At 40.0% G+C, this 57,671-nt stretch carries 38 protein-coding genes (2 of these 38 only partly in view); 13 read left to right on the forward strand and 25 right to left on the reverse strand.

Annotated features, from left to right (window positions below):
• From DW173_RS02310 to DW173_RS02370, 12 genes are all read right to left on the reverse strand, one after another.
• Positions 1-2,292: the 5' portion of a SusC/RagA family TonB-linked outer membrane protein gene (locus DW173_RS02310; RefSeq protein ID WP_008640535.1), read on the reverse strand. 1,095 nt of this gene lie to the left of the window's left edge; only the first 2,292 of its 3,387 coding nucleotides appear in the window; the start codon lies at positions 2,290-2,292; its stop codon lies off the left edge, out of view.
• Positions 2,293-2,321: 29 nt separating this feature from the next.
• The gene (locus DW173_RS02315; RefSeq protein ID WP_008640536.1) at positions 2,322-3,758 is read right to left on the reverse strand and encodes a DUF4992 family lipoprotein; all 1,437 of its coding nucleotides are present in this window, start codon (positions 3,756-3,758) and stop codon (positions 2,322-2,324) included.
• Between the two features lie 159 nt (positions 3,759-3,917).
• Positions 3,918-4,811, reverse strand: a complete 894-nt coding sequence (locus DW173_RS02320; RefSeq protein ID WP_120143608.1) for a sugar phosphate isomerase/epimerase family protein — start codon at positions 4,809-4,811, stop codon at positions 3,918-3,920.
• A 301-nt stretch (positions 4,812-5,112) separates the two neighbouring features.
• Positions 5,113-7,386: a GH92 family glycosyl hydrolase gene (locus tag DW173_RS02325; protein ID WP_120143610.1), complete on the reverse strand. Its 2,274-nt coding sequence runs from the start codon at positions 7,384-7,386 to the stop codon at positions 5,113-5,115.
• A gap of 7 nt (positions 7,387-7,393) precedes the next feature.
• Complete coding sequence (locus DW173_RS02330; protein WP_004318517.1) at positions 7,394-8,362, reverse strand: 1,4-beta-mannosyl-N-acetylglucosamine phosphorylase; 969 nt, start codon at positions 8,360-8,362, stop codon at positions 7,394-7,396.
• 16 nt (positions 8,363-8,378) lie between these two features.
• Positions 8,379-9,707, reverse strand: a complete 1,329-nt coding sequence (locus DW173_RS02335) for an MFS transporter (protein ID WP_004306233.1) — start codon at positions 9,705-9,707, stop codon at positions 8,379-8,381.
• Positions 9,708-9,805: 98 nt separating this feature from the next.
• Positions 9,806-11,989, reverse strand: a complete 2,184-nt coding sequence (locus DW173_RS02340; protein ID WP_120143612.1) for a DUF4838 domain-containing protein — start codon at positions 11,987-11,989, stop codon at positions 9,806-9,808.
• A 154-nt stretch (positions 11,990-12,143) separates the two neighbouring features.
• A complete protein-coding gene (locus tag DW173_RS02345; protein WP_008022210.1) occupies positions 12,144-13,277 on the reverse strand; it encodes a DUF1735 and LamG domain-containing protein in 1,134 nt (377 codons plus the stop codon).
• Positions 13,278-13,308: 31 nt separating this feature from the next.
• Complete coding sequence (locus DW173_RS02350) at positions 13,309-14,445, reverse strand: glycoside hydrolase family 18 (RefSeq protein ID WP_015531207.1); 1,137 nt, start codon at positions 14,443-14,445, stop codon at positions 13,309-13,311.
• 25 nt (positions 14,446-14,470) lie between these two features.
• Complete coding sequence (locus tag DW173_RS02355) at positions 14,471-16,045, reverse strand: SusD/RagB family nutrient-binding outer membrane lipoprotein (protein ID WP_015531208.1); 1,575 nt, start codon at positions 16,043-16,045, stop codon at positions 14,471-14,473.
• Between the two features lie 11 nt (positions 16,046-16,056).
• On the reverse strand, positions 16,057-18,870 hold the full coding sequence (locus DW173_RS02360) for a SusC/RagA family TonB-linked outer membrane protein (protein ID WP_120143614.1): 2,814 nt from the start codon (positions 18,868-18,870) through the stop codon (positions 16,057-16,059).
• A gap of 624 nt (positions 18,871-19,494) precedes the next feature.
• Entirely contained in the window at positions 19,495-20,730 is a 1,236-nt protein-coding gene (locus DW173_RS02370) for a site-specific integrase (protein ID WP_049702915.1), read from the reverse strand.
• Between the two features lie 379 nt (positions 20,731-21,109).
• On the opposite strand from DW173_RS02370, the gene DW173_RS02375 reads away from it, so the two are divergent.
• The 5 genes from DW173_RS02375 to DW173_RS02395 are packed head-to-tail and all read left to right on the forward strand — an operon-like array spanning position 21,110 to position 29,326.
• On the forward strand, positions 21,110-24,412 hold the full coding sequence (locus tag DW173_RS02375) for a TonB-dependent receptor (RefSeq protein ID WP_120143616.1): 3,303 nt from the start codon (positions 21,110-21,112) through the stop codon (positions 24,410-24,412).
• Between the two features lie 17 nt (positions 24,413-24,429).
• The gene (locus DW173_RS02380) at positions 24,430-25,980 is read left to right on the forward strand and encodes a SusD/RagB family nutrient-binding outer membrane lipoprotein (protein ID WP_117808913.1); all 1,551 of its coding nucleotides are present in this window, start codon (positions 24,430-24,432) and stop codon (positions 25,978-25,980) included.
• 27 nt (positions 25,981-26,007) lie between these two features.
• On the forward strand, positions 26,008-27,141 hold the full coding sequence (locus DW173_RS02385; protein WP_120143618.1) for a glycoside hydrolase family 18: 1,134 nt from the start codon (positions 26,008-26,010) through the stop codon (positions 27,139-27,141).
• A gap of 8 nt (positions 27,142-27,149) precedes the next feature.
• On the forward strand, positions 27,150-28,349 hold the full coding sequence (locus DW173_RS02390) for a DUF1735 and LamG domain-containing protein (RefSeq protein WP_008647359.1): 1,200 nt from the start codon (positions 27,150-27,152) through the stop codon (positions 28,347-28,349).
• A 23-nt stretch (positions 28,350-28,372) separates the two neighbouring features.
• Complete coding sequence (locus tag DW173_RS02395) at positions 28,373-29,326, forward strand: DUF4999 domain-containing protein (protein WP_087317957.1); 954 nt, start codon at positions 28,373-28,375, stop codon at positions 29,324-29,326.
• A gap of 333 nt (positions 29,327-29,659) precedes the next feature.
• Here the strand turns inward: DW173_RS02395 and DW173_RS02400 are convergent, their stop codons facing one another.
• Complete coding sequence (locus DW173_RS02400; protein WP_120143654.1) at positions 29,660-30,652, reverse strand: FecR family protein; 993 nt, start codon at positions 30,650-30,652, stop codon at positions 29,660-29,662.
• A 164-nt stretch (positions 30,653-30,816) separates the two neighbouring features.
• Between DW173_RS02400 and DW173_RS02405 the strand changes: the two genes are divergently transcribed.
• The 6 genes from DW173_RS02405 to DW173_RS02430 are packed head-to-tail and all read left to right on the forward strand — an operon-like array spanning position 30,817 to position 39,576.
• Positions 30,817-31,425, forward strand: a complete 609-nt coding sequence (locus DW173_RS02405) for an RNA polymerase sigma-70 factor (protein ID WP_008640553.1) — start codon at positions 30,817-30,819, stop codon at positions 31,423-31,425.
• Complete coding sequence (locus DW173_RS02410; RefSeq protein WP_120143620.1) at positions 31,422-32,048, forward strand: YhcH/YjgK/YiaL family protein; 627 nt, start codon at positions 31,422-31,424, stop codon at positions 32,046-32,048. The genes DW173_RS02405 and DW173_RS02410 overlap by 4 nt, the downstream gene beginning before the upstream one ends.
• An 8-nt stretch (positions 32,049-32,056) precedes the next feature.
• Positions 32,057-35,227, forward strand: a complete 3,171-nt coding sequence (locus DW173_RS02415; protein ID WP_120070475.1) for a UvrD-helicase domain-containing protein — start codon at positions 32,057-32,059, stop codon at positions 35,225-35,227.
• Positions 35,224-35,841: a radical SAM protein gene (locus DW173_RS02420; RefSeq protein WP_120070472.1), complete on the forward strand. Its 618-nt coding sequence runs from the start codon at positions 35,224-35,226 to the stop codon at positions 35,839-35,841. The genes DW173_RS02415 and DW173_RS02420 overlap by 4 nt, the downstream gene beginning before the upstream one ends.
• A 4-nt stretch (positions 35,842-35,845) precedes the next feature.
• The gene (locus DW173_RS02425; protein WP_233562082.1) at positions 35,846-36,667 is read left to right on the forward strand and encodes an energy transducer TonB; all 822 of its coding nucleotides are present in this window, start codon (positions 35,846-35,848) and stop codon (positions 36,665-36,667) included.
• Between the two features lie 29 nt (positions 36,668-36,696).
• Positions 36,697-39,576 carry a PD-(D/E)XK nuclease family protein gene (locus tag DW173_RS02430; RefSeq protein WP_120070466.1) on the forward strand — a complete coding sequence of 960 codons (2,880 nt, stop codon included), beginning with the start codon at positions 36,697-36,699 and terminating at the stop codon, positions 39,574-39,576.
• A 147-nt stretch (positions 39,577-39,723) separates the two neighbouring features.
• Here the strand turns inward: DW173_RS02430 and DW173_RS02435 are convergent, their stop codons facing one another.
• Together DW173_RS02435 and DW173_RS02440 are read right to left on the reverse strand one after the other, a co-directional pair.
• Positions 39,724-40,857: a hybrid sensor histidine kinase/response regulator gene (locus DW173_RS02435; RefSeq protein ID WP_008017655.1), complete on the reverse strand. Its 1,134-nt coding sequence runs from the start codon at positions 40,855-40,857 to the stop codon at positions 39,724-39,726.
• A gap of 19 nt (positions 40,858-40,876) precedes the next feature.
• Complete coding sequence (locus DW173_RS02440; protein ID WP_004300450.1) at positions 40,877-41,806, reverse strand: UDP-glucuronic acid decarboxylase family protein; 930 nt, start codon at positions 41,804-41,806, stop codon at positions 40,877-40,879.
• 200 nt (positions 41,807-42,006) lie between these two features.
• Here DW173_RS02440 and DW173_RS02445 point away from each other — a divergent pair, with 200 nt between their 5' ends.
• Positions 42,007-42,966, forward strand: coding sequence for a hypothetical protein (locus tag DW173_RS02445; protein ID WP_120143622.1), 960 nt, complete (start codon positions 42,007-42,009; stop codon positions 42,964-42,966).
• 236 nt (positions 42,967-43,202) lie between these two features.
• The gene (locus DW173_RS02450) at positions 43,203-44,162 is read left to right on the forward strand and encodes a hypothetical protein (RefSeq protein ID WP_055235108.1); all 960 of its coding nucleotides are present in this window, start codon (positions 43,203-43,205) and stop codon (positions 44,160-44,162) included.
• A 101-nt stretch (positions 44,163-44,263) separates the two neighbouring features.
• Here DW173_RS02450 and DW173_RS02455 read toward each other — a convergent pair whose 3' ends face one another.
• From DW173_RS02455 to DW173_RS02505, 10 genes are all read right to left on the reverse strand, one after another.
• Positions 44,264-47,491, reverse strand: a complete 3,228-nt coding sequence (locus DW173_RS02455) for a fimbrial protein (RefSeq protein ID WP_120143623.1) — start codon at positions 47,489-47,491, stop codon at positions 44,264-44,266.
• Between the two features lie 44 nt (positions 47,492-47,535).
• Positions 47,536-49,143: a fimbrillin family protein gene (locus tag DW173_RS02460; protein ID WP_120143625.1), complete on the reverse strand. Its 1,608-nt coding sequence runs from the start codon at positions 49,141-49,143 to the stop codon at positions 47,536-47,538.
• A gap of 41 nt (positions 49,144-49,184) precedes the next feature.
• Positions 49,185-50,297, reverse strand: coding sequence for a hypothetical protein (locus tag DW173_RS02465; RefSeq protein ID WP_120143627.1), 1,113 nt, complete (start codon positions 50,295-50,297; stop codon positions 49,185-49,187).
• A 2-nt stretch (positions 50,298-50,299) separates the two neighbouring features.
• Positions 50,300-51,298 carry a FimB/Mfa2 family fimbrial subunit gene (locus DW173_RS02470; protein ID WP_120143629.1) on the reverse strand — a complete coding sequence of 333 codons (999 nt, stop codon included), beginning with the start codon at positions 51,296-51,298 and terminating at the stop codon, positions 50,300-50,302.
• Positions 51,299-51,574: 276 nt separating this feature from the next.
• Positions 51,575-53,284 (reverse strand): Mfa1 family fimbria major subunit, encoded by a 1,710-nt coding sequence (locus tag DW173_RS02475; RefSeq protein WP_004308188.1) that lies wholly within the window; start codon positions 53,282-53,284, stop codon positions 51,575-51,577.
• Positions 53,285-53,341: 57 nt separating this feature from the next.
• On the reverse strand, positions 53,342-54,853 hold the full coding sequence (locus DW173_RS02480; RefSeq protein ID WP_004313608.1) for a DUF3868 domain-containing protein: 1,512 nt from the start codon (positions 54,851-54,853) through the stop codon (positions 53,342-53,344).
• An 8-nt stretch (positions 54,854-54,861) separates the two neighbouring features.
• Entirely contained in the window at positions 54,862-55,434 is a 573-nt protein-coding gene (locus DW173_RS02485) for a DUF3575 domain-containing protein (protein ID WP_004313607.1), read from the reverse strand.
• A 21-nt stretch (positions 55,435-55,455) separates the two neighbouring features.
• The gene (locus tag DW173_RS02490) at positions 55,456-55,821 is read right to left on the reverse strand and encodes a hypothetical protein (protein WP_004313606.1); all 366 of its coding nucleotides are present in this window, start codon (positions 55,819-55,821) and stop codon (positions 55,456-55,458) included.
• Positions 55,822-56,524: 703 nt separating this feature from the next.
• Positions 56,525-57,067, reverse strand: a complete 543-nt coding sequence (locus DW173_RS02500; RefSeq protein WP_004313605.1) for an IbrB-like domain-containing protein — start codon at positions 57,065-57,067, stop codon at positions 56,525-56,527.
• Positions 57,064-57,671 carry the 3' portion of a DUF3440 domain-containing protein gene (locus DW173_RS02505; protein WP_120143630.1) on the reverse strand. Its footprint extends 697 nt past the window's final position, so only the last 608 of its 1,305 coding nucleotides appear in the window; the start codon falls outside the window, past its right edge; it ends in the stop codon at positions 57,064-57,066. Before DW173_RS02505 ends, DW173_RS02500 begins: the two co-directional genes overlap by 4 nt.

Genomic DNA, 57,671 nt, shown 5'->3' on the forward strand with positions numbered 1-57,671 from the left:
ACCTTTATAAGATTTATCCCAATGAGCATCCCGATTGATTGCTGCATTGTTTTTATTCATTGTGAGGTGACTACCGGCATTGGCCTCTGTACTAGTGCCAAATACTGGCCCTTTATCCTTATCTGTTCCGTAAGTCTGCAACCATTGCCATGCTGTTGTATTATCACGACCGGTCAAACCAAAAGATGCACGCAACTTTAAGTAATCAATCCATGTAACGTTCTTAGTAAACCATTCTTCTTGTGAAACCACCCAACCAGCAGATACTGACGGGAAAAATCCCCAATAATTTTCAGGAGCAAACTTGGTGGAAGAATCCGAACGAAGCAGGAACTCCAGTAAATATTTGTTATCATAAGAATAATTCAAACGACCGATATAAGATAAATTACCCGACTCAAAACGAGTGAATTCTGTACTAGGAGTACTATTCCAGTCTACCGAATTAGATTGTCCTGTCGTAAATTCGTATGGGTTAGTAACCATACCGTACAAATATTCTGTTTCTGATTCAGACTTTTCAATGGAGAATAAACCTCCTACAGAATGTAGTCCGAAATCCCTATTATATGCTGCAGTAAAGTTCATCTGATAGTTATCCGAACGAGTCATGGAACGAGACAAATATCCAGTAATATCACTTGTACTGGAGTTAACCACCGGTTTTCCACTATTTGCCAAATAAAAACTAGTATTTTCAAATGCACTGTTATCCGCTCCTTCAATTGGAGTATACAAATGTTCTCCACTACCAGAACGAGTCTCCAAATAATAAAGATTATAAGAAGTACCATAATCATTTGTCTTATTCGTATTGACACTCTTCGAATAAGTAAACTTCAATTTCAGTCCTTTCAACCATTTATTCCATCCGAAATCGTATTCCAACCCGGCATTAATATTCATGTTTGATGTCATGTTTCGTTTATAGTCGCCATTATTCTGAAGTACATTGAAATTGTAATTCTGAATATTACTTACCGATGAATTAGTAGGACCGTAAGCAGCTACCGCATATTCACCCACATATTCGGGAATATAATAAGGATGTGTCAACAGCGTATTGTAATCTTTCTCTGCAGACGAACCTCCGACCTGATTCAGAGGAGTATTTTTCTTTCCATAATCACCGGAGACCTGTACATTCGCTTTTATCCACTTGCTGATTTTCACATCTACACCAGCACGGTAATTCCAACGATTGTAATCCAGCTTACCTAAGTTACCATCCTGATCAAAATAAGAAATTCCGGCAAAATAACTGGCTTTTTCAGTAGCACCGCTCAGGTTTACACTATGCTGCTGCGTCAATGCGGATTCCCAATATTTATCCAGTAAATCATAGTGCAAACTTTTCATGGCATTCAACTCATCCTGCTGAAAAATAGCTCTTAACGGATCAATACTTGTCTCCGTCGGGTCAGCCATACGTACTGCATTCCATAACTTGCCATACTCATACGCATTCAACATCTTAGGACGAGATACTTCATCTGTAATACCAAATGTTCCATTATATGAAATTTTAGGCGCACCTAACTTTCCCTTTTTTGTGGTTACCAGAATAACACCATTTGCTGCACGAGCACCGTAAACTGCTGCAGAAGCATCCTTCAAGATAGAAATACTTTCCACAACTGATGGATCTAAGTTGTTAAACGCTTCCGCACCCAAATTAGTATAAGTACTTCCCACTTTTACTTCCGTAGGATAAATGTAACCATCAATAACATACAATGGCTGCAGGTTGGTACCTCCCATTTCTTCCAACTCACCATTCTGACGAATAGTAATCGTAGCGTTTTGTCCCGGACGAGTATCACCTCCGTTTACAGAGATACCATTTGCCAAACCGCTCAATGTACTGGCCAAACTTCCACTTGAAATATCCTGAATATCATCAACGGGAACAGTGGCGATAGCACCAGTCAAATGCGCTTTCTTCTGCGTACCATAACCCACAACTACAACTTCATCCAATTGCTGCGTATCTTCCTTCAAGATGATCTTTGTCAATTTGAATGGAGCAGAAAAACGTTGTGGTACATATCCTATATAAGAGATTTCCACTTCCTTACCATCAGGAACATTCAATGTGAAATTTCCATCTAAATCCGTTATTGTTCCCACTGTTGTTCCTACAACCTTTATGGCAGCTCCAATAATAGGTTGCTCGGTCTCATCCAGCACAACTCCTTTGAATGTTTTAGTATTCTGTGCTATTGTCGGCAAAGCCATCACAAAAGCTAGAAGCAGGCTGATACTGATTCTATATATATTCTTATGTTTCATCTTTATCGTATTCTAGATTTATTATCTTTTTAATTTAACCAACGCGGGTCGCCACTACCATGAGCAAATACTTCGGGAGCACTCGGAGTAAAATCACCGTTTGCAGCATCAGCGAATCCCGGATCCACGCCATAAGCAGAATTGCTCTTATCACCATCCGCACGATTTGAAGTCTCATCCAGTGGCAATGCGCCATTGTACCAATAACAGTTATTTTCAAAAGTTGCAGCTACCTTTGTACCCTGCATTCTTATACGACGATTGAAATTTCCCGAAAATGAGTCAATAAACAAATTGTTCTTTGAAATTACCTCATTATGTGTCTGTGACCAACCATTGCCATTAAAACTCTGTCCGGAATAGGAGAGATTATAGAATGTATTGCTTATAAATGTCATCGATCCTCTTGACCAACCATCATAACTGGTTGTTTGTCCACCTCCATAACGTAAAAAACGAGAACCGTTTTGGTTATGACTATAAATCGTAGAGTTACTTATTTCGAAGTCTTTCACAATCGAACTGCTAGAGTTAAAGTTTATCAGGTCAGCAGCTTGATAGCAATCTATTACACAATTTCTGATTGCAAAATTTTGAATACCATACTTCTTTCCGTTAATGTGAACTAAGTATTTTCTAACAGCCTTGATATTGCAAGATTGAATAACCATAGGATTAGTTACTTTTCCATGATCGGTTCTCTTTGTATCCAATATCTCTTCCGGAACATCACCAAACTTTAAAAAAGCCCCATCTGTCACTACATCACAATCAAAGTTGATAAACTTCAAGGCTAATCCTCCACCACAAGTAATAATAGAAGCCGGAGCAGTGAATTTCACATTCGCATTCCCGCGTGTTTTATTTCCGCGCAACTGTACATTATTTACGCCAAAGTTCAAATCTCCTGAAATATAATACGTCCCTCCTGCTTCCAGTTCGAAAGCAACTTCTGTATCTTTTCCCGTAGTCACCGGATGTTCAGCAAAATATGTAGTCAAGTCTGTACCATTAGGAACAAGCGTTGCGGCAACAAGTGTAGACCAACTGATTTCAGTGGCGGAAACGGAAGCTGTATTATTCAACTTTTCATTCCCCAATGCTGCAATCTCAACCTTATAGTTCGTATCTTCTACCCAAGGACATACTACAGCCGTCCCGTCTACAATACTGTCCTTCACTACAGCTACAGGATGATCAGGGTCATCTACAATGTACATAGAAAATTTATAACCACCTGCCCCCATAACAACAGACCAAGTAACTTTTACATTATTTTCAGTTGTAGCCAGTTTTTCAAAAGCCACATCCGATGCTTTCGGCGAATCCAATTGCGTATTCGTCACGCCACCGGAGAAGGTTTCTTCATCAAAACCATCTCCAGCACAAGAGCCCATAAATAAAATCATCGATAAACAAGCTATGCTCCCGACAACTTTCATTTTAATCTTCATCTTACTCTTCATAGATTAAATTTTAATTTAAACAAAAATAATATATTATATCTTCAAAATCTAAAAGTTCTTTTAAGGAAAGACGTACAATCAAAAAATATGTAATCACTTAAAAGAATAAAAAAATAGATTTTGCACTTTTTTCTCTCTTAACTATATCATAATATCCTCCTATCTCTGTTGAAACACCTCTTTCAAATACTTAATATTCGTACCATAATTCTTTTTCACGTTCCGCACGTCATTCTTGTCACGCGAACGTTCTACCACCAGCCATCCACTCCATCCCATCTTATCCAGTGTCTTTTTCACCTTATTCATGTCCAATCGTTCATTATAAGGTAAAGTCACTCCATCTGTGTCCGTACAGTGAATCTGGCAAATCCTCTTTTTCCCCAGAATCTTCAACTCCTTGCACAAATCCCTTCCATTCTCCAATGCATTTTGAAATTTAAAATAGATCTTGATTCCGGGAGAATTAATTTCTTTCAGTAGTTTCACATCTCCTTTTGCATCCAGTTGAGTTTCAATACCAATCACCACTCCTTCAGAAGCTGCCATATCTCCTACCTCCTTCAAGCGTTTTACAACTTCTGTCCGTAGTGCCGGAATCTTTTCCCATCCGGCTTTGATTCCTCCCAAAGGAAGAAAGGCTACTTTGGCATTCATCACTTTCATGGCATGAAGGCAATCCTGAACTAAATCTTTATAATTAACCCGCTCCAGAAAAGACTGTCCATAGAAACCGGACATAGCAATAGAAGAAACTTCTAATTGATATTTTTGAGCAGTTTCACGAAATAACTGCTGGAAATGGGGCTCGCGCAATTTATTATCAAACATTTCCCTCTTGCCAAGACCACCCATATCCAATTCTACACCGTCACCATTCAATTCATGTACCAATTGGAATGAACCGATTTTCTGACGTTTCAGAATCATCCAGTCACATACGGCTATTTTATAACGTTGTTCCTTTTGCTGCGATCCGGCAATTGCCAATAGAGGAAAACACTCTGCAAGTATCAATATCCAAAGGATATGTTTAAATAAATTTCTTCTCATTTTTTATTTTATTGCATACGATTTACATAGTAGACGTACGGAATAGATTTTTGTAATCACCTATAAAACAGAGAATAACTAAAAATACTACGGAGTATAATTTAATAAAAGTAAGATAGTGACGGTATCCAAGACAAATAGTGACGCTATCTTGGTCCGATACCGTCACTATCCCAAGCATATACCGTCACTATTTCCGATGAAGTAATAACAGAAATAAATGTAAAAAAATAGGCTGCCGAACTATAAGAAGTCCGACAGCCCTGTCAACCCAAAAACGATACCTATGAAACACTGTGTGTTATTTCAAATCAAACTTTAAATATTTGCCGTGAACAAGTTCATCATGTGTGATATGATATTTATTGAACTTCTTGCCATTCAATAGTACCTTATCAATATATAAAGCTCCTGGTTGAGTCCGATTGGTTTCAATCACCAGTTCGTTCTCTTTATACCATTTCGGATCTAACCGGATCGTTACCTTATTAAAGACCGGAGTCGTCAATGTATATTCGGGCAGTCCGGGACAATCCGGATAAAAACCGATCATATTGAAAATAGCCCAGGAAGACATCGTTCCCGTATCATCATTTCCTGGAATACCATCAGGTTTTGTTGTAAAGTACTTATCTAATAAACGCTGCGTCTCTTTCTGCGTACGCCATTCTTCACCTTTAAAGTATGAGAATAAATGAGCATAAGCAATATCCGGTTCATTTGCCGGGTCGTAAAGTCCTTTGTCAAAAACCATTTGTAGTTTATCAATAAAAGGTTTCTTTCCCCCCATTAATTTCGCCAAGCCATATACATCATGTGGTACATAGAACGTATAATTCCAGGAACTACCTTCATGGAAACCGGGATTCGGTTCAAAGTTCTCTCCTTGTCTCGGATTAAACGGGCTATAAAACGTTCCATCGGGGAGAATCGGACGGAAAGTACCAAATTCTTTACTATAATAATGTTTGTATCCTAAAGAACGTTTATAGAACATCTCTGCATCTTTCTTTTTACCTAAAGCAGCTGCAAAACGAGACAATGCAAAATCGGCAATATAATATTCCAATGCATGAGAGACGGAATTGTCATACTGTTCACGAAGGGGTACATATCCTTTAGACATATAATCATCATTATCAGGACGCATCAAGTTTTCCGCCCCCGGTAACGTAGCAGATTTGTACATTGCCTCATAAGCCAAATCAACATCAAAGTCACGCAAACCTTTCATCCAGGTATCTACAATTACCGGAATACTCGGATCACCTTCCATTGTCAATGTTTCTCTGCCATATAATTCCCACTTAGGCAACCATCCATGTTCACGATACATATCAAGCATTGTGCGCACCATTTCCATCTGACGTTCCGGATAAACCAAGGTCAACAATTGATGAACATTGCGGTAGGTATCCCAAAGAGAAAATACGGTATAGCGATCACCTTTGGTTGTCAGGATCTTATCACTTTCCATTGCCGGATATTCTCCGTTTACATCCTGCAAAATATTAGGATGAATCAGCAAATGATAAAGCGCTGTATAAAACACAGTCTTTTGGGCATCTGTACCACCTTCCACTGTTATGCGTGACAAGTCATCATTCCATTTGGAACGTGCTTCCGCATGAATCTTCTCAAAATCCTTTCCAGCCTGTTCACGATCCAGATTCAAACGGGCATTTTCTATGCTTACAAAAGAAACTCCCATTTGTACTTCTACTTGTTCACCTTCTTCTGTATCGAAGGAGAAATAAGTACCAATGTCATCTCCTGCTATTTCTTTTCCGTAGCGAGTATAAAGTTTATACTTTCCCTGATCCTTATCCCATTCAGCCTCAACCCCCATCATCGGACGTTGTTTCTTCCAATACCCTGTTGCAGAAGGATTCTTTTTAACCCGCAATACAAAGTAAATAGGGAATACAGCTTGAGGATTATAACAAAATGTACCAAGTAGTTTGACTCCTTCCACTTCGCTATCGCTTACACGACGAAGCATAGCGCCACTCTCATTCGTTAACCCCTCACCCAGATTCAGCAGGATGTGGCTTTTCCCTTTTGGGAAAGTAAACCGGGCAATACCGCTACGCGGAGTAGCCGAAACTTCTGTTTTTACATTATATTTAGTCAGATAATTAGAATAATAGCCCGGTGAGGCCTGTTCATCCTTATACTTACTACCATATTCTTTATAATCCACATTCAGTTCTCCGGTAGTAGGCATCAATAATAAAGAACCTAATTCCGGACAACCGACTCCACTCAAATTCACATGAGCATATCCGGTAAAGAAACAATTTGTATATTCATAAGGCGTAGACCACCATCGGGCATCTTTATCGTATGTGTTTTCGGAAGATCCCATCACATTGAAAGGAACCACAGACATCATACCATTGGGGCAAATCGCTCCCGGATTGGTCGTTCCGAAATTTGTAGTTCCGATAAAAGGATCCACATAATCTATCAAAAGACTTTTATCCGTATTTTTAAGGGGAGGGCTCCCCCCTTCCCCCGCATAGGCGGAAAGAAGGGAAAAAGCAAGTGTGTAAGTTAATATAATACGTTTCATATCTTTATTAAATGATACTCGTTCGTTTCGTAAAATCGATAATCTCTTTTATATATCCGAAGGCCATACCTACCACAGTATCTGCCGCACCATAATAAACAGCAACACGTTCACCATCTTGCAAAGCAGCACAGGGGAATACTACATTAGGAACGTCACCCTGAAGTTCGTAAGGAGCAGCCGGACCTATCAGATATTCACGTGTACGGTAAAGAACTTTTTCCGGATGATCTTTATCCAATATGGCAGCTCCCATAGCGTAACGGAAACCATTACAAGTAGTGATTACACCGTGATAGAACAGCAACCAGCCTTCATCTGTAAGGAAAGGAACTGAACCTGCACCAATCTTTGTACACTGCCAAGCGCTTTCCGGGAAAGGAGTCACTTTCATTACACAGCGGTGTTCACCCCAATATTTCATATCCGGGCTATAGCTGATGTATATATCGCCAAACGGAGTATGTCCATTATCACTGGGACGACTCAACATCGCATACTTGCCATCGATCTTCTGCGGGAAAAGTACACCATTACGATTGAAAGGCAAGAAAGCATTTTCGCACTGGAAAAACTCCTTAAAGTCAAAAGTATAGGCAATACCAATCGTAGGGCCATGATAGCCATTACACCAAGTCACCCAATAACGGTCTTCAATCCATGTAACACGAGGATCGTATTTATATTCCGACTCAATCATTTCCGTGTTACCTGCTTTAAACTGAATAGGTTCATGATTGATATCCCAATGAATTCCGTCCTTACTAAAACCTGCAAAGATATTCATCTGTACAGCTTTGTTATCACAACGGAATACGCCTGCAAAACCATCCTCAAAAGGAACAACAGCACTATTGAAAATACTATTAGATGAAGGAATATGATAACGTCCGATAACTGGATTTTGTGAGTAACGCCACATAACGTCCGTACATCCGACAGGACGATCTTCCCAAGGAATTTGAATTTTATTCATAATCGTTGATTTTATATTATTTATTTTTTGAGTCATCATACGTGAAAGGTATGAAATAAGTAATCAGAAAAGCTGGAATAGTTGCAATTAACACATAGATAAAGAAATTACGATATCCTAATAAGTCACTAAGATAACCACTAACCATTCCCGGAAGCATCACTCCCAGATTCATGATTCCTGAAGCAAATGCGTAATGTGACATTTGATGTTTGCCTGGAGCAATCTGTTGCATCATAAACAACGTCAGTCCGACAAAACCAAAGCCATAACCAAAATATTCCATTGTTATACAAGTTCCGATCAGATATACATTAGTAGGCTGTGCAACTGCCAAAAAAGTATAGGCTACAAACGGAAGATTAAAAATACAGCAGAGAGTAAATAGTGTCTTTTTCAATCCGAACTTAGAAACATAAATACCTGCCAACAATGAGCCTAAAACGAAAGCAGCAGAACCAAAGATACCATTTAGCGTGCCGATCTCTGTTAACGACAGTCCTAAGCCGCCTACATCCCTTGAAGCACGTAAAAACAGCGGAGCTATTTTCATGATAAAGCCTTCTGCCAAACGATATAAAATAATAAAACAGATGTAATAAAGAATATGCTTTTTAGTAAAGAAGTTAGCAATGACTGCTACCAATTCGTGCCCAACCTCCGATGCAGTTTTCTTTGTTGTTGACGGAACCTGTGTAGAAGGTAACATTTTTATATGATAAATACCGATCAGTACCATTATTGCCGCAATTACGCCGAAAATAATCATCCATGCAGATGAATACGCTCCTTTGTTAGCATCTATCGAAGCACCTTCTATTGCTCCGAAGTGCTCTGCCAATGCTCCTGCCATAGCAACTAATCCTCCATTAGCAACCAATTTGGCTACATTATAAAAAGCACCCTGCACTCCGATATATTTTGCCTGATCTTCTTTGTTCAATTCAGCCATATATACACCATCACAAGCAATATCGTGCGTTGCTCCACTAAAGGCAATCACTGCCATCGTAGAGATACTTATGGCGAAAAAGTAATCGAAAAACAAAGAAAAGGCTACTACTCCAAACAATACACCACTCAATAATTCTGTAATCAATACGAAGAATTTTTTCGTCCGATACATTTCAAGAAAAGGACTCCACAAAAATTTCAGTGTCCAAGGCATCATAATCAGAGAAGTCCAGAATGCAATTTGCGTATCCGAAATTCCAAGATCCTTAAACATGAAAACAGAAACCAGATTAATAGCAATAAAGGGAAGTCCCATTGCAAAATAAGCAGTAGGTACCCAGCAAGCCGGGTTAATAGTTTTTCGTTGAGAAGCAGTTTTATTCTGTTGCATAAATCATAGTATATAGATGAAAAAATTCATTTTTCTGACCCATCTATATATAATACAACTAAAAGGGGGAAACTACTAACGTCTCCCCCCTACTTTTTTTATTTTATTATCACTTCGTCTATAAAAAACCACGAAGGATGGCCTACACCATAATGCCAAGTCGGACATTCTTTTGTTCCGGTGACTTCTACTTTCACATAACGAGTTTTTATCGGTTCGGCTGATTCAGCCTTGACTCCACGGAATTTTACCTCACCGGTACGTTCTTCCGGTAAATCAATCGTTTTCCAATGTGTATAATGCTCACCGTCTTCAGCGTATGAATAAACCACCTTTAGAGGAAAAAGAATCCAGGCCCCTATTTGATGAAGAAAATCTGTTTCCACACTATGTATCTCTTTCGCTTCGCCCAAATCTATAACGAATGCACCATCGGTTCCTTCCCAACCAATCCAGCTATCAACAAAGGTTGCTCCACCAAACAAACCGTCAACCAATGCGTTTTTTCCTAATGCCGCATATTTTCCCGTAGGAGGAATTAGATAAGTAACTTTTGCGCCCAAAGCCAAACTTTTTTCTTTTTGCGGCATGTAACGTTCCCTATACAATTTGCAATAGTCTACCGGTGAATTGGAACGTTCATTCAATGTAGGAACTTGAAACTCTTTCACGCGTTCCTCAAAAAGGTCTAACTTTTTATTGATATCTACCAAATCTTTTTCTGTCTCCGTTCGTGCTATTTCCAGTTCTGAATACTGAATTGGCAGGCGTGCCCGTTGAACTCGTTTTAAGAAATCTGGTTCTGCTGCAACAGCCTTTTCAGCCAAATCAAATAAATGATTATAACGACGCATCAAAGCAGGCTTTAGCATGCCATATTTATGTGATACGGGTGAATCATATATCCACAACCTCTGTCCACTACCGATTAATGCGCCTTCCATTATCTTTATGTACTGATAAAGATATGGCGCTGCTTCCCCATAATATCCATGCAGAAAATGTTGCATCAATGAGTCTACATTAACTTCTGGATTCCACATTAACTTTGACACTAAATAAGCGCGAAGTTCTGCAAAATCTCCTCCCCTGCTCCCTGCTATTTGAGAGAAATGCATGGTGGCATGATTCTTTTTGAAAAGACGGATATTGTCCTGTAAAATATGGAAATTAGGAAATGGAGCCAGATAATTATCAAAGTTAATACCGTAATCCCACACGAAAATATTATTGGTAATCTTAGACCATCCTTCCATGGCTTTCACAAACTCTTTTCCCGAAGCATTCTCCGTCAAAGTTACTTCACGGTCACAGTCAATATCACACAACATAATATTCACATTCGGCAAAGGTTTCACATGTTTCGGAGGATTCATAGTATATAGATAAGCCAATGTGGAAAATTCTTTATCCGGGAAACGGGCAGCCAACTTATTCAGAAAAGTGATGATACTTCCTGATAATGCTCCTTCATAATCATCAATTGCCTTACAAGCATCACACGTACAATTTGTATAATTACCATCATTCTGACTTACAGACATGATATGCTTATCTGGATTTGCTTTGAAAATAGAATCAACACGTTGAGCTACAATCTCAAAAACCTCCGGATTACTCAAACACCACTGACTGGCCTTTCCCGGGTGGCGTTTTCCTTTGAAGTAAGAATAATATTCCGGATGTTCTTTCCCATAAATGAATGAAGGCAGAAGCTTATCAAAAGTATGCACCCAATAACCGGCAGCAAACACTTCATTCGGTTCCTCTAAACGATTCCACCACTTATAAATAGAGTCTGTATGGATAGCATAACATTGTGTCTGACGGTAACGAAAGCCCGGATTCTCGACTTTATTAATGAAGGGTAAGTTCACCGTTTTTGAAGGGGTAAGAGAATATTCATTCTCTCCCCAATAATCGATACCCAAATATTGCTCCAATAAAGTAACAACCCCATATACAACACCGTTTTCTTTACCAGATATTTTTAGAATACCATCTTGAGTAGAAATAGAGAATCCATCCTCTGTTACTTCCGCCGAAGATTGACCACCAATGAGAATATCTCCTTTTCGAGGAGTTTTATCATTTTCAATAGGAAGTGCAACTCCCGAAATTTCAGTAAGAAAACGTTGTAAGAATTGCGCTGACGTCTTACTATTTGGCATCTTGTCCTGCACAATGATGCGAGCACTACTTTTGCCATCTTTTACGAGTGTTATTTGTGCTGAAACAGTACCACATACCACCAGCAAAACAGATAATAACCAATGTTTCATGTTTGTTAGAATTTAAGTTTATATGAGCATTTACTAGAAGTACAATTCAGGAGAATAAAGTTCTAATAAATTATGGATACTTTAACATATAAAAAAGAGGATATGCCTCTGCGACATATCCTCCTCTTTCAATGATTTATTAGCCTAGAACATTTTATTTATCAAATCGGATATTATGTTCCCACCTTTGAAGTGCACCATTAGATGTTGCATTGTGTCCGTTTCCTGTGGCATCTCTAAAGGAAGTGCCATCTCCTTCATCCATTGGCCAAAGGGCAATCAAATTAGGATTCTTAGGATTAACTTCAAAATACATATTGTTTGCGATCTCCGATTCTGTACGAGCTACTTTCCATAGGCGAACCTGACTCATAGCACAATTATTACGGAAATAGCTACCACTATCCACTATTTTCATAAAATCAAAGCGTACGCTTCCACCTTTCGGTGCAGGAGGATCAAAGAAGGTATCTTGTTTTCCATTCCTATAAATGGTAAGTGTTGTTCCATTATAAACGAAAGCCCAATGATACCAAGTGTTTGCTTCCAAATCACTGGCTGTTTGTTTTTGACCTCCCAAAGACTTTATCTGTAGATAATTGTAAGGCCTATTGGCATCTCCAAAACGGATATAGATTTCATGATCATTACTTCCGGAAGTGAAAATAGCCTGATTATTTATACTATAACCATCCATACGTACCCATGCTTCCAATGTCCATGCATCTACTGTAATTCCCCAATCCGTTTCAGGAAGTGTTGTTACATTTCCGGCATTACCACGTAATACAGGAACAGAAACATTCAAAGGCTTAGCTAATACATAAATAAATTTACTTTGAGCTTTTGATTTTACAATATTACCTTTTATAACATTTCCTAATGTAAGAGGAATGGCATAAGTAATACCATTAGTCACAAAATCATCCACATGAAGTCGATAATTAGCACTAATTTCACCTGCCGGAATTATCACTGTCGCATTCTTTGGAAGCATATCGGCTGGCAAGACTTCATATTCCGTACCGCTAGTTGCATTGTATTCAGCCAGTAATTCAGGAGAGAACTGGATTTCCACTTCCACATCTTCCATAACTTTTTGAGCTAAACGCACAACAACGTTAATGTCTGCACCATCATCCATGGTAACAGTAGTAGCATTGTTTGTACCAGCCGCATCTGTTATGTAAAGGCTGTTTGACTGTGCCTTGTATTCTGCATTCTCACATCCTATAAGAAAGAATGCTGACAATGCAATCATAAGACTTGATAAATAGATATATTTCATAATTTTCATTCTTATAAAATTCGTTTAATCATTATTCTTCGTTGGCAGCATTCATGCGATCATAGAAATTCCTATATATGTTTGTAATTCCCTGACGCAAGAAATAATATTCCGGTGAACCATCATAATCGCCCTTACCTTGTGCATAGTCAAAGCCTACACGATAAAGACCACATCCACCAATTAACTGGTCTATTTCATAAGGTTTTCCATTAACAGTATAAGTATTTTTATATACGTAGTTTGACATACCCAGGAATCCTCCTCCAGTATTAGCATACGATTCAAAATTCTCGGTAGCTATGGTTCTACGGACAATTTCATCCGGAGTAATAATCCCCTGTTGTATCCAATCATCCATATCACGCAACACGCCTGTCATTCTATAATCTGCCATTCCACCATAAGCTTGCAATACAAAATAGTCTACATAGTATGAAAGCCATTCTTTATCCATACCTGTTCGGATTCCAACCTCACCGTCAATCAAGAAAAGAAGGCGTTTCTCTGGCATAGGGCGATCTCCACGATCGCGGTTAGGATCCATAGCACCATGTCCAAACCAGTAGGAAAGTTCCTCGACAAAAATAGTTCTCTGTACTTTATTTGACCAAAGCGGACCAACTCCCATTCCACCACCAGGCTCATAATCCCAGTCATAACCATCATATCCACATTCAAGACAAGCTTTATAAATATCCTCTGCATAGGCTTTAATTGCAGGTCTCACCTTTTCTGGATCACTACTGGTTCCAGCTTCATGATAAATTTCTTTATCTGGAAGGTCGTCGCCTATATTTTGAGAAAATAAGGTAACAACAACCTTTGTGCCTTTCACTTTTTGTACATATTCCATATCAGCCTTTCGCTCCGAAGTTAATTCAAATTTCGGATGCCCACCCCAGTTGGAAGCAATGGTTACAGAATCAGGTAGACCTCTCAAGCTATTTTCACCAGTAGGAGAAGTTCCTGTCCAATTGTCGAACCAAACGAACACTTGTGGAAGTCCCGGTGTTTCTTTCCACTTGCGCAAAGCAGCATAATACTCATCAGTTTTAATTGTTTGATTCAAATCAACATCATTAATAGATTCCACATCCGTACATCCAACGAAGAATATAGCGGCAAATGCAAATCCGAATGCATTTTTTATATGCTTTATATTCATATTCTATATTTTATCAGGTTAAAAATTAATTCTTTTTCGCCCACCACAAATCTGTAGCTCCGGTGTCCGGACCACCTAACATAGTTGCAATAGCTGCTTCTACATTGGCTGAGTTACTAGATTTTTCCGTTGTAGGATATGGTAAACGACGTACCATACGTTTACTATCAATATCACCGATATAACCAACAGAGCTTAGATTATCTCGCGCCGTAAACAATTCAGGATAACCAGTTCGGCGATAATCACACCACGCTTCGATTCCCAATGGATAGTTGGCAATCCATTTTTGAGTAATAATCTTCTGAAGTTTATTACTTCCGTTTTCCCATGCAACAGTAGGAACATCAGTAAATGAAATATTATTTTGAGAGTTCCATCGATCTGTATACCCTTGAGGAACAACTGTACTTGAAAGATAATCACCAATCTCTACGCCATATTGATTCATTGAAATTTGAATACCTTGTTCATAGTAACTCTTAGCTGCCGCTGTTCCACCTGCAATCCATCCTTGTAAAGCCGCTTCAGCTTTTAAGAAATAAGTCTCTGCCGCATAAAAAACTGGCATAGGAGAAGCATCTGTTACAGCTGGTTTAGAGTACCTTGCAGCACTACCTTCAACGCTTTTACTTGTATCTTTAATACCCATACGTACACCACGATACTCTCTATACGAAGTCGAAGTATTCATATATTTGCTGATACGTGGATCATTATATCCATTCATGTATGCAGAAAGTGTTGCATTGATAGCTAAATCACCCCAATCTGAAGCAATCCAAAATGGGTTATATGGCATAGATGGAAAAAAGGCATTATCATCATTAGATTCTATTACTCCGCCATCAATCGCTTCCGCCATCATTTGTTTGGCATATTCTGTATCTTCAGTATTAGAAGCGATACGTACGGCCATACGAAGTTTTAATGAGTTAGCGTATTTGATCCATTTGCTAAAATCACCATTATATATGATATCATATTCGGCAACAGGTACTTCTTTTCCTTCATTTTCCTGAACAAATGCCGAAAGTACATTGATACTACGTGTCAAATCATCAAACATATTATGATAGAGTGTTTTCACATCGTCATATGCCACTTGGAATTCTCCTTTTCCCATTTCAGAGTAAGGGATAGGACCATAAATATCAGCTACACGAAGCATAACACCGACCCGCAGAATAGATGCCCACGCATAAATATATCCGGTACCTCCTGTAGATTCTTTTATTGTCTGGAAATTCGGATAAAACTCTGTAAACATATCTTTATAAGGAACATCTACCCAGTCAGCACTAGGATTGAATGTTCCAAAATTAGTACCATTCCAAGGAGCAGTTGTTGCAAAATACCCGCCATACTGCCCTACCATTTGTTCAGTGTGTTGACTGTTATTTTCCTGACAGGCATTCAATAAGCGAGTCATAGCCACAAACAACGTACCGACCCGTTCCGTCGGAGTCATATCTTCGGGATACACGTCTGTTGGATGTGTGTTTAATTCGTCAAAGTTTCCCGTACATGAAGCGAATAGCAGAGTAGTAGTGAAAGCTGCCACGCTTACAGTCTTAATTATATTGAATCTTTTCATCATTCGTTGCTTTATTAGAATTGTACTTTTATACTAAATCCCATGTTTCTCAAGCTAGGTTGCATGAAATAATCCACACCAGTATAGAATGTACTGGTAGATGACGCAACCAATTCAGGATCGAACGGTGCCTTACAATATATCATGCCCAGATTATTTCCGATTAAACCTAATGTTACATCAGCAATGTTATACAACCACTTTTTAGGGAGTGTATATTCAAGACTAACCTCCTGCAAACGAATATTGGTTGCTTCATATACATAGTGGTCACCTTCACCAGTACCAGCCGCTACTATGCCGAGATAATCCTTAGCGGATACATTTCTGTTATTGATGGTTACTCCTCCAGCCTGACGAAGTTGTGCGCTATATTCGGAAACACCACAACGATCAAGGAAAGCTTGTGTATTAGATACAACCAAACCACCAAAACGTCCGCTTAACAATATATTCAGACGTAAACCTTTATAAGTAAATGAGTTTCTCCATCCTAAATTAACCTTTGGAAGCAATGAACCGATTTTCTTATATTCGGTTTCCACCATACTTGGCAAACCTGTCTTGGCATCCAAATAGATATAACCATTATTATCGCGTTTAAAGTCACGGTTGATATACAGGTCTCCCATAGAACCACCTTCTGTCAGGCGTACTACCGGTGAAGTAGAGCCTCCTAATCTTGCTTTGTCTACATAAGGCATTTCAATCGGTTCCCCCGTAATTCTGTTTGTAACACCATCAGCCAATCTTTTAATTTTATTCTTATTATAAGTAAAAGTAAAATTACTGGACCAACCGAAATCACGCCACTCATTTTTATATCCTAAGGCCATCTCTATACCTTGATTCTGTACACTACCTGCTTGGATGTTAACAGCCGTATACCCAGAACTTGCCGGAAGAGGCGCAGCGAATGTTTGGTTACGTGTATCAGAGTTGTAATAAGTAATATCAAAATTCAATGTATTCTTGAAGAAACGCATATTCAATCCCGCCTCATAAGATTTAGTAATTTCTGGTTTCAAATCAGAGTTTGGATACAAGGATTCTGCTTTATATTGGTCAAGCTGATCATCATAAACATAACGTACCTTTGTCAAATATGGATCATAGGCATTACCCACCGAAGTGAAAGAAAAACGTGCTTTTAAGAATGAGAACCATTCAGGCAAATCAATAACTTCACTCAAAATGCTTGAAAGACCAATAGAAGGATAGAAAAACGGTTTATTTCCTCTTTCTGAAAGAGCCAGAGAAGAATCCCAGTCAGCACGTCCGGTGAGACTTAAGTAGAGAAAACTTCTCCAGCCTATTTCCGCATTGGCAAAAACTGATTGTGTCTGACGCTTTAAACCATCAGCATTTACTTTATAATAACCACTGCGTGTAAGGTTTTCGATGGTAAAATGATTAGTTACATTGTTCAAGTCTCCATGTAAAGAAGTCAACTCCATACGAAGATCCTTAATAGAAGCACCCAAATTGGCCGTTACATTAAATTCATTGAACGTTTTATTGAAGTTCGCCAATACATCAGCATACACTTGTCTGTCTAGACGGTTTTCTTCTTTATATCGCCCTTTTGGACCAGCAAAATTACCGACCGTACCTGCGTGGAATTTTTCGGTGTATTTACTTTCGGTGTTATCGATGCTCACACGTCCTTGTACATTTAGCCCTTCAATGATATTATATTGTAGACTAGCAGCCAATTTATAACGTCTTCTATCGTTCTCACGATTCATACGATTCATAATCCAATAAGGATTTTGAGACGAAACACCGCCTAAATCACCATATGGCCAATACTGAGTATTTACACCCGACAAATCATCATAACGTTCGTATACAGCTACATCAGAAAAATCTTCGCCACGTGGGAACAAGTACAAAGAAGTAAGCGGGTTAAAATACTGCCCTTGCGATACCATATTCTTATCGTTTTGAATAATATAGTTAGCACTTGTATCCAAAATAAACTTATTATTCAAGAAGTTGGTAGTATTACGGAATGAGAAATTATATCTATCATAGTCATTATTGGGCATAATGCCTGTTGCATTAGTTGTGGCTACAGAGATATAGCTTTGACTCTTATCATTACCTGTAGAGAGAGAAAGTGCATTGGATACATTGCTTCCTGTATTAAAAAAATTTGCAGGATCGTATCTCTTATCAGTTTCTAATCCCCAGCTCATCATTTCACCTGTCATATTACCATAAGTGTTTTGAAACTTAGGCATCATCATAGGATCACTGAATGTGGTATTATTACTATAAGTCACGGTTGTCTTATCAGCACGTCCCTTCTTGGTAGTAATTAATACTACTCCATTAGCTCCTTCATATCCATACAATGCAGCTGCAGAAGGTCCTGTCAACAACGACATGCTCTCAATATCATCCGGATTAATGTCAGCTATTGATTCACTGCTCGGTTGTGTAGCCATAGCTCCATCACCCCCGGAAGAAGCACGATTATACATTGGAATACCATCAATCACATAGAGAGCGTTATTATTCTGCGTAATAGATTTAGCACCTCGCATTACAACCTTTACACCACCGCCTGGACCTGAAGCACTAGAATTAATCTGTACCCCTGCTGCTTTACCAGCCAGTGCTCCCATAAAGTTAGTACTCTTTACAGTTGTAAGTTCATCCCCTTTCACCTGTTGTACATTATACGTCAATGCTTTCTCTGACCGCTTGATACCCAATGCAGTAACAACTACTTCATCCAATACTTGCGTATCTTCTCCTAGGGTAACTTTCATGGGTTGTGCGTTGGTAAGTGTGATTGCTTGGGAGAAAATCAGTTTCATATACTTTTTCTAGATCCAATTCTTGTTAGATAAATAGATTAGATGTTCTATTTTTAAGATATCAGGCTAAATACAATTGAGCAAAATCAATGAATGAAAGAAAAAGTTAGTAAGATTGCACATGAATATGCAGTAATTAAATTGTTTTTATTCATATATGCGGTATGAATATTCGATAAAAGACGTTTTCTCAGGAATGTTCCACACCGAGAATCACTTCGTTTCTCGGTGTGGAACATTTTGATTCTTTAAATGGAACCTAACAAATCATTTAAAGAATAATAATAACTTGTTTTATAGTAGTTGTTTTCTTCTAGTTAGTGCCGATAATACAAAGAACGGAATCTTTTCATTTGATTAATATTGTCAATATTAGATACTATTCTATCACTACGCGGGCGATAAAAAGAATAATTTGCAATAATATTATCCTTTTTTATTTGAATTACGTTTGGCTAAAGTGGAAATCCCTGCGGTTTTCAAAACACTCCTGATAACAAGATGCATATTCTAAATTATAGGTAATCTGAATATGCGTTTTTTAATATTATACTCACTTTTATCCTATATCAATTATTGGTCCATTTTTCATTGTACATACAATTTGCATGCAAATGTATTAATCTAGAGATTAAAGTTAGTCAATAATTGAGCATTCCTTATTCTTTCCTCTTTTTCAAAGTATGCTAAATAGTGCTCGGTTACAGATAAGTTAGAGTGTCCCAAGCTTTCAGAAATATATGAGGTTTTCGCACCTCCACGTTTTAATACTGTAGCAAAAGAATGCCTTGCCGTGTAAGTCGTCAACTGAAAAATTCCAATGTCTTGGGCTATTTTTTTAAGTCTTCTGTTACATTTGGTTATAATACGCCGTACCAATCTAATCTTTTCAAAGGCATCTTCAGATCCTCTAGCATATTTAAAAATATACGTTTGCGGGCTTAATCTTGGATTACCCCATTTTTGAATAATATTCCACATTTCAGGAGTAATGATTGCATGTATCTCTTTGTTATGTTTGGTAGTTCGAGATGTCTTAGAGCGTACAAAGCATATTTCTCCATCCATAATATTTGAATACTGAAGAAATAATAAATCCATAAAATTAATGCCATTACATAAATAAGAAAACACCCAGAGATCCCTAAATTCTTCTATATCTTTTGTTTCACATTGATAAGACATTACTTTTTTTATTTCAGAAAGAGTAAGTGCTAATTTACGTCCACACCCTTCAGAAATTTCATATTTATTCTTTCCAAAAGGAAAAGATGATTCTTTTATGATACCATCATGTACAGCACGATTTAAGACACACTTTAAAGCTCGGAAATAAATACTTATGCTTGAATAGCTTTTACCTTCTGATATCCAAAATTTTTCACAACGTTTAAGCCAATCAATTGTAATGTTTTCCAAAGGTATAGTGGAACCTCCGAAATCTTCTAAACTTTTTAAAGCACTTTGATAATTTAAGTAAGTGTTTGCTTGTTCATTGGCTTCCAGTTCTTTCATTTTTAAGCGAAAAGCACTGCGCAAAGTCATATCATTCATCTGCCTTCCTAACCTGGCGCTTAATGTTTCAATACTAAATTCTCCTTTTTGTATCAGTTCGTTAACTTGTTGCTTAATAGTTGAAAAACTACTCTCTATATCTGATCGAATTTCTGCCAATAACCGGCTTTTTACTTTTAATAACCTTGCCCAATCTTCTTTTGACAATTCTTTCCCAGTTGAGTAATATTTTTGCTTTCTTCTATATACCACTTGAACTTTAACAGGAAATTGTCCACTCTTTTTTGCTCTTCTGGTATCTAATATGGTTAAAACCGAAATTCCATCTTTTGAATATTTGAACATAAAATGAATATTTATATCTATACAATAGGTAAAGCATACATATATTGTATGCAAAATGTATGCAAATGTAATAAATCAGCCTGATTTTAATAAATGCATAAGCTTCTATTTATCAAATATTTGAGTATTTATTTTTCAATTAGAAATCTACCTATTCTATTTTTTTGATAAAAAAAATCTTATCTTCGTTTAGTAAGGTTACAACATAAAATGTATTACTATTGAATAAGCGCTTATGGAATTTATTTTAAGTATAACCTTTAAATTTATTAATTATGAGAAACAGAGATACATGAAACCTTTGTGTGAAAACGGTAATCTCATTTACCGCCTCTAATTACAAATTCTCTAAAAACTATTTCTAATTAAAAAGAATAAGATGAAAGAAATTATAAAACACAAGTTTTCATACTTGTTATTCTTCCTTTTGTTGGTTTCGTGTTTTGCTTCAGCTTATGGGCAAGAACGAACGATCACTCTTAATCTATCGAAAGTACCCTTGAACACTGCTTTGAAAGAAATTGAGAAACAAACTTCAATGTCAGTAGTCTATAACACAAATGATGTCGATATAAATCGTGTCATATCTATCAAGGTAACAAAAGAATCTTTGAATAATGTAATGAATCAGTTATTCAGAGGAGTAAATGTCAGTTTTTCAATAGTAGATAATCATATTGTACTTTCTGCGAAGAGTAATAAAGAAGAGCAGCAGAAAAAAACACCAATTACTGCAAGTGGTACTGTTACTGATTCAAAAGGAGAACCATTGATTGGAGTTAGTATTTTGGTAAAAGGAACTTCAAATGGTACTATCACTGATATGGATGGAAATTTCAAAATACAAGCAGCTAAAGGTGATGTACTTGAAGTATCCTATATCGGTTATGCCTCCCAAACAATCACGCTTGCCAACGCACAACCTATAAAAGTAACTTTAGGAGAAGATACGCAAGTATTGGACGAAGTAGTTGTTACTGCATTGGGTATCAAGCGTGCAACTAAGGCGTTAAGTTATAATGTACAAGAGGTAAAAGGTGACGAATTGACAGCTGTAAAGGACGCCAATTTTATGAATTCACTATCAGGAAAGGTTGCCGGTGTTCAAATTAATAGTGGTGCAACCGGTGCTGGTGGTGCCACACGTGTTGTTATGCGTGGTATGAAATCTCTGACTAAAGATAACAATGCATTGTATGTAATTGATGGTGTACCTATTTTTAATACAGGAAAAAGCGGTGGCGAAGGATTATTTGGAGAGATGGGAGGATCAGATGCTGTTGCTGACTTAAATCCGGATGATATTGCTAGTATTAGTATGATGACCGGTCCTTCTGCGGCAGCACTATATGGTTCTGCTGCGGCAAACGGTGTTGTTTTAATTACTACTAAAAAAGGCCAAACAGAGAAAACTACCATAACAGTATCCAACAGTACTACTTTCTCTAAAGCATATATTATGCCGGATATGCAGAACCGTTATGGTACAAGTTCCGGATTATTCAGCTGGGGAGAATTGACAAACCGTCGATATAACCCATCTGACTTCTTTGAAACAGGATCCAATGTTATCAATTCGGTAGCATTATCTACAGGAAATACCAAAAACCAGACCTATCTTTCTGCTTCTACAACTAACTCCGGTGGAATTCTTCCGAATAACTCCTATAACCGTTATAATTTTACGGCACGTAATACCACCCATTTCCTGAATGATAAACTTACTCTGGATATCGGTGCACAATATATCGTTCAGAACAACAAAAACATGGTTTCTCAAGGACAGTATTATAACCCTCTCCCATCACTGTATCTATTCCCTCGTGGAGACAACTTTGACGAAATTCGTTTGTATGAACGTTATAATACTAACTACGGCTATATGGAACAATATTGGCCTTATGGTGATGCAAGTTTGTCATTACAAAATCCATATTGGATACAAAATCGCATCAACCGTACTTCCAACAAGAAACGTTATATGATGAACGCTTCTTTGAAATGGCAGGCTACAGATTGGCTCAATGTTGTCGGTCGCGTCAATCTGGACAATTCCGACTACCGGAATAAAAACGAAAAATCAGCTTCTACATTAACAACATTCTGTGGTGTAAGTGGTGGTTTTGAAGATGCCATGCGTCAGGAACGTTCTTTATATGCCGATTTCCTGGCTAATATAGATAAAACATTTGGTGATTTTCATTTAACAGCCAATGTTGGTGCTTCCATATATCATACTTCAATGGATCAGTTATATATTGCAGGTGACCTGGTTATCCCCAACTTCTTCCAGATCAACAATATTAATTTCTCCGCCAACTATAAACCGGACCCTACCGGATATGAAGATGAAATTCAAAGTATTTTTGCCAGTGCTGAATTAAGTTGGAAAAATCAACTGTATCTAACTGTAACCGGACGTAATGACTGGGATTCAAAACTCGCATTCTCCAAACAAAAATCGTTCTTTTATCCGTCAGTCGGTTTATCGGCTTTATTATCAGAAATGGTTAAACTACCAGAGGTGATTTCTTATGCTAAAATACGCGGTTCGTATACAGTGGTAGCCTCTTCTTTCGATCGTTTCCTTACTAATCCGGGGTACGAATACAACAGCCAGACACATAACTGGGCGAATCCGACCGTATATCCGATGGACAATATGAAACCTGAAAAGACTAAATCCTGGGAAATCGGTTTGAACTTGAAATTCTGGGGAAATCGTTTTAATTTAGACGCTACTTACTATCGTTCTAACACACTGAACCAAACATTTAAGGTAGATATCCCCTCTTCTTCCGGATATAAACAAGCGATTGTACAAGCTGGTAACGTGCAAAATCAGGGTATTGAATTAGCTTTAGGATTCAGTGATAAATGGGCAGGATTCGGATGGTCTTCTAATGCAACCTTCACTCTAAACCGTAACAAGGTGAAACGACTGGCAAGCGGTAGCGTGAATCCCGTGACAGGAGAAGCTATCCAAATGGATGAAATGAATGTGGGTTGGTTAGGTAAAGAGAATGTAGCTCCTCGCGTCATCCTGACAGAAGGAGGTTCCATGACTGATATCTATGTATACAACCAACTGACAAAAGACAATAACGGTAATATAAAAGTCGATCAGAATGGTAATCTGGGTATCACTTCATCAAACACTCCGGTAAAAGTAGGTAATCTGGATGCTGATTTCAATCTCGGATGGACCAATCATTTCACTTATAAAGAAATTGATTTAGGAGTTGTATTATCAGCCCGTGTAGGCGGATTAGCTTATTCGGCTACTCAAGGTATTTTAGATTATTATGGAGTATCCGAAACATCTGCAACGGTTCGTGATAATGGTGGTATACCTATTAATAACGGCAAAGTTAACGCCCAAAAGTATTACCAGACTATTGGTACGGGTGAAGGTGGCTACGGTCGTTATTATCTATATAGTGCAACCAATGTACGTTTGCAGGAATTAAGTCTAAACTATACACTTCCTAAAAGATGGTTTAAAAATGTGGCGAATGTTACTTTGGGTATTGTAGGACGTAATTTATGGATGATTTATTGTAAAGCCCCATTCGACCCGGAATTGTCTGCCTCTACCTCCAGTAACTATTATATGAATGTAGACTACTTTATGCAACCTAGCTTGCGTAACTTCGGTTTTAATGTGAAAGTTCAATTCTAAAAGAAAAAGCTAATGTTATGAGAAAATATTTAAGAAATATCACAGTCGGTGCCGCTCTGTTGTTACTGGCAGGAAATTGTACCGATAAATTTGAGGAGTATAATACGAATCAATATCAAATTCATGATGCAGACCCTGCGACTTTGATGAAGTCTATGATTGAAACAATTGTGAATATTCAACAGAATGACTCTCAAATGCAAGATCAGATGGTGGGACAGCTGGGCGGCTATCTATGCTGTTCTAACACATGGAGTGGTACAAACTTCAGCACATTCAATCAGAGTGATGCCTGGAATGCTACCCCCTGGAACACTCCGTTTGAAAAAATATATGGAAACTTTTTCCAAATACAGGAAGCAACTAATTCTACGGGACATTATTATGCTTTTGCGTGTATGATACGTGCAATAACGATGCTTCGTGTAGCAGACTGTTATGGACCGATGCCTTATAGTCAAGTAAAGAAAGGTAATTTTTATGTTTCTTATGATACTCAGGAACAAGTTTATGCAAATATATTAAGTGATTTAGCTAATGCTGCTGACGTTCTTTATAATTATTATGTAGAGACTAATGGTAACGCACCATTAGGTGCCAATGACCCGGTTTTCGATGGAAATTATTCAGGTTGGGCTAAGCTAGCCAATTCAATGCGTTTACGTGTTGCTATGCGAATCAGCGGAACATGGCCTGGCATTGCTCAAGAGGCAGCTGAAGCAGCAGTAACACATAAAGCAGGATTGATTGAAAGTAATTCGGATAATGCTATGCTTTCTTGTGGCACACAGAGTAATCCATATCAACTGGCAGCTGTAAGTTGGGGTGATCTGCGTGTGAATGCAAATATTGTAGATTATATGAATGCATATGGCGATCCACGTATGCCGAAGTTCTTTAATAAGTCTACCCTTGCCGGGAAAACAGATAAATATGTAGGTATGCGTACTGGAGATGCCGATTTTAAAAAGGCAGATGCAGCAGGATTCTCTATTCCTGCATATACGGCAACTTCTAAATTAATGGTTTTCTGTGCTGCAGAGACAGCGTTTTTACGTGCAGAAGGAAAATTGCGTGGTTGGAATGTCGGTTCTAAAACAGCAAAAGCCTATTATGAAGATGGTATTAATTTGTCAATGGAACAATATCAGGTTTCAGCCACTGAATACATGAAGATTGACGAAGCTCCTGTCGTATCACATGAAAGTGATGCTGTGCAAAATGCTACTGCTACAATTACCAATACAGTGAGTGTGATGTGGGATGACAGTGAGGCTGACAACGTAAATGGAAAGAATTTCCAACGTGTCATTACTCAAAAATGGATCGCCAATTATCCATTAGGATTGGAAGCATGGGCTGAATATCGCCGTACAGGTTATCCGGAACTTTATCCTTGTATCGACAATCTATCAGATTGTGGTGTGAGCAGCCAACGCGGTATGCGTCGTTTAAGCTTCCCTTATACAGAGGCACAAAACAATAAAGCCAATTATGATCTGGGAGTAGCAGAACTAGGCAGTGCTGATAACGAAGCTACTGACTTAAAGTGGGCTAAGAAGAACTAATTTATATAATGCATAAAAAGAACTTTTATGAAGAAAATTTATTTATTATACATTGTACTCATATCACTGGCAACGACCTCATTGATCGGTTGCAGTGACTGGACGGAATCGGAAACAAAAACTTTTCCCGAATCGATCGTATCGGATGAATATTATGCGGCCTTGCGTGCCTATAAGCAGACAGATCATCAGGTAGCATTTGGTTGGTTTGGTGGCTGGAGTGGTGAAGGCGCTTTTATGAAAAGTTCTCTGGCTGGTATCCCGGATAGCGTAGATATCGTTTCTATCTGGGATAATGGAACAAATCTTTCAGAAGCTCAACGTAAGGATATGGCTTTTTGCCAAAACATGAAAGGTACAAAAATTGTATACTGTTCAATTATCGGTTCTGTAGGAGACAAATTAACTCCTCAAAACATACTGGATAATTGGGAAGAAATGGGATATAATAGTGAGCAAGAAGCGATTAACGCATTTTGGGAATATCCTTCAGACGAAAGTAACATACAGGCAGTAGAAGTTTCAATACGCAAATACGCAAAAGCTATTATAGATACTTTAAATCTATATGGCTACGACGGATTTGATATAGATTATGAGCCTGTGGCTGGACCATACACAGGAAATATAGTTGATAAAGATGAACATTTGTTTTTCTTTATTGATGAACTAGGCAAGTATCTGGGTCCAAAGTCTGGAACAGGAAGACTACTGGTTATTGATGGTGAACCTCAAAGAATTACTACCAAGCCTGAAATTGGAACTTACTTTGATTATTTCATTATTCAGGCCTATAAACCTGGTAGTGATTCAAATCTAGACAAACGACTGATTGACGGTAAGGTTTGGGGACCGGGATTGGTAGAAACTTTCGGCGGAGTAATGTCCGAAGAGCTAATTACAAAAAGAACCATAATGACCGAAAATTTTGAGGCAACCGATGCTGCCATGGATGGTGGTTATCCTTATACCGACCGTTATGGAAATAGCATGAAATCTTTAGAAGGCATGGCACGTTGGCAGCCTAGAAATGGTTTCCGTAAAGGCGGGGTAGGAACTTATCACATGGAAGCTGAATTTGGTACCTCACCGGAATATAAGAATATACGCCGTGCTATTCAAATTATGAACCCGTCATCACATTCATTACTTAAAAATTAATGTAAACTATGAAACGTATGAATTATATAAAAATTTTATGCTTCTCCGCAGTCATTACAGGCTTAGGAAGTATAGTAAGTTGTGGAGATGCAAAATACGATACTTTAGATACACATGCTTATATTGAAGAAGCACTTTCCAGTACAAGTCAGAAAGTAACAGTACAAGCTTCTGGAGAAAGCTTTACTACCTTAAATGTGCATCTAAGTAATCTTTCTTCTACTGATAATCACTATAAGCTGGTCACAGATCAATCAGTATTGGATGCTTATAACCATATAAATGGAACCGGATATATAATGTTGCCCGAAGGATATTATACATTACCGGAAACCATTACAGTGAAAGCCGGACAATATGCTACTGATGCCCTTTCTATTGCTTTGAAAGCTTTTAGCCAGGAAATGATGAAGTCAGGAGAATCATATGCACTGCCTGTAAAACTTGTATTGCAGGATGGAAGTATTTCACCGATGGAAAATACCGGAACCTTTGTTATTTTGGCAGAAAGTATTATCGAATTTTCAGCTCCAATGTTTGTTGGCGCTCCTAGCTTAAAAGCTAATAAATTCACAGAATCTCCCGAAACGTATTCACAATATACGATAGAGGTTCGTTTTCAGGTAGCCAACACAGCTGACCGTGACCGTGCAGTCTTTAAGAACGGAGGAGATGATGCAAACTTCATCCTTTTACGTTTTGAGGATCCTCAAAGTGACAATGAAAATTATAAGGCACATTCATTAGTACAGATTGTAGGACGTAACCGGCTTTATTTGAATCCAAGTAATTCTTTCAAGCCAAACGAATGGCAACATTTAGCATTGGTCTGTGATGGTTCCAACTATCGACTTTACATAAACGGAGTTGATTCGGGTGTGTTGAGTATACCAACAGGAGCTACAACTTTCTCTGATGTAAATTGGTTCTGCTTAGGTGATGATTCTTATAGTAGATGGGGAAACTGTAAAATTTTGATGAGTGAAGCACGTATTTGGTCCGTAGTTCGTTCCGCTTCTCAAATTCAGAATAACATGACGCAGGTTAGCCCTAAATCTGTAGGTTTGGAAGCTTATTGGCGATTCAATGAAGGACAAGGTAATGTGTTCGAAGATGCAACCGGTAAAGGTCATACTTTGACAACTTCTGCTACTCCTACCTGGATTGACGGTATTTTATCTACAGACAAATCTACCGAATGGAAATAGTAATAATTTAATCGTATGTACATATGAAAAATATATTTCAATCACTATCAATAGCAGCCCTACTCGGCTTGTTTGTTCCTTTCATTTCGTCCTGTAGTGATGATGAAGAAGCTTTTAACGAGTGGAATGCTACGTATGTGTCTCTACAGAGAAATGACTACTTGTCAGGTAACGTCAAAAAGTTTAATCTGACTCATGATGCGAATGGAATCGGAGGAGATGAAATTAAGATGGCTTTTACTGTAAAAACACAGAAAGCAGTCTCTACAGATATGGTTATCGCATTAAGTGCAAAAAGTGAAACAGAAGGGCTTGATGCAAGCCAGATCGTTTTAAGTTCCTCACAGGTTACTCTCAAAGAAGGACAGATGACTTCTGAAGAAATCACTGCAACGGTCGATCCAACGATATTCGCCAGTATCATGGAAAAAACAAGTTTCTCTTTCAGTGTATCAATCAGTAATGTAACTACCAATGATAAGAACACTGTCATTAGCAGTAATTTAAGTATCTTACCTGTCATCATTAATAAAGCTGCCTACTGTAATCTAAAAAGTGGTACTCCTAGCAATAGCCAACTTATCAGTAATCGTGCAGGTTGGATTGTTAATGTGGAAGAAGGAGTAGACGGCGCACCTAATAATTTAATTGATGGCAAGACTGGAACTGACGTTGCTCTGAATAATAAAGGCTTCTGGTTCACCGTTGATTTAGGAGAAACTAAGGTTTTAACAGGCATCAAAACGAATCATTGGGGAAATGCATATGCTCCTAGAGAAGTGGAAATATTACAGTCTGAAAATGGTACGACATGGAAATCATTGAGTTCATTAGCAATACCCGGTAATAGTACACAAAACATCACGTTCATCTCTCCTATTACTACGCGATATCTAAAATATCAGATTATCACTATCTCTACAAACGGTCGTACGGATGTTACAGAATTTAATGTTTACGAACCCAAAAGTGAGTAAGTATTTATGAATAGATAACTATAAAAATATAGAATAGAGGCTATCAAACAGGCCTTAAGTTCATAAAATCACCCTCATTACAATGAACTGCACCCCAAAAGTTGAACACAAAACTTAAGGAGTGCAGTTCAGTCATGTAGTGAGGGTGATTTCTCGTGTTAAAGACTATCTAATCAAATCCCATTCCAATCAGTTTGCCACTACATATATGTGAAATGCCCCCAGAAAGTTATGTATCTAACTTTTGGGAGCACTTCACATCTTTATATAACGAACAAACCTTAATCTGTCAAGATCTAATTAGACAGCCTTTTAGAAACACTAACCTATCTCTTATTTCTTCATCACTCGGACAATCCGTCCGTCTTTCTTATAAGAAAAATGATTTGTATGCATCAAAACATTCAGTATTTCATCAGCAGTGCTATCAGTAGAGAATTCACCGGTAAACCGTTCTGATTTCAAAGCATCATCCTTATAGATAAATTTAATATCATACAACTTCTCCATAATATTGGTTATTTCCAATAAAGAATGTTGCTTGAATTCCAACTTACCTTTCATCCACAGGAGCACATCCGTAGGCTGGTTATATTCAATCAACTCTGCCTGATAAGTATCCGTATTCACATTCAATGTCTGTCCCGGTTTCAGTAAATAGCCATTCTCTTCCGTTCGTGGAGAATCCACCCGCACCAAACCTTGAAGCAAGGTAGTCACTACCCTATTCTCTTCTTCACGCGCACGCACATTAAATTTCGTACCAAGCACACAAGTCTTGATTTGTTTACTGTTTACGATAAATGGAGCATGTTTATCATGGGAAACCTCGAAATAAGCTTCACCCGACAAATCGATTTGGCGATCCGAACTCCAGAAAGAATTATGATAAACTAATTTAGAAGATGCATTCAGCCATACCCTACTACCATCCGGCAGTACAGTCTGTGCTCTCTGTCCGGCAGCAGTTATCACCTCATAATCTGAAAGTTTATTGGAAAGTAATCCCCAGGCAATTCCACCGGCAAAAACAAGTCCGGTAAGAAAAGCAGCAGACACAGTAGCATAACGTCCCCAACGGATTGAGATATTTTTCCGTTTAGTCTTTTTCTCCTTTTCTCTGATAGCCGACTTAAATTTATCTAATGACGCCTCTGTATCTATAGCATTCATCACCGCTATACGTTCACCTACAAAAAGAGTATAATAAAGTTGCTCTAAAGTTTTCCGATTCCCCGGTTCTTCCTCGCACCAAGTTTCCACCCGGGCAGCTTCTTCATCATTACATTCACCCTGCAGATAATTCAACAAGATAGTTTCATCCATGCTCATTTAACCTTTTTACAATAAAAAAACTATAAAACCTTTGTAGTAATACAGTTGTGAGTACAAATATACTAAACGAAAAAAGAAAAAAATATTTTTTCTCGCATTTTTATTTCATTTATCTACTTCTTTCATTATTTTTGTCTTACATAAATTAAAAGAGAATGCCACAATCTCCGATATATTTGGATATTAATAATAATAAGTCCGTCATCACTGCCTTAAAAGCAGGAGAGGAAAAAGTTTTTGACGTCGTCTACAGACATTATTTCCGTAGGCTATGTGCTTTTTGTTCTCAATACGTAAGTGAGCAGGAAGAAATAGAGGAGATTGTGCAGGAAACAATGATGTGGCTGTGGGAAAACCGTTGTACTCTGATGGAAGATCTGACACTCAAAACTCTTCTTTTTACGATTGTCAAGAACAAAGCCCTCAACCGTCTTTCCCATTTTGAGATTAAACGAAAAGTACATCAGGAAATCGTAGATAAATATGATAGTGAGCTCAATAACCCGGACTTCTATTTGAGTGATGAGCTTTTCCGTCTATATGAAGAAGCATTAAAAAGACTTCCGAAAGAATATCTCGAAGCCTACGAGATGAACCGTAATCAACATCTGACGCATAAAGAAATTGCCGAGAAACTGAATGTATCTCCACAAACGATTAATTACAGAATTGGACAAGCTTTAAAGCTATTACGAGTAGCTTTAAAAGACTATCTACCTTTATTCATACTTATTTTCGGACCTAATTTTTTCGAACAATCATGAAATCAAACTTCGTATTTAGTAGTTCAAGCCTGTTTATCGGACTTTTTCTTTTCTTCTTCACAGAAAATGTATATTCACAAGAATCTGCTGAAAACTGGACTCTTAAACAAGCCCGCCAATGGACACAGAAACAAGAATGGGCGAACGGGCTGAAGGCAATGCCTCATAAGACAACCGATTATCAGGAGTTTGCCTCACAATATCACAAGAACAAGAAAGTGTGGGACAAGACTTTCCAATGGCTAGCTACCCACGACCTCGTAAATATGCCTGCCGGACGATACGAAGTAGATGGTGAACATTGCTACATCAATGTGCAGGATGCAACAACACAAGATGTCAGTAAACGTAAAATTGAAGCACACCGCCACGGCATCGATTTGCAATATGTAGTAAAAGGTACCGAACGTTTCGGAATTACTTCAGCCGAATATGCGGAGCCTATCACCGAATATAAACCGGATGTTACTTTCTACAAAGCCAAAAAAATAAAATATGTAGATTCCACTCCGGACACATTCTTCATGTTCTTCCCTAAAAACTTCCATCAGGCATTAGTAAAAGCCGGGAAAGAACCGGAAGAGATACGAGTAATCGTTGCTAAAATCGAATATATCCCTTAAACAAAAACATGAGTGAACTTTTAGTCTATAAAGCCTCTGCAGGTTCGGGTAAAACATTTACCCTGGCCGTGGAATACATCAAACTATTAATTTTCAATCCCCGTGCCTACCGGCAAATTCTCGCTGTAACCTTTACCAATAAGGCAACAGCAGAAATGAAGGAACGTATTCTTAGTCAGCTTTACGGCATACAGATAGGTGATAAAGATTCGGAAGCCTATCTCAACCGTATCAAAGAAGAGACAGGAAAAACAGAGCAGGAGATACGGGAAGCGGCAGGCATTGCCCTTAGCTATATGCTGCATGATTACAGCCGGTTCAGGGTAGAGACTATCGACTCATTTTTCCAATCTGTCATGCGTAACCTCGCACGGGAGCTGGAACTTAGTCCGAACCTGAATATCGAGTTAAACAACACCGAAGTTCTTAGTGACGCCGTAGATAGCATGATCGAGAAACTAGGTCCCACTTCCCCTGTCCTCGCATGGTTATTAGACTATATCAATGAGCGAATTGCCGATGATAAACGTTGGAATGTATCAGACGAAGTTAAAAGTTTCGGACGCAATATTTTCGATGAAGGCTATATTGAAAAAGGAGAAGGACTTCGGCAACGATTGCGTAATCCGAACACCATCAAAGAATACCGCAAACAACTGAAAGCTCTGGAAACGGAAATACTGGAGCAAATGAAAGGATTCTACGACCAATTCGAAGGAGAACTAGATGGCCACGCATTAACTGCTGATGATCTGAAAAACGGTTCACGCGGAATCGGAAGTTATTTCCGTAAACTGAATAATGGCGTTTTAAGCAATGATATCCGTAATGCCACAGTAGAGAAATGCTTGGAAGATGCCAAGCACTGGGCAACCAAGACTTCTCCCCGTTATGCGGACATCATCAACCTAGCTAATTCCAGCCTTATACAAATTCTGGAAGATGCTGAAAAGTTGCGTTCCAAGAATAATTTGTTGCTGAATAGTTGCCGGTTATCCTTGCAACATCTCAATAAAGTGCAACTTCTCGCCAATATCGACGAAGAAGTACGTCAGTTGAACCACGACAACAACCGTTTTCTGTTGTCAGACACGAACGCCCTGCTTCACCAACTGGTGAAAGACGGTGACTCCTCTTTTGTATTCGAAAAGATAGGGACAAATATCCATAATGTCATGATAGACGAGTTTCAGGATACCAGCCGAATGCAATGGGGCAACTTCAAACTGCTCTTGCTCGAAGGGTTGTCTCAAGGAGCAGACAGTTTGATTGTAGGAGACGTCAAACAGTCCATTTATCGTTGGCGGAATGGTGATTGGGGAATTCTCAACAGCCTGAATGACCACATCGAGCATTTCCCGATCCGCGTCAAGACGTTAGCCACCAATCGGAGAAGTGAAACGAATGTCATCCGGTTTAACAATCGAATCTTCACAGCTGCTGCCAACTATCTGAACGGAGTGTATAAACAGCAATTAGGCAAAGATTGTGAGGATTTGCAAAAAGCCTATGCCGACGTTGTGCAGGAATCTCCCCGAAGTACAGAAAAAGGATACGTTAAAGTCTCTTTTCTCGAACCCGACGAAGAACATGACTATACCGAGCAGACACTTATTAGCCTAGGATCAGAAGTGGAAAACCTCCTCACCTCCGGAGTACAGCTTAATGACATCGCCATCTTAGTACGAAAAAATAAAAGTATTCCCCGTATTGCCGATTACTTTGATAAGGAGCTACACTACAAAGTGGTATCAGACGAAGCCTTTCGCCTTGACGCCTCTCTTGCCATTTGTATGATGTTGGACGCCTTGCGATTTCTTTCCGACGAAAACAATAAAATAGCACGTGCCCAGCTGGCCATAGCCTATCAAAACGAAGTTTTACAAAAAGGATTGGATTGGAATACCCTCCTACTCCTCCCTGCCGAGAATTATCTTCCCGCCGCTTTTCTTGAAAAGATAAAAGAATTAAGGCTAATGCCTCTCTATGAGCTATTGGAAGAGCTTTTCAGTATATTCGAGATGAATCTTATCAAAGACCAGGATGCCTACTTATTCGCATTCTTCGATGCTGTCACTGACTATCTACAAAGTAACTCTTCCGAACTCGACGGATTCATCCGGTATTGGAATGAAACGTTATGCAGTAAAACAATTCCAAGCGGAGAAGTAGAAGGAATCCGGATTTTCTCCATACACAAATCCAAAGGATTGGAATTCCATACCGTGCTCCTCCCTTTCTGCGACTGGAAACTGGAGAATGAGACCAATAACCAACTTGTATGGTGTACCCCGCAAGCAGCACCATTCGACGCGTTGGATATTCTCCCTATCAACTACTCCACCCAAATGGCAGAATCTATTTATGGAAACGACTACCTGCAAGAACGTCTCCAACTTTGGGTAGATAACCTCAATCTGTTATACGTTGCTTTTACCCGTGCAGGAAAAAACCTTATTATCTGGAGCAGAAAAAATCAAAAAGGTACCATGTCCGAACTATTGGCAAACACTCTCCCAATCGTAGCTAAGGAAGAAGGTATTGATTGGGAAGAAGACTGTTACGAACAAGGACAACTATGTCCGTCAGAAAAAGAAAGAACAAAGACATCAACCAACAAGCTAACCCAGAAACCGGAAAAGCTCCCTATCCGGATGGAATCCATGCGCCATGATATTGAGTTTCGTCAGTCCAACCGTTCAGCGGACTTCATCCAGGGAATTGAGGAAGAAGATTCGGACGACCGCTTTATCAACCGCGGGCGTATGTTACACACCCTGTTTTCTGTTATTGAAACAGCAGAAGATATAGATCCGGCCATCGAACGACTTATTTTTGAAGGAGTGATCAGAAATGATGAGAAAGAAAAAGTAGCCCGCGAAGTTGCAACGAAAGCTTTTTCTTCTCCTGAAATTCAAGATTGGTATTCCGGAAAGTGGACATTATTTAATGAGTGTGCCATTATCTATAAAGAAAAAGGAGTGCTGCAAACCCGTCGCCCGGACCGCGTAATGATGAAAGACAACCAGGTTGTTGTGGTTGATTTCAAATTTGGTAAGGAAAACCCTAAATATAATAAACAGGTAAAAGGCTACATGCAACTACTTACCAAGATGGGATATAAGAATATCACCGGTTACTTGTGGTATGTGGATGAAGAAAAAATAGAAAAAGTATGAAAGCAGTTCCCCTCATTGGCATCGCCCGCCATCGACTAACTATTGACGGTGAAGGAGTTACAACATTAGTTGCTTTTCATGGTTGCCCGTTGCGTTGCAAATACTGTCTCAATCCGACATCTTTGCAGCCCGATGGTGCTTGGGAGAGTTATGATTGTAACCAGCTCTACGAGGAAGTACGCAAAGATGAACTTTACTTTTTGGCGAGTTGCGGCGGAGTCACATTTGGCGGTGGAGAACCTTTATTACAAAGCGAATTTATCAGGCAATTCCGTCAACTCTGTGGCCCGGAATGGAGAATCACTGTCGAAACCTCTCTCAATGTTCCGCAACAGAATGTAGAAGAACTGATTTCTATTATAGACAATTACATAGTCGACATCAAAGATATGAATAATGACATCTATCAGCGATATACCGGAAAGAATAATGAAAACGTCTTAGGTAATTTACGATATTTAATCGGGCAAGACAAAACCAAGCAAATCGTTATTCGGACACCACTCATCCCCTCCTATAATACGGAGAAGGATATTGACCAAAGCATAGAACTTCTGAAAGAAATGGGAATTACCCAGTTCGACCGGTTCACTTATAAAACCCCTAATGATTAATGACATGGTACGAGGAAAACAAACTTGCAAAATTTTAAAAGAGATTCGTCGGCAGATAGCTGAAGCGAATGATATTGAATTCATCACCTCTGAATGTCAGTATCAGGGAGACTGTTTGGGCACTTGTCCCAAATGCGAAGCGGAAGTTCGTTATTTGGAGCAGCAGCTTGAACGAAAACAGATAGCGGGAAAAGCAATCACAGTATTAGGCATATCTGCAGGGCTGATAGCCATGACTCCAATGACTTCATGCACTAATTCGGCTAATAAAGGAATGAATAAAGAAGTGTCTAGTGATACAACTTCCTATGAAAATCTCATTATGGGAGAGCCTGTCCCCACTCCGGCAGAAGACACCATCATTGCCTCCATAAAAGATGCACCACCTCCCCCGCCACCAGCGCCAACACCCGATGATGTGCTAGAAGGAGATATTTGTGAAGAACCACCTGTAGTAGTTGGATTTATTGCCCCCGATATATCAAATACTTCACTGTCGGTTAGCGATACACTGGAAGTAGCTCCGGTTATGCCGGAATTCCCGGGAGGTCAACAAGCATTAATTCAATTCCTTGGAAAAAAAATAAAGTATCCGACAGTCGCTCAAGGAGAGATGGGACTACAGGGACGTGTAATTATCCGGTTTGTTGTTGATAAGGAAGGAAATGTAGTCAACCCCAAAGTTGTACGCAGCGTAGATCCTTACTTGGATAAAGAAGCATTGCGCATCATCAACCAAATGCCCAAATGGAAACCGGGAGAACTGGAAGATGGTACTAAAGTAGCTGTTTATTTCACCGTTCCAGTTATGTTCCGGGCACAATAAATATATGAATTAGAAAAAACTTAATTAATATGCAATCATTTCTCCAACTAGTCGCTCACGATTTATATGCCAAAATAGGAAATGACCTGTCACGTACAGCACTCATTTTCCCCAATAAACGTGCTAACTTGTTTTTCAATGAATATTTGGCAGGAGAATCCGATCAACCGATCTGGTCACCAGCCGCCATGAGTATTAGCGACCTGTTTCAGAAACTATCAGTACAAAAAAGCGGTGACCCTATTCGATTGGTTTGTGAGCTTTATAAAGTATTCAAAGAGGAAACACAGAGCCAGGAAACATTGGATGATTTCTACTTCTGGGGAGAGTTGTTGATTAGTGATTTTGATGATGTGGATAAGAATATGGTTGATGCCGACAAACTATTTAGTAATCTGCAAGATCTGAAAAACCTGATGGACGACTATGAATTCCTCGACAAAGAACAGGAAGAAGCCATTCAACAGTTTTTTCAGAATTTCTCCATTGAAAGACGAACCGAACTCAAAGAGAAATTTATTTCCCTTTGGGACAAACTAGGCACTATCTACCATCATTACCGGGAAAACCTGACAGAGCTAGGCATCGCATACGAAGGCATGCTCTACCGGAATGTGATTGAACAACTCGATACCGATCAACTCAAATACGACAAATACATATTTGTCGGTTTCAATGTACTGAACAAAGTAGAAAACGAATTTTTCAGAAAGCTGAAAGATGCAGGCAAAGCACTCTTTTATTGGGACTACGATATTTTCTACACCCAACAAATCAGAAAACATGAAGCCGGAGAATTTCTGAAACGTAATCTGAAGGAATTTCCGAACGAACTCCCGGAAAGCTTTTTCGACACCTTCAAAGAACCGAAAAAAATACGTTATATTTCCGCTTCCACCGAGAATGCACAAGCCCGTTTCCTCCCCGAATGGATCAAAATGATTACGGACAATCATTCACAAATCGCTGAAGAAAAGGAAAAAGAAAATGCCGTAGTACTTTGTAATGAAGCCCTGCTGCTCCCTGTACTTCATTCCATTCCGCAGGAAGTGAAGAATGTCAATATCACCATGGGATTCCCATTGGCTCAAACTCCTGTTTATAGCTTTATCAATGCCGCTATGGAGCTACAAACCAACGGTTATCGCTCCGATACCGGCCGATTCACTTACGAGGCGGTATCAGCCATATTGAAGCATCCCTATACCCAGCAAATCTCATCCCATGCCGGTCCACTGGAACGCGAACTAACCCAAACAAACCGCTTCTATCCACTTCCATCGGAACTGAAGCAAGATGATTTCCTGGCTACCCTCTTCACTCCCCGTAATGGCATTAAAGAGCTATGCGATTATCTGATTGAATTAATCAAAGATATTTCAACCATTTATCGCAAAGAAGGGGAATACAATGATATTTTCAATCAACTTTATAGAGAATCCCTCTTCCAAAGCCATACCAAAATCAACCGTCTCTACAGTTTGATTGAAAGCGGAGAACTAAGTATACGCACCGACACCCTGAAACGACTGATTACCAAAGTATTGACAGCTTCCAATATTCCTTTCCACGGAGAACCCGCTATCGGAATGCAAGTTATGGGAGTATTGGAAACACGTAATCTGGACTTCCGGAATCTCATCATATTATCTCTCAACGAAGGACAACTCCCCAAATCCGGAGGAGAATCTTCTTTTATTCCCTATAACCTCCGGAAAGCTTTTGGCATGACCACTATCGAACATAAGAATGCAGTGTATGCCTACTACTTCTATCGTCTGATACAGCGGGCAGAAAATATCACTCTGCTCTACAATACTTCCTCAGACGGTCTCAACCGTGGAGAAGAGTCCCGCTTCATGCTGCAATTACTCGTGGAAGGTCCGCATGATATCACTCGTGAGTATCTGGAAGCCGGACAATCTCCGCAAAGCATCCAAGAGATACAGATAGAAAAAACACCTGAAGTACTAAGACGAATTTATCGTACTTACAATAGCACTAATCCTTCATCGGTAATTCTCTCCCCTTCCGCTCTCAATGCATATCTTGATTGCCGGTTGAGATTCTATTACCGTTACGTAGCGGGATTAAAAACACCGGATGAAGTCAGTGCAGAAATTGATTCAGCTTTGTTTGGAACCATTTTCCATCTCTCTGCCCAATTGGCATACACCGATCTGACTGCCAATGGAAAAATGATACAGAAAGAAGATATTGAACGCTTATTACGTAATGAAGTAAAGTTGCAAAGCTATGTCGATCAAGCCTTCAAGGAAGAATTATTCAAGGTCGCTCCCGAAGAAAAGCCCGAATATAACGGCATACAGCTTATCAACTCCAAAGTAATTGTTTCCTATCTGAAACAATTACTCCGCAACGACCTTCAATATACTCCTTTTGAAATGGTCGCCATGGAAAAGAAGGTTTCAGAAGAGATAACCATACAAACGGGACAAGGACCGTTCACTCTCCGCCTGGGTGGGACAATCGACCGTATGGATGCTAAAGAAAGTACCCTGCGGATTGTTGACTACAAAACAGGAGGAAGCCCTAAGATTCCAGCCAACATCGAGCAACTGTTTACACCATCGGAAACACGCCCGAACTATATCTTCCAGACTTTCCTGTATGCCGCTATCATGAGCCGGAAGCAATCATTAATGGTAGCTCCTGCCCTGCTCTACATTCATCGGGCAGCATCGGAAAGCTATTCGCCTGTTATTGAAATGGGAGAACCCCGCAAACCGAAAATACCGGTAAACAACTTCGCCTTTTTTGAAGATGAATTCCGTGAACGCTTACAGGCATTATTAGAAGAGATCTTTAATGAAAAAGAGCCTTTCACGCAGACAGAGGACACTAAAAAGTGTTCGTATTGCGATTTTAAAGCTATCTGCAAGCGATAGATTAAATTAAAAATTCAGGCACGAATTAGACGGATCACGGTTTTTCCAATTATCTTAAACCGTGTAATTCCGTGTAATCCGTGCCTGAATAAAATATAAAGAAGTTTCAACGCATCCTTTAACAGAGACAAAAACGCATTGAATCAATTATTTTTCAAGCAATGGAATTGAGAAACTAAATGTAGATCCGTCTCCCTTCTTTGAAGTAAACCACAGTTTACCACCATTCTTGACAACAAAGTCCTGACACAATAATAATCCGAGTCCCGAACCTTCTTCATTATTTGTACCGAAGGTACTGAAATGAGTATCAGTGTGCAACAACTTCTTCTGATTTTCGTCATCAATACCGCAACCACTATCTTTCACACTTACGATTGCCATACCATCTTCCTCTGTCAGTGACACCACTACTTCCGAACCTTCATTGCTAAACTTAATCGCATTGCTGATCAAATTACGAATCACTGTCTTAATCATGTCAATATCAGCACGAACAGCCACATTCTCTACAGGCACATCTTGTACTATCTTAATATTTTTCAGGCTGGCCACCATCGTAAAGATTTCACTTACGCCCTCTACGACTTCCACCATATTAATATCCTGATAAACCACTTTCAGCTTACCAATCTGGCTCTTCGTCCATTTCAGCAGATTATCAAGCAATGAGAATACATCTTCTGTTGTCTGATTAGCCATCGTTAGCAATTCATACATCTCATCACCGATTGTATCACTCGGCAAATTCAGAATCAGCATGTTCAATACCATCTTGATAGATCCCATTGGTGAACGCAAGTCATGTGCAATCACAGAATAGAGTTTGTCGCGTCCCATGATCGTCTTACGCAACTCTTCCGTTTGTGCAACAATGATTCTTTTCGCTGCAACCAACGAAATCTGGTGCGTCACACGAATAATCAATTCTTCTTTATTGAATGGCTTTGAAATAAAGTCATTACCACCCACCTGAAATCCTTTTACGATATCCGCCGTACTGTTTAGAGCAGTCAGGAAGATAATGGGAATTTCAGCCATTTCGGGGTCCGCTTTCATTTGTTGAGCTACCTCAAAGCCACTGATATCCGGCATCATTACATCCAGTAATACAAGATCCGGATTTTCCTTCTTCACTTGTTCCAACGCCTGCGTTCCATTACCGGCAGTCACAATTTTGAATTTCTCGTTAGTCAAAAGTACCTTTAATAAAAGGACGTTTGAAATCACATCGTCCACAATAAGGACTTTATATTCAGAAGGATTAATTTCCATATTCATAATTTTCTTTTTTTATGCTTCAGACATTTTTAAAATATTCAATCATACGCTTCAACCCCTCTTCAAGTTCAACAGTAGGCTGCCAGCCCAATTTCTCTTTAGCCAATGTAATATCCGGTTGGCGTTGCTTCGGATCATCATCCGGTAAAGACTTAAATACAATCTTCGAAGATGAACCGGTCATACTAATGATCCTTTCCGCCAATTCCAATACCGGAAATTCATTCGGATTCCCCAGGTTTATAGGACCTGTAAACTCGTCCTCCGTATTCATCATTCTTATCATTCCTTCAATCAAATCATCAATATACTGGAAGCTGCGTGTCTGCTTCCCATCACCATATATCGTTATATCTTCATTATTCAACGCTTGAAGAATAAAATTAGAAACAACCCGTCCATCATTCGGCAACATTCGCGGACCATACGTATTAAAAATACGGATAATCTTCACACGCACATTGTTCTGACGGTGATAATCCATAAATAACGTTTCTGCACAACGCTTTCCCTCATCATAGCAAGACCGGTATCCCACCGGATTCACATTTCCCCAATAGCTTTCCGGTTGCGGATGAACGATTGGATCTCCATATACCTCGCTCGTAGAAGCTTGCAGAATCTTGGCATCCAGTCTCATTGCCAATCCCAGCATATTAATAGCTCCCATCACAGATGTTTTGGCAGTTTGAATCGGGTCATGTTGATAATGAATGGGAGATGCCGGACAGGCCAAATTATAGATTTCATCTACTTCAGCCGAATAAGGATAAGTGACATCATGCCTCACCACCTCAAAATGATGATTATCCATCAAGTGAATGATATTATCTTTCGAACCCGTAAAAAAATTATCCAGGCATATCACGTCGTGACCTTCGTTTATAAGCCGTGTACAGAGATGAGAGCCTATAAAACCGGCTCCGCCACTTACCAATATTCTTTTCATTCTAAATATTTCTATTGTTTACTAAAGAGACGCTGTCTCTTCGTTTTGTTTATGGTCACAAATGTAACCGATTTGCTTAAAATAAACAATTTTCGGAGAGGATATTTTAAAAAAAAGAAGATTTAAATAGTTTCAATTTCCGAAACAACTTGCCACTGACAAATGTTTATAATAGAAAAGTATTATTTATTAGAACTATTATGATGACAAATAATCCAAATGCAAACCTCATAGAAGCGATGAAGGAAAAACTTCCGCTCAAAGGGCAACTAGCAGATATGTTAATGGACACGCTATATATAGGAAAAGAGGCAGTATACAGAAGATTGCGCGGTGAAGTGCCTTTCACCTTGCAAGAGTCGGCTCTTATTTCAAGAAAACTGGGTATATCGCTAGACAAGATTATAGGACTAAGTTTCAAATCGAACGCCATGTTCAATATAAACATTGTAGATTATGACGACCCGTTCGAGAGTTACTACAATATCCTTGAAAAATATGTCTCGCTGATTAATACGATACCGGATGACCCGAATTCTGTAATGGGAACTTCTGCCAACATTATTCCCCAGACTCTCTATCTGAAACATGAGCTTCTGGCAAAATTCCGTTTATTCAAATGGATGTACCAGAATAAATATATTGATTGCAAGAGTTTCGAAGAGTTGGATATTCCACCCAAACTGGTCAATATCCAAAAAGACTATGTAGCAATGACACGTCATATCCACTCCATAGACTATATATGGGATAATATGATTTTCCAGCATCTCATCAACGATATCCAATACTTCGCCAGCATCCATCTCATTTCCGACGAAACAAAAGAAGAAATCAAAAAAGAATTATTCTTATTGGTGGATGAACTGGAAGAACTGGCTATCAACGGTAAAACAGCCGGCGGCAATCGTGTACGCATTTATGTGTCGAATATCAACTTCGAGGCAACATATAGTTATGTAGACATCAATAACCTGCAACTGAGCCTCATACGTATTTATTCTATCAACTCCATTACCACGATGGACAACGAAATTTTCTGTACCTTGAAAGAATGGATTCAATCTCTGAAAAAGTTCTCCACTTTGATATCCGAAAGCGGCGAAATGCAGCGTATTCAATTCTTCAAGCAACAGCGAGAAATTATTGACGCTCTTTAATTTTATTTTCGCAGATTAGAACTTCAAAAAAAATTAAGTTCCAATAAATGAAAGTAGATAAGAATCTTATCTGCTTTTTTTCATTCCCTGTTCCCATACTACCCACTTGATTCCCAATCAGAAAAAGACCTGCACATTCATCTCTGTTTTACCACACAAATCTTTCAAACACAAGACGTAATTTTGCATAGAATGTATCACAGAGATTATTAACATTAAAATTAAAGGAACAAACAATGAAAAACGGTATTCTAAACGAATTAATATCTACAATGAGGGAGCGAATTCCTCAAGATATGAATCTGGCCAATACTTTGGCTGATATTTTATGCATGGGAAAGGAAGCTGTCTATCGCAGATTGAGGGGTGAGGTGTCTTTTACAATAGACGAAGTAGCGCTGCTTTCTCAAAAACTCGGTATTTCTATCGACCAGATTGTCGGTAGCCATGTATCTAATAAAGTTACTTTCGACCTGAACTTGCTTCATGCTTCCAGTGCGCTGGAAAGTTATTACGAAATAATCAACCGTTATCTGCAAATTTTCGACTATGTGAAAACAGATAATACGACGGAGGTGTATACTGCATCCAATTCCCTGCCCTTTACACTTTATTCTTCCTATGAGAATTTGTCTAAATTCCGTCTTTGCCGATGGATGTATCAGAATGGAGATATAAAGACGCCACATTCTTTGGAAGAGATGTCTGTGGATGAACGGATCGTCAATGTGCATAAGAAGCTGAGTGAAAGTATAAGACAGTGTCCAAAAACGTTTTTCATCTGGGACACAAATATCTTTTATTCTTTTGTGAAAGAGATCAAGTACTTTGCCAGTCTGAATCTGATAAGCAAGGACGATGTCATGCATTTAAAGGAAGAGCTTCTTCAGTTACTTGGCGTGGTAGAACATCTGTCCATAAAAGGAGAGTTCAGCGAAAACAAGAAAGTATCTTTCTATCTGTCCAATATCAGTTTCGAAGCCACTTACAGTTATATCGAGAAACATGATTACCAAGTCAGCCTGCTGCGGGTATATTCTATCAATTCGATGGATTCCCAAAGCTCGTATATTTGCCAGATGCAACGCAATTGGATTCAATCGTTGAAGCGCCACTCTATTCTGGTTTCAGAAAGTGGAGAAGCACAGCGTATCGCTTTCTTGCAAAATCAGTTGGAAGTTATCAATACCTTGTAAACAATTGTAGATTTTAGGATATAAAGGAAGGGGGGGTAAAAGACGAGCTGTATCAAAATGAAGACAAACAACATTCTGATACAGCTCTTTTCTTTTAGCTTTTATTCTATTGTGCGCACACAACGATACCAAGCCCAATCTGTGGATTCTCCAGTAGTCCATGCGCCGAATTCACCATTATTATGTCCGACCACCCAATAGCCGCCATCGCGTGAAGTCAATGTCCAATGTACAGCGCTAATCTTCTCGAATCCGCTCCCTGTCCAAGTAGTCGAACCACCGAAACCTTGGTTTTCAATGCTGGTAACGGCCCCTCCCATACTGAGCACCAGATACATCTCACGCTGGGTAGGCAGACGCCAGCCACTCCCTTTGTTTTCGCATGCCGCTTTTGCTTCCGACCAAGTTTTACCATTACTACTGGTATTTTCAATTTGAAACTTAGGAGCAATCTTATTCATCGCGTCACTTGTACCCGGAGTTTCACCTGAAGCAAATAATACCGAAGGATCCGTTCCTCCACTGGCATCACGAGAGACAATAGTGACCCCCGAGGATTCTACCGTTAGATAAGGGTACTTCTTTCCACTATTTGTATTATTCCTCACGCAACGGAAATAATTATTCTTGCTAACAGATTCGGAATCCAAAAAACCTGCCGACATCTCCATCCAAAAACGGGTAGCAGAGCCTTTAGCCTCATAGTATGATGAAGTCCAGTAATTACCGGTCCAGTTTTGATACCACCCATATATATTCTGGCTATCATGATTATTATAATTCTCTGCATTGCCACCCAAAGCATTTTCATAAGCGAATGACAGCAACAGTTCACTGGCAGTAGGCAGACGCCAACCATCGCCTATATTCCTACAGATATCCTCCGCATCGGCTACATTTTCCAACCGTCCCACACTTTGCTTCGTCTCGCCTATTTCCTTATAATATAGCCTGTTATCAAACCGAAGTGGATAAAGATAGAAAAGAGGTTCCCCTGCAGTTGTGTAAGATTTGGTTTCGGATACCATCTGAAGGTCAATCGTACGATAAAACGGGAATTCTTCATCCGACACAGTATGCATTACATTTCTGAACGTGATTCTTATCGTTCCACTTTTTCCCTCTTTCCACTTGCCAGGGTGAAGCTTCAGCCTAAAATCGTATCCGTGGCCAACCACATCATTACCCTTTCCGTCATCATAGCCTATGATAGACTCAAGATACATCTTGTCGTCCGCATTCTTTCTGCCTATAATTACATCATTATCCGAATCGGTCCGAATCAGTCCGGTACCATCATCGTTCGTTATATTCAATTCCTCAATATCCATAATTTCCCAATTGTTATTGACAAACAATTGCAAGTATTGCTCCGCACCCAGATTGACTTTATAAGTACGGCTATTGACTGTAGTGGGAATATATCGGAATGAGAATTCCAACTCCCCTTGATTGATGGGGAATTGTACATGAGTGAGGTATCCCTCCTTATCGTACAGGCCGAATAAGATGAAATCCCAACGCCACCACCAACCTTCACCATCTTCAACAGTACCATCACCTGCTCTTCGCGGATTAGGCTGTATGGTAAACGCCTGCACCCTTTCACTGAATGGTACCGTATTCGTCCTGTCTAATTGCGGAATTAAACCGCCGGCATTGTATTGGATCATACCGATATCGTTAGCGTCAAAAAGTTTACCTTCTATCTTATCCACGGAAAACATGACATACACCGTCTGCGGTTCGAGAGGGAGTTCGTCACCATCGGGATTTCTAATCGGGAAAAAAAGACCTCTCTCCAACACATTTCCGTATGCATCGACAAATTTGATAATTCCCGGATCTATCGTATACTGCGTCACTTCAATATTGTGAGTCAAGCGCCCTGCCGTCAACGTAACAGTAGCCTTACGCTCAACACCTATATTATCATTATTAAAATAAGGAATCTTCAATTTGAGTTGGGTATCATCGTTCGCAACGCCCGACGCCGCATCGGCTCCACCTTCAAATTTGAGCCAGTCGCTCCCTGCAGTAACGGTGGCCTTCCAACCGCCGGGATTGTCAGTAAAAACGTCTATGGCATAACTATTATTCTGGTATTGAGTTACAGCGACCTCCGATTCACCCACTCCGAGCATATATTGCCCATTGTAGACTACATCTTTGACCTTATCACGGTCATAGTGTATCAATCGGAATTTCAGGTTGGACATGACTGTATAGGATGCCAACGCCTCTCTAAAACTTGCATAACCGGTTCCTAACGCCTGAGTAATGGTAATGATGTATTTATGGTTTCGTTTCAAAGGCAAATATTCCACCTGCTCTCCTACATTTCCGGTTTTGGTGAAATCCACCCGGTAAAATGTCGATTCACCAGTACCGATCCTTCCTTTCACAATCAGGCAAGTGGCATCCTTACGGCTCGCTTCTCCGTCTTGTCCCACACCACCGGCATCCTCTGCCGCCAGGGATTCAAAGGTATAAATCTCCCCATCATAGGGTGTGTTACCCTTTACGGAATAAAGGATTGCATCCCCTTCCTCCGTCATTTTACCACTGTTCACAGGGAGAACCGGAGTATCCGGAGCCGGTTCAGTAACCTGCCCGTTCGTGTTCCATGCCGGAGCAATGTATCCGGTGGTATTGTAATTAGCCAGGTAAACCTCTTCGACCGTGAAATTCGAAGTGGCACTGTTATTACGGATATCGATACGCGCCAGCATACGTTTCATATTTATGCCAGTTATCGGATCCATCGAAGGAGTGATTTTGCTTATTACCTTCTCCCCGTACATCGGAATCCGCGTATACCCATCAGTCGTCGAACCGTCTGCCAGCCATTTGCCGGTCTGGGTGTGGAGCATCTTTTCCATTGCCTCAACCTTGGTGGTCGTTCCCTTCATGAAGCCCGACACAATATTATCAAGTTCCTTATTTGCCACAACCACGATGCAGGTAGATGCGGTAGTGGGAGAAAGCACAGCAGAGAAACTCACAGTGGAATTGTCAGCCAAGTCCTGAGTAACTCCTGTAGCGCTGACCCATTCCAGGTATACCGCCGGTGTTTTTGACATATCAAAAACAAGAATATCCACCGTTTCTATTTCGTCTTCTTTCTTTGCTGTTCCCGTTCCCGTCATCGTACGCGAAGATACGGACGGGAGGTTTACATCGGGAACCGTTAATGTAAACCGGATACCGTTTCCTGCCGGAGAAGGTGTTGATCCTAATTCTTCCTGTACGCATCCGGTAAGCCATACTGTCATCAACAAAACAGACAAAAGATAGTACCTTCTTATGATTGAAATCCCATATTGCATATTTCTATTTCCTTTCCTTAAACTTTAATATTGCATATTCGCCATTATGGCGCGGTCAATGTCACCGCTATTGGCAGATTATCACCATTCGTATTGGTTAGTGTGAGTGTAGCCGTATCACCGGACACAGCATCGGCTCTAAAGTAGAAGTAAACCACATCACCACTCACGCCACTTGTTTCGAGCATTGTCTCACTGTTAAGCAGAATTTTATCCGGATCCTGTATCTGGGTTATCTTCCACTCCCACGTTCCCGGGTTGCCCGAAGTAAAGACAAGCTTGCGACGTTGCATATTTCCGGTTCCACCATCACTGCCGTCCAATTCTACGTTCGAGGTCAACCACTCTCCGTTTTCTCTCCACTGGCTCAACAGTACATGATGTTGCAGATTACCGGCATTGATATAAAAGCCTGTTTCCCGCTTAATTCCGGTTCCGGAGTTAAATCCGGGCATCACAACCTGGATATTATAGGTATACACACCTCCCGAAAGGGATGTCTGAGTCATATTAACCGTTGCCCACGTATCCATAGTACTTTTGTTTAATGACGCACCCGGCAGATAGCCCGTATTCGGATTGGCATCATAATTCGTTTTCGCTTCTATATTGACAGTGACACCATCACCAGCCGTCTGTACCTTGGTCTGCGATAATTTGAGATAATACTGTTTGTCGAAAATCACATTCACCGGGCTTTCCGTCCATTCAAGCGGCGTGGCTGAAAGCTGATAGGTTTCGTTGGATATCGTAAGATTGTAGTTGATGTACTCGCCCGACTCCCAAGAGTGCGGGTTCTTGGCGATAATATCACTGAACAGGAATTCCCGGTCGCCAAAGTTGGTGGTAACAACGATTTTGGCGGTTGCGGAGAAAGCGTCGGTCGGCAACATGAGGAATGTATCCCCCATCAAGGTGGCATCTTCGGTCACCGTTTTGTTATCGGTGAGAGTAGAAACGACCTTCCCGGTGGCGACATCGCTCCAGACAAACTTTGGTTTGCCGTTTTTCGTCGTGGTAGTCGGAATTTCAGTCATGGCAAGTTTACCGCTTTTTCCCACATTTTGGAATTCTATTTTCTCGATAATCACCTCATCCGGTACAGGAGCTACTTTCTTGAATGTAAAGGTAACCTTGGTCAATGTGTGGTAGAAGTGTATATTCACACCCTCAACCCATACAGGACCCGATATAGCCGCCAGTACATCGACATGATTGGTGGCGGATGCATTCGCTGTATAATTCAGCACCATTTCTCCGGGATCAGTGAAACTCGCAGTAGGCGCATTCGCATCGCTGTACGGATACCAGGAGAAGAACTTCATGCTCGCATTCAACAATCCGGGCCAATATTGCAACGGCGAGATGATGGCTGTCAGGTCGGCGTTAACCGTGGCACTTGCATTGAAGTATGGTTGGGGAACGGAAGCATTGGGAGTCAGTGAGCCGTAAAGACCGAAAGTCTCTTCTTTCAGATCGGTATTCGAAGAGATTGCCGCACCACGAGTGTAGACATAGCCGCCTTCTCCGATACGTTGCACAACAATTAATTCCTTATCACACGTCATCTCTTCTCTGACACACGAAAAGAGGACAGCCGAAAGGACAGCCATTGCCATAATCATCCTAATATTATTAATAGTCTTTATCATCTTACTTCTTTTCCGAAATTAAAAACAATCAACGAAAGATATTACAAACCCAGATCCAAGTCAATATCTTGTCTTTCACCCCAATCTTCCACGCTTATCGTCAGTATCTGAATACCTATTTTTCCGACGCGTGCCGTTACCTGATACACGTTGTTCCGACGGATCTCCGTAAAAGGTTGCGCCGTCGGACTGCCTGTGTCGTCAACTTTTGTTACGCTTTCAATTACTTTCTCGGTTATTCCAGTGACGTCCGAAGGTCCTTTCGGGACATTAGACATACTGATAGACAGTCGGTCGGAATAATCCGACTTGAATAGGCGTTCGGCTGTGTAGAACGAGCAAAGCAACTTCCGGTTTTCAGCTCCGGCAGCCGATGAATATGCCCAGGTTTCTGTAGTCGTAGCCGTCCAGCTATGCGTTAACAAATTGCTTTCCGACACGTCTTCCTTCACTTTTCCGTAGTTTTTTGAAGAGTCGGCGTTATCACGCGTACCGTTATCCACGTTTCCCATCACGAAATAGCTATCGTGAGAGAAATTATGCAAGGTGACACTGGTGCTTCCGGCAGTATATCCGGTCACCGCCCCGCCGTCTATAGCTTCGATAAAGACATCTACTCTGGCTACGGCACGTTCGATCACCATTTGTACTGTTTTGGTTTCATCGGGTGCTATGGAAATATCCCGGATCACTCCTGTCATAGGCATTCCGGTTGCCGAAATAATCTGCCCGTCACTATTCAGTATGCTGGAGATATCGTAAATCATCTCCTGCAACGTCAAAAGATTGGCTATACCGTCAAGTTTGCTTGTGAGGCTCTGCGGTTCGTTGGCAATAACTACGACCAGGATATCATTGCTGGAAGTCACTTCGAGAAGTTGCGCATCTATATCAGTAGCTGTCTCCGGAGTACTCAACAGGATGTGTTCATTCACATCCAGCCTCACGCCACCGGGCGTGCTGCCGAATACGATAAACCGCATGGAGTTTATCTTCTCCTGTTGTTCCACATCCCCATTGTTCACCAAGTCGATGCTAAGTTGCGCCCTAGTAGTATGGGCAGGCAACTCATAAGCCACATCAGCTTCTCTACTACATGAGAACAAAAGGATGGTGGATGCCAGACAAATGATATGTAATAGTTTTTTTCTCATTCTTAAACTTCCATCCCGTGGAGCCAATGAATCCAGTTCCCCACGACAATACCAATTTGAAGGAATCCTCCTCCGGTTTTTTCAACAACTGTAAATATCAGGTTCCATTCACTCTGCCTGTCAAGATATTCCTGAAAGGGAAGTTCCGTTCCGTCGTAACGGGAAACCGGCCGTGCAATACTCAAAAGTGTCATCAGATTGTAGCTCCAGACTTCCGCTTCGGTATTCGCATCCCTTATAATAAATTTATAATCCCATCCGCTCCTGTTGAACAAACGCATCGTGTTCAGGCGTGCGGACATAACCACGTCGGATATTTCACCCGGACCTGTATAGTAAGGCACATAAGTAACCGGCCCTTGTCCTGCTGGTTCGTTTTCCCAGGAATAAGCTGCATTTTCCGGCGCCTGAATTTCAAATGTATATTGTGTGCCATTCACTTTATTTTCCTCATATCCCATTAACGCGAGATTAAACCGATTGGTGTCACGTATCAGGTTCACCGGATAAATTTTATGGTCGGTACTGGATGGCAGGTGGTCTACTTCCACAACCTCTCCGAAATAAAGATGCTGAAACTCGAAATCAACAACATCCGTCTCCCGCTTCAGGGATACAATGACCTGTTGGAGGGTGGTAGTTCCCGGTGCCAGTTTATTACCTGCATTGTCCGAAAGCCGGAATCTGTCAGACAGACTTCCGACGGTCAGTACTTTATAACTTCCGAAATCGAGCTCGTCGGTCAACGACATCCGGTTTCCACCAACCAGCGCAGCAACCTCGGCACTTTTGGTGAAAAGCAATTTATCATCGCTGTCGAACACAAGTACATCCACCGATTTAACCTGCGGATTAAATGCATCCGCATATTCCATATTGTAGTCGAATACAAATTCCAACCAAAGTTCGCACCGTGGAAGGTCTTCGCGTATACTGTCGCACGAAGCCATACATAGCATCGAAGCAACGATAAGGAATAGCGATTTAGTTTTTCCGAACATATCTTTTTCTTTTAGGGGGCAACCCTATCGGTTTGCCATTTTATATTGTCAGAGATCTCTATTTTGTGACCTCCGGTTATTTCCTCTTTTAGGGGCGCGCTTTGCATTTCATTGCATCTCGGATGCGCCGGTATATTTCAGTGCTGTTTTTGGGAAGCCTGTCACCGGCTTGTTTTTACTTTTTTCGGCGGCCTGTTCCGCACGGAATATCTATTAAAAAAAGTACAGGGCAGGCAGTCCGCACTGCCCTGTTTTCTTTGAAAGTAAAGAGTTTATTTAGATTTCGAAATTTGTAGTCCAGTATATCCACGGAGCAACTTTAATCTCAAAGTGGAGATAAGCACCTTTCTTATCGATATCTTCTTCTTCATCCGGATCTTCGGGTCCACCACCAGGATACCACGGTGTACCGTTACCATTTACCTTTGTCAGCGTAAGCGTATAATAGTTATTACGTACTACACCGTATTTTCCATACTCCATATAAGAGTTGGCTGCATTGTCATGACGAATCTCATAGTAGTAATAGTTGAGACTCTTTGGATACCAATAGATGCAACCTTCTTTTTTACACAGTTCACCACCATTCTTAATGTTGTTGTCATCAAGAATAGTCTGTGTAAGAAGAGCAAAACTACCCGGATCATTGGTGGTAAGTTCAGATTGTATCTGAGTATAGAACAGTTCGCATGCTGTAACCAAGAGTTTCTCCTGGGCGGTCATAGGGTCTGAGTTTGTTTGTTTAGCTTTAGCAGGTGTATAAGCAGCCAGCAAGTCAGCAAAACTTTTGAAGTTTACAGAGTTAGTTCCGTTAGGAAGACGATACCAGTCATCTCCCAAAGTAAATTCACCGGACTTCCAAGGTGCATACTGTCCCTTAAGTACCAGACGCGTAGCCGCACCGAACTTCTGATATCCTTCAGCCATCGTATTCTCGATACAGTATTTATAATTATCACCCGCATCTGCACTTTCAGCAACCCACTCTACCTTAGGTTCGCGGTTAGCATCAAGTGTATTCTTAACAATGCCTGTAAGATATTCAGTTCCACCTGCAGTCGTAAAGTTCGGGTCAACTGTATAGAAGTTACTTTTGTAGAATCCGGTAGTATGAGATGACGCTGTGGTAGTCTTCTTTGCAAAAGGATAGAACAGAGAGTTATAGTAGTCTATAGTCCAGTTTCCAAAATCAAATTGTCCAAGACTTGCATTTGTTCCATCTTCAAAAGGTCCAACTGCTAATGGACTGCCAATCATAACTTCCAACTTTGCAGCAAGGCGTTCTATCTCAAGAGTAGCCGGATTACTTTTCGCTGCATTCTGAGCTTGCGCTTCCGATTTATAGTCACTGACCAAAACAATCTTGTCCGATACATCGAGCAGACATTCATCTTTCCATGCATGATTGGATGGATCCGAATCGGAATCATCGTAGAATCCGACATTAATCATTGCACAACCATTGGAGTGTACAACCTCCTCTACCAGATAAGCATTGTTGGGCTTAGTATTGTTTTCAGGAACTGTAACCATTGCATTGATGGTAGCATAGGTTGCACCCTCTGAAAGGTTATCCAAGCGATCCTTTAATTGGTAACCCGGATTGGCTATAACAAGCAAATACTTAGTATTCGGATCCACTTTAACCGGAGTATTCGGAGTCGTAACTCCACTATTTGTTCCGAAAGAACCTGATCCCAATACCGTGGCATACTTAGTTGCCTTTTCATCCTTAGTCACCACCTTACCCGCATCGAACGTAATCACATAAAGCTCATTAATCGCGCTTTCTGCAGGCAAAGCCGGCTGTTCACCAGAAGCACGTGAACCAGGCACTTTTGGATTAGTCAGACTAATTGATACGTAAGCTACATCATAACCTGCTCCCCCTTCAACCTCCGGATTTTCCTCCAGATTCTCATTTGAACAACTTGCCAATGCCACAACGGCCAGCAACGAAACTAAAATTGATTTAATCTTTAGCATAATACAAAAAATTATTAGAATTAATACATATATAATTTCCCACTTAATTAGTAAGTTTTACTTACCATTTTTTCTCATTTCGGCAGCATTAGCCTTCTTCCTGACTAATTCTTCCAGATTGCCCCTAGCTGCATCCAGACCTGACTGCTCTGCGACCTTCAAATACTTCTTCGATAATTCATAATCTCCCTTCATTAACATTAATATTCCCATAGCATTATTATATTCCGGCAAATTCTTATTCGAATTCACCATGCTCAGATAACGTTCGGCCGAAACCAGATCATTGCGTGATAAAGCGGCAGTAGCAGCATTTATATTTGCAATCTCACTCTGTGGATACATCCGGACAGCCGTTTCGAACACATCAATAAATTCTTGCGAGCCTGTCGGATAGGTATTAGCTACCAGAAACATTTCATTCAAGCTCAAATTCTGCGGACGCGTCTTGATAATCTCTTTCGCTTCCTCCACACTAAAATCCCTCACTTCATAATTCACTTTGCAGATAGCCACACGCAGACTTGGGAAAATATACTTCAACAAGTATCGGTAAGGCGTCCCTCCATGAAGTTGCATCAGTTTTGTTTCTCTTCCTTTTTCAATAGGTATGTTCCTGATAATATCCAGCACTTCGTCTTTATATTCCAATTCGATTGTTTCAAGCGCTTTCTCCAGTCCGTCCCAGTTTTCACCTCCAAAGACAATGTAGTATTGGTTTCTCGGAAAATCGTACCTGTATGCCAGATAATCCCGAAGCGCCATAGCACGCCCTTCAGACAGACGTTTGTTCGCTGCCAATGTTCCTTCCGGAGAAGCATAACCGATAATATCCAGACGGTTCACTTTCACATTCGGATCGGACTTCAGCTCATCGATCATCTTGCGGATTTTAGCTAGTTCCTGAGGATTATTCATGTATTCGGGACGAATATTGACTTTATTCACCTCGAAATCCAGAAAACATTCTGCTTGAATATCCCGTTGTTTGATTTCTTCCGCTTTCGGTTGCAGATAAGCAAACTGAGGAACCACTACGTAAGGCGTCCATACACGTTCCAACGTCACTTTGCCAAACTCCTCTATGTTCATCAATGCCGTTTCGCCGCAACCACATTCATCACGCTGCACGTCCAAGCGCGCATCCTTCATCCATGATTCGAACGGAACCAGATATTGATACCGAATCGTATCATTTCTTAGTTTTCCAGCTTTTTCCACTATATATGGCTTCTCGTAGTTTCTTTTCTCTTTGGCATTCATCAACGCAAGCTCACGCTCATACGCCAGATACTCGTCACGACCTTTAATAGAAACTTTCGGAAGATTCTGAGTACGTCCGGGAGTCACCAGCCGCGGAATAAAATCCATTCCCCGGGCAGATTTCACTTTCACATTATTCAAAACAAAATCTATATCGACATGAATAAAATCACCTTTCTGTTCCAACCGCACCGGATTCACAGTAATGCCACCTTCGTAAGAGCGGGATTGAGCCATAGCTGTGTTTATATTCAGGCTGCAAACCACCAACATACACACAAGGAAACCTATTTTTCTTATTATCATACTCCTCATTATTTAATTACATAAATAAGTGACACACTTGCTTTAGTAGGCCCGAAATAGTTTTTGCTGCTTTCCTTTAGTCTCGTACCACAAGTAGCGCAAGGATACTTGTCATATACAATGTGCGCATATCCCACTCCGACAGATGTTTCTATACTCCAGCGTTTTTTCAGAATCCACGAATATCCTACGGAAAAGCCACCACCATAAAGATATCCCTGATAACGCGTATGCTGCATATTGTCACTGATAAAAGACCAGTCGGGCCATCCCCCTACATTGAAATCGGCATAATGTCCATGCATTCCGACAAACATACGGCGAAAACTCTCACAAAACCAGTAACGGATTTCGGGTTGTACCCCCAAATGACGGAGGCGTTTGCCGTCGGAAAGTTTCCACGGATTATAATTGACCGGAATATCCAGCGTCCATTTACGCGCCAGTCCGATCTCCAGTCCCAGATTCATGGTAGTAGTAGCGTCATACAGCAGATTGCTTTTCAGCGCAACCTTCTGGGCATGACCCTCGGAAATGGCACATCCGAGCATGAATAATATGAGTATAGCAACTTTCTTCATTTATATCACATTTACTGTTGTTTATTGCCCCAATTGAGTAACATCTATTTTTATGCGTTGCACATTACTGATGCCCGTTTTAACGGAAGACACCATTGTTGTGAGATGTACGATTCCGTTTCTGGAATCCGCCTCTACATTGGGCAATACCTTAATATAGATCTTACCGTCTTCAACGATAATGCGTTCTTCTCCTGTATGTCCCTCCGGCATTACGGAAGAATACAGACGAATCCAATTTTTAGCACTTTCATCCACTTCGCCCGTAAGGCAGAAATAATCGATTTCATACACCTCCGAATTTGAATTTCCAGTAGGCATGAGCTGAAGTGTACTTCCCGTAGCAGGAACAGCTTCCCTTTGTCTAATATGAACTTCTTTTTCCAAATTTCCTGTTTTTAATGTTATAAATTCATGGGGATAGTTTCTTGAGTGTCACTAATAAGACAGAGAGCCAAGCAAAGGATTGCTCAACGGCTTAGTCAACAACCTGGCATATATATCCGCACAAGTTGTCACCTTCGATGTTAATTGAAAGAGAGTGCCGGTCACATTCGACCCCTGCACACACATCACAGATAATAAAAAAATCAAATATAAAATACTGATTGTAAGTTTTGTTATTTCTCTCATTAATTCTCCAATATACTTTCTTCTACTTCTTGTATATCTCTCTTATTTCTCTTTTTGCTTTTCTCTCTGGACAATATTTTTGTCCAAATCTCATATTGCAAATTTCGGAATATTAAAGGAGATACAAAATTGTATTCATTTCTGTTACAGAGAATCAACTTAGAATAAAGGGGCTAATTATGCAGGTAGCGAACAAGAGGGTTGCGAAATTCACAACAAAAATATTTAATATCCTCATTTCTTTCGATATGCGAACATTAAAAAAATCCCAAGTTTCTCTCATAAAAACTTGGACAATGGAGGGAAGTTATGGTTTTCTGTGTCATTTAGACACAACTTAGGCACAAATTAGACAAAAGACATAGCTATTTTATACAACAAAATAGCCCAATAACTTGTATAATTTGTGCCTAAATGACAAAAAGTTCAATTTCTATATGTATATATAGTTATCAAATTATAAGGTTTTACGCTCTGTTTCCGTAGGTGCCACCTCATCAGGAATACTGAATTCGCGATTAGCAAACAGATCGGCAAGTCCTGAAATTTGTTTCAGACGCAACAATTCATCACGATCCATACCAATATTTTTCATTATCCATTGATCGGACATACCTGCCTTGTCAAGTTCCGCAACAATGTTGCACATCAATTCAATGTTATGCATTCCACGCGCACGGTTGTGCCGGATGGTCGAACTCATACGGTTAGACAGGTCTTTGTCTATCACCACAATCGGCAATAAGCCGTTTTCACGCTTATAGATTCGTTGGGAAGTTTTCAATACCGTATAGCGATGGTAGCCGTCCACCAGTATATAATGGTCTTCATCTTTATTGTAGTAACATACACATGGCATTGTAAAGCCATCTTCCCAAATAGAAAGTTCCAGCAACTTCATTTCAGGCGGTGCAACGACATTCGGATTATAATCGTTCGCATATACTTTTTCTACGGGTACCGCTTTTACCTCGTAAACAGGGCTTTTATCTACACTCATGATACTATGATTCTATATTGTTCCATAATTTGACTCCTCTTACTCATCTCCTCCTTCGTAGGTGAGAATCCCATATATTTGCAGGCATGGTCATTTTTAAGAATACAAACACACATTCGCTTATACGTGGGTATTTCTTTGAATTCCGGAATGTCGATATCATCCTGATATTCCATACGTACCGGTTTTTTCAACGTTTTGTAGTTACTGTTGTCCATAACGATAATCGGTACTTTCGCATCAATCAACTTTCGGATGGTAGCATCACTTAGACATCCACCTTTTGTCCGCCAGAAATTCACGCTCACTGAAAGTTTACGAAGATAGTTTTTCCTCGCCCGTTCCGGCAAAGTGGACAACAAGAAATACATAAACTCTCGCCATGTATATCCTTCAGGAAGTTTCACCGACTGCCATCCCATCGCATGAGTACCGCCATACATACCGGTAAAGTTCACACCGTTCACCCTTCCGACCATTTTGCCCCAGGTATTGGGATCTAGCACCCGATAAAGTTGCAGACTCTCTTGCGCTTCGTTAATAAAAGGACTTGCTACACGCTGACGCTCCAAATTGACTCCGGCACGATAGTAAAGGTCATATA

The sequence above is a fragment of the Bacteroides sp. AM16-13 genome, from assembly GCF_003602705.1.
In the GTDB taxonomy this organism is placed as follows: domain Bacteria; phylum Bacteroidota; class Bacteroidia; order Bacteroidales; family Bacteroidaceae; genus Bacteroides; species Bacteroides xylanisolvens.

Bases quoted from the DNA above. Each gene is read 5' to 3' on its own strand.
- DW173_RS02315 (WP_008640536.1), bottom strand. From the start codon at position 3,758: ATGAAGAGTAAGATGAAGATTAAAATGAAAGTTGTCGGGAGCATAGCT.
- DW173_RS02320 (WP_120143608.1), bottom strand. From the start codon at position 4,811: ATGAGAAGAAATTTATTTAAACATATCCTTTGGATATTGATACTTGCA.
- DW173_RS02325 (WP_120143610.1), bottom strand. From the start codon at position 7,386: ATGAAACGTATTATATTAACTTACACACTTGCTTTTTCCCTTCTTTCC.
- DW173_RS02330 (WP_004318517.1), bottom strand. From the start codon at position 8,362: ATGAATAAAATTCAAATTCCTTGGGAAGATCGTCCTGTCGGATGTACG.
- DW173_RS02335 (WP_004306233.1), bottom strand. From the start codon at position 9,707: ATGCAACAGAATAAAACTGCTTCTCAACGAAAAACTATTAACCCGGCT.
- DW173_RS02340 (WP_120143612.1), bottom strand. From the start codon at position 11,989: ATGAAACATTGGTTATTATCTGTTTTGCTGGTGGTATGTGGTACTGTT.
- DW173_RS02345 (WP_008022210.1), bottom strand. From the start codon at position 13,277: ATGAAATATATCTATTTATCAAGTCTTATGATTGCATTGTCAGCATTC.
- DW173_RS02350 (WP_015531207.1), bottom strand. From the start codon at position 14,445: ATGAATATAAAGCATATAAAAAATGCATTCGGATTTGCATTTGCCGCT.
- DW173_RS02355 (WP_015531208.1), bottom strand. From the start codon at position 16,045: ATGATGAAAAGATTCAATATAATTAAGACTGTAAGCGTGGCAGCTTTC.
- DW173_RS02360 (WP_120143614.1), bottom strand. From the start codon at position 18,870: ATGAAACTGATTTTCTCCCAAGCAATCACACTTACCAACGCACAACCC.
- DW173_RS02370 (WP_049702915.1), bottom strand. From the start codon at position 20,730: ATGTTCAAATATTCAAAAGATGGAATTTCGGTTTTAACCATATTAGAT.
- DW173_RS02375 (WP_120143616.1), top strand. From the start codon at position 21,110: ATGAAAGAAATTATAAAACACAAGTTTTCATACTTGTTATTCTTCCTT.
- DW173_RS02380 (WP_117808913.1), top strand. From the start codon at position 24,430: ATGAGAAAATATTTAAGAAATATCACAGTCGGTGCCGCTCTGTTGTTA.
- DW173_RS02385 (WP_120143618.1), top strand. From the start codon at position 26,008: ATGAAGAAAATTTATTTATTATACATTGTACTCATATCACTGGCAACG.
- DW173_RS02390 (WP_008647359.1), top strand. From the start codon at position 27,150: ATGAAACGTATGAATTATATAAAAATTTTATGCTTCTCCGCAGTCATT.
- DW173_RS02395 (WP_087317957.1), top strand. From the start codon at position 28,373: ATGAAAAATATATTTCAATCACTATCAATAGCAGCCCTACTCGGCTTG.
- DW173_RS02400 (WP_120143654.1), bottom strand. From the start codon at position 30,652: ATGGATGAAACTATCTTGTTGAATTATCTGCAGGGTGAATGTAATGAT.
- DW173_RS02405 (WP_008640553.1), top strand. From the start codon at position 30,817: ATGCCACAATCTCCGATATATTTGGATATTAATAATAATAAGTCCGTC.
- DW173_RS02410 (WP_120143620.1), top strand. From the start codon at position 31,422: ATGAAATCAAACTTCGTATTTAGTAGTTCAAGCCTGTTTATCGGACTT.
- DW173_RS02415 (WP_120070475.1), top strand. From the start codon at position 32,057: ATGAGTGAACTTTTAGTCTATAAAGCCTCTGCAGGTTCGGGTAAAACA.
- DW173_RS02420 (WP_120070472.1), top strand. From the start codon at position 35,224: ATGAAAGCAGTTCCCCTCATTGGCATCGCCCGCCATCGACTAACTATT.
- DW173_RS02425 (WP_233562082.1), top strand. From the start codon at position 35,846: ATGGTACGAGGAAAACAAACTTGCAAAATTTTAAAAGAGATTCGTCGG.
- DW173_RS02430 (WP_120070466.1), top strand. From the start codon at position 36,697: ATGCAATCATTTCTCCAACTAGTCGCTCACGATTTATATGCCAAAATA.
- DW173_RS02435 (WP_008017655.1), bottom strand. From the start codon at position 40,857: ATGAATATGGAAATTAATCCTTCTGAATATAAAGTCCTTATTGTGGAC.
- DW173_RS02440 (WP_004300450.1), bottom strand. From the start codon at position 41,806: ATGAAAAGAATATTGGTAAGTGGCGGAGCCGGTTTTATAGGCTCTCAT.
- DW173_RS02445 (WP_120143622.1), top strand. From the start codon at position 42,007: ATGATGACAAATAATCCAAATGCAAACCTCATAGAAGCGATGAAGGAA.
- DW173_RS02450 (WP_055235108.1), top strand. From the start codon at position 43,203: ATGAAAAACGGTATTCTAAACGAATTAATATCTACAATGAGGGAGCGA.
- DW173_RS02455 (WP_120143623.1), bottom strand. From the start codon at position 47,491: ATGCAATATGGGATTTCAATCATAAGAAGGTACTATCTTTTGTCTGTT.
- DW173_RS02460 (WP_120143625.1), bottom strand. From the start codon at position 49,143: ATGATAAAGACTATTAATAATATTAGGATGATTATGGCAATGGCTGTC.
- DW173_RS02465 (WP_120143627.1), bottom strand. From the start codon at position 50,297: ATGAGAAAAAAACTATTACATATCATTTGTCTGGCATCCACCATCCTT.
- DW173_RS02470 (WP_120143629.1), bottom strand. From the start codon at position 51,298: ATGTTCGGAAAAACTAAATCGCTATTCCTTATCGTTGCTTCGATGCTA.
- DW173_RS02475 (WP_004308188.1), bottom strand. From the start codon at position 53,284: ATGCTAAAGATTAAATCAATTTTAGTTTCGTTGCTGGCCGTTGTGGCA.
- DW173_RS02480 (WP_004313608.1), bottom strand. From the start codon at position 54,853: ATGATAATAAGAAAAATAGGTTTCCTTGTGTGTATGTTGGTGGTTTGC.
- DW173_RS02485 (WP_004313607.1), bottom strand. From the start codon at position 55,434: ATGAAGAAAGTTGCTATACTCATATTATTCATGCTCGGATGTGCCATT.
- DW173_RS02500 (WP_004313605.1), bottom strand. From the start codon at position 57,067: ATGAGTGTAGATAAAAGCCCTGTTTACGAGGTAAAAGCGGTACCCGTA.